Source organism: Shinella sp. GW835-FHT14H05 (assembly GCF_058793575.1).
Genome location: NZ_JBXAFY010000007.1, coordinates 163,471 through 218,348 on the forward strand (window position 1 = coordinate 163,471; position 54,878 = coordinate 218,348).

A 54,878-nucleotide genomic window follows, 5' to 3' on the forward strand; every position below is an offset into this window, starting at 1 on the left:
GGACGATGCACCGCGCACGGCGTTTCGCCTCGCTTTGCTCCTGCTGCGGGTCAACGACTGGGTGCCGGAGGTGGCCGCCGCCGGGCGCGCAGCCTTCGAGCGCCTTGCGCCCGGCATCCCGCTGTCAGCGGCCCAACGCATCGCGCCGATGATTGCCAACCACTATGTGAAGCGCCGCGGCAGGGTCGATCTCGCAGCCCCGGTCATCGCGCTGCTGACGCGCGACGAAATCTGGCCCGCGCTGCTCTGCTGGCTGACGACATCGACCGATGAGGCCGTAGCACCCGTCATGCGGCTCCTGCTGCTCTCGGATCGCCTCGACGCCGTGCTTCCAAGGCTGCTGACGGCGCGGCATTATCTGGTGCGGGCGCTTGCCGCGCGCACGCTGATGTCCGGAAATGCCGAGGTCGTGGTCGGCAGGACGCAGAAGATCGAAGCCGGCTATTCCGGCCGCCACGCATCCTCTGTGCCGAAGCTCTTCACCCGGCCGATCGGGATTGCGACGGATGTCGAGGGCACGTTGCGGCAGGTGGCGCAGGACAGGGCCACCGCAGTGCGCAAGATCGCGGCCGACGGGCTGATCGCCAATCGGGACCGGCTCGACAATCTGGACGCGCTGCTGGCGCTTTTCGACAAGGAGCCGAACGCGGCCATCCGCGAGCGGGTCGACTTCATTCGCCGACGGCGCGCTTGCCTTTGAACGGCGCCATGCCCTGGCGGGCGAGTTCGTCGGCGCGTTCGTTTTCCGGGTGGCCGGCATGGCCCTTCACCCAGTGCCACTCGACCTTGTGGCGCAGCCGCGCCTCATCGAGCGCCTGCCAGAGGTCGCCGTTCTTCACCGGCTTCTTGTCAGCGGTCTTCCAGCCGTTTTTCTTCCAGCCGAAAATCCACTTGGAAATACCGTCCATGACGTATTTCGAGTCGGTGTAGAGATCGACCTCGCAGGGGGATTTCAGGGCGGACAGCGCGCTCATCGCCGCCGTCAGCTCCATGCGGTTGTTGGTCGTGTCGGCCTCGCCGCCGGACATTTCCTTCTCGACCTCGCCGTAGCGCAGCACCGCGCCCCAGCCGCCGGGGCCGGGATTGCCCGAGCAGGCGCCGTCCGTGAAGATATCGACATGTTTCATCGCAAAAGTCCGTATTCCGCAGGGTTCTGGACCTGACGATGGAAGCGCAGCTTGCGCAGGTATTCGAGCGGGTCCTTCTTGACGACAAGCGCACCCGGCGGCGTCATCAGCCAGTCGTAGAGCCGCGTCAGGAAGAAGCGCAACGCCGAGCCGCGCGCGAGCAGCGGCAGGGCGGCGGCCTCCTCTGGCGAGAGCGGGCGCACGCTCTCATAGCCGTCGAGCAGCGCCATGCCCTTGGTAAGGTTGAACGAACCGTCCTTCTCGAAGCACCAGGCATTGAGGCAGATCGAGACGTCATAGGCCAGGAGGTCGTTGCAGGCGAAATAGAAGTCGATCAGGCCCGACAGGCCCTCGCCGATGAAGAAGACGTTGTCCGGGAAAAGATCGGCATGGATGACGCCGGCCGGCAGGTCCTTCGGCCAGTTCTTTTCAAGGAAGGCGAGTTCGCCGCCGATCTCGTCCTGCAGGCCCTTCTCCACCTCGTCGGCGCGATCGGCCGACTTGTCCCACAGCGGCCGCCAGCCGCCGACGGAGAGCGCGTTCTCGCGTGTGATCTCGAAACCCTCGCCGGCAAGGTGCATTTCGGCAAGCGCGCGGCCCACTTCACGGCAATGCTTCGCCGACGGTTTCCGCAGCCACATGCCTTCGAGGAAGGAGATCATCGCGGCCGGGCGGCCGGAGAGTTCGCCGAGCTGCGCGCCGTCGTTCCTCGGCAGCGGCAGCGGGCAGGACAGGCCCCGCTCGGCCAGATGGTGCATCAGGCCAAGGAAGAACGGCAGGTCGTTGCGATCGACGCGCTTCTCGTAGAGCGTCAGGATGAAGGCGCCCTTGGTGGTGTGCAGCAGGAAATTGGAATTCTCCACGCCCTCGGCGATGCCCTTGTAGGACAGCAGCGTGCCCGCGTCATAGGCGGCCAGGAAGCGGGAAAGATCGTCTTCGGTGATATCGGTATAGACGGCCACGGGCGGGTCTCAGGCTTGCGGGGATAGGAATGATCGGGGGGGTGCCGCCCGCAAGGCCCTACTCGCCATTGACGAAGGCCATGTCGGCGGGGGTGAGTTCGATTGAGCGCAGTTCGCGATTGACGAGGAAGTGTTCGTTTTCCTCGACCGTATCGGCAAGCTCCACCACCGCATTGTAGCGCGCGCGGAAGGCCTCGATGATCTCGTTGACGATGACTTCCGGCGCGGAAGCGCCAGCCGAGAGACCGACGGTGCGGATGTCGCCGATCGTCTCCCAGTCGATCTCGGAGGCGCGCTGCACGAGCACGGACTTGGTGGCCCCTGCCCTCAGCGCCACTTCGACGAGGCGCTTGGAGTTGGACGAATTCGGCGCACCGACGATGAGGAAGAGGTCGCAGCCGGGGGCGGCCTGCTTGACGGCCTCCTGCCGGTTGGTGGTGGCGTAGCAGATCGAATCGGCTGCGGGCGCCGTGAGGTTCGGGAAGCGCTCGTGCAGGCGCTTGATGACGCCGGCGGTGTCGTCGACGGAAAGGGTGGTCTGCGTGACGTAGCCGAGATTGATCTCGTCCGGCGGCATATAGGTCTCGGCATCCTCGACGGTTTCGACCAACGAGACGGAGCCTTCGGGCAACTGCCCCATCGTGCCGATGACTTCCGGGTGGCCGGCATGGCCGATCAGCACGACATGGCGGCCGAGGCGCTGGTGGCGCATGGCCTGCTTGTGTACCTTTGAGACCAGCGGGCAGGTGGCGTCGAGATAGAACAGGTTGCGCGCCTGCGCATCCTCCGGAACGGATTTCGGCACGCCATGCGCGGAAAAGACGACCGGCTGCTGGCGGTGTTCTTCGGGGATCTCGTGCAGTTCCTCGACGAAGATCGCGCCCTTCGCCTCCAGGCCTTCGACGACATAACGGTTGTGCACGATCTCGTGGCGCACATAGACCGGCGCGCCATAGGCCTTCAGCGCCAGCACGACGATCTGGATCGCGCGGTCCACGCCGGCGCAGAAGCCGCGCGGGCCGCACAGTCTGATGGTCAAGTCCGATCGGGTATCAATCATGCTCATCGGTTATCCGGCAATCAGGACGGCAACAAGGGCGACGGCCGCCGGAAGCGCCTGAATGACGAAAATCTTCCGCGAGGCCGTTGCGCCCCCATATAGGCCGGCGACCAGCACCGCGCCAAGAAAAAACAATTTGATCTGCCAGGCGAAGGCCGGATCGGGATGCAGCAGCGCCCAGAACAGGCCAGCGGCGAGAAAGCCGTTATAGAGGCCCTGATTGGCGGCGAGCACCTTCGTCGCCTCTGCCTGAGCGGGCGTCATGCCGAAGGCCCTGAGGCCTCTTGGCGTCGTCCAGAGGACCATTTCGAGGATGAGGATATAGACATGTTCGATGGCGACGATCGCCACGAGGATGGTTGCAAGCGCCTGCATGTCCTCTTTCTCCCCTTTCAGGTTCCCGGGTGCGCCCCTGCTTGCTTCTATGCCATTTCAAGGCGCCGGGCGATCGCCCTTGCGGCGGAAGACGGCGTAGAGCGCGACGCCGACGAGGGCCGCGGCGAGGCCGTACCAGGTGACGGCATATTGCAGGTGGTTGTTGGGCAGGTCGAACTGTGTGACGGCGCCGATGGGAAGGCCCTTCGGGTTCAGCGCATCGCCGGCGTCGATGAAGAAGGGAACCAGCTTGTCGGCCGGGATGGCGACGCTCGATGCCATCACGTCGAGGTCCTTCCAGTAGAAGATATTCTTCGCGATGTCGTTGTCCGGCACGATGGAGGAGGGTTTTTCGGCAAGGCGCGCGCGGGCGAGGCCGATGACCGTCTGCTCGCCGGTCAGCTGGCCCTGCTTGCGCATTTCCGGCTCCTTCGCCTCGAAGGGCACGAAGCCGCGATTGACGAAGAGGAAGCGGCCGTCGGCGAGCTGGAGCGGCGTGTAGACATAATAGCCGGTCTGGCCGCGCCAGGTGGCGAAGAAGTGGCGCTCGCGGTTGTTGGCGAAGATGCCGGTGACGGTGACGGGGCGGTATTCGATATCATCGCCCTTCGCCGCCATCGCCTCGATATCGGCAAGCGGCGCCGGGGCCGCGATGCGTCGTTCGGCCATGTCGGCGAGAAGCTGCTCCTTCCAGGCCAGGCGCTGCATTTGCCAGGTGCCGAGCGACAGCAGAATGGCGAGTGCTACGAGGAAGGCGATGCCTGTCAGGACCGCCTTGCCCTTGCCCGGCATGCGGCTTGCCGGCACCTCAGCCACGGTCGATCTCGCCCGGGCGCGCGTTGTTGCGGTATTGCAGGGTGATCAGCAGGCCCTTCAGGATGCGCGTCAGCCAGAGGCCGAGGCCGATGGCGAGCGGGATCCACAGGATGAAATGCAGCCAGAGCGGCAGGGCATAGTTCACCTCCGCCCAGAGCGCGATGCCGACGACGATGAAGCCGACGATGAGCAGCACGAAGACCACCGGGCCATCGCCCGAATCGGCGAAGGAATAGTCGAGGCCGCAATTCGTGCAGGCCGGCCGCACCTTCAGCAGGCCATTGAACAGCCTGCCCTGGCCGCAGCGCGGGCAACAGCCGCGCACGCCGGCGCTGAAGGGGTCGACGGGCGGAAAGAGCGCCTTGTCCTCGTCCATGATGCGGGTCCAATCAAAATGCAGATGTCTGCATAGGTAGCGGCCCGCCTGCCCTGCGTCCAACTGAAAAGCTGCGACAAAGCGGCCGGGGTTCGCCCCAAACACAAACGGCCGCATCGCTGCGGCCGTTCGAAAAGTTGAGCATCGCGCTCGATTACATGTGCGCGATCGGCGCGCCCCAGCCACCCCAGATGTAGATGGAGAAGAAGAGGAAGAGCCAGACCACGTCGACGAAGTGCCAGTACCAGGCTGCGGCTTCGAAGCCGAAGTGCTGCTTGGGGGTGAAATCGCCGCGAAGCGCACGAATGAGGCAGACGATCAGGAAGATCGTGCCGACAAGGACGTGGAAGCCGTGGAAGCCGGTCGCCATGAAGAAGGTGGCGCCGTAGATCGAATCCTTGAAGGCGAACGGTGCGTGGGCATATTCGTAGGCTTGGACGAAGGAGAACAGGACGCCGAGCGCCACGGTGAGCGCCAGGCCGTTGACGAGGCCCTTGCGATCGTTGTGCAGCAGAGCGTGGTGCGCCCAGGTCACGCAGGTGCCCGAAAGCAGCAGGATGACGGTGTTGTAGAGCGGCAGGTGCCAGGGATCGAGAACCTCGATGCCCTTCGGCGGCCAGACGCCGCCGGTATAGGTGGCGCGCGCGGCCTGGATGGCTTCGCCGGGGAAGAGGCTCGCATCGAAGAAGGCCCAGAACCAGGCGACGAAGAACATCACCTCGGAGGCGATGAACATGATCATGCCGTAGCGCAGGTGCAGCGAGACGACGCGGGTGTGGTGGCCCTCATGGGCTTCCTTCACCGTGTCCGCCCACCAGGCGTACATCGTGTAAAGAACGATCAGCAGGCCGATGTAGAAGATCCACGGCGTGGCGAGGTTGACGCCGAACAGGTGGAACGCGCCGCCCGAGACATAGCGCATGTAGCCGATGCCGCCGAGCGCCATGACGAACGCGCCGATGGAGGCAAGCAGCGGCCACGGGCTGGGGTCGATGATGTGGTAGTCGTGTTTCTTCTGATGCGCATCGGCCATTTGACTTATCCCCGAATGTATCGCGTTCATTCCCGGCATAGCCGGAAACGCATGTCTTTCAAAGCTTGTTCGCGTCGTCCGTCTTGATATCCGCAGACGAAACCACCGGCTTCGTCGCCTCATGCGGATAGAAGGTATAGGACAGCGTGATCGTGTGGATGCCCTTGGTCTCGACCGGCTTGACGATCTCCGGATCGACGAAGAAGACCACGGGCATTTCGAGTTCCTCGCCCGGCTTCAGCGTCGTCTCGGTGAAGCAGAAGCACTGGACCTTGTTGAAATAGGCGCCGGCGGCCTGCGGCGTGACGTTGAACGTCGCCTGGCCGGTGGTCGGCGTCGAGGCGTTGTTGCGCGCCTTGTAGAGGATCTGCACGGTCTCGCCGATCTTCATCTCGACTTCGCGCTGCACCGGCTCGAAGGACCAGGCGAGGCCCGGACCGACATTGGCGTCGAAGCGCACCTTAATCGTCTTGTCGAGGATGACGTCGGAGGCCTGCTCGACGCGCTGCGTCGTGCCGCCGTAGCCGGTGACCTTGCAGAACATCTCGTAGAGCGGCACGGCGGCATAGGCCATGCCGGCCATGCCGATGACGAAGGAACAGCAGATGGCGACGATCGTGCCGTTGCCCAACCCACTCTTTTCAGTCTGTTTCGTCTCGCTCATGGCTCAGCCCACCATTCCGCCGGCGAATTTCACCAGCGTGACGATGTAGAAGAGCACGACGAGGCCCAGGAGCACGATGCCGAGCGCGATGTTGCGGCCGCGGCGCGACTTCTTCTGGCTTTCCGTGAGGTTTACCGTTTCCATTATAGTACCCATCCGAATGATGCGATCAGGTGGTCGAGCATCAGCCCGGAGAAGACCGCGAACAGGTAGACGATGGAGAAGGCGAAGAGTTTCTTGGCCGGCACCATCGCGCGGTCGCCTTCCGGCATGCGCAACACGCCGACAGAATACCATACGAAGCCGAGGCCGAGCGCTGCGGCAAAGAGACCGTAGCCGAGGCTCGCAAAGCCGAGGAAGGTCGGCACGACGGCGATGACGGCGGTCAGGATGGCGTAGATCAGGATCTGCACCTTCGTCGTCCACTCGCCGGCGACGTTCGGCAGCATCGGCACGCCGACGGCCTCGTAGTCGCGCATCTTGAACAGCGCCAGCGCCCAGAAGTGTGCGGGGGTCCACAGGAAGGTGATGAGGAAGAGGACGACGCTCTCGATGGAGACGCCGCCGGTGACACAGGCCCAGCCGATCATCGGCGGAAATGCGCCGGCAGCACCGCCGATGACGATGTTCTGCGGCGTCGAGCGCTTCAGCCACATCGTGTAGATGACGGCGTAGAAGAAGATGGTGAAGGCGAGAAGGCCGGCGGCAAGCCAGTTGACCGCAAGGCCGAGGATCGCGACCGAGAAAGCGGAGAGCGTCAGGCCGAAGGCGAGCGCTTCTTCCGGGCGGATGCGGCCCGACGGGATGGGACGCTGGGCGGTGCGGGTCATGACCGCATCGATATCCGCGTCGTACCACATGTTGAGGGCACCGGAGGCTCCGGCGCCCACGGCGATACAGAGGATCGCTATGGCGCCGATGAACGGGTTGATCGTGCCGGGCGCCATGACCAGGCCGGCAAAGGCCGTGAAGACGACGAGCGACATGACGCGCGGCTTCAGGAGCTCGAAGAAATCACGCGGCGACGCTTCGGAGAGGGTGACCTCGCCGCCGCCTGCTGCTGTGTCGTGATGCTCGATGACCGCCATGTTCTTTCCGTCGCGTTCGGCCGGGTTTGCCGGCCTCTTTTAGAAATGGAGCCGCCGTTGCCGGCGGCCCCGATCGTCTGAAGACCTTACTTGATCTTCGGGAGCTGTTCCCACTGGTGGAACGGCGGCGGCGAAGAGAGCTGCCATTCCAGCGTGTTGGCACCCTCGCCCCACGGATTGTCGCCGGCGACGCGCTTCTTGGCGAAGGCTTCGACGATGCTGAAGAGGAAGATCAGCACGGCGAAGGCCGAGATGTACGAGCCGTAGGACGACACCGCGTTCCAGCCTGCGAAGGCATCCGGGTAGTCGATGTAGCGGCGCGGCATGCCGGCAAGGCCGAGGAAGTGCTGCGGGAAGAAGATCAGGTTCACGCCGACGAACATGACCCAGAAGTGCAGCTTGCCGAGGAATTCCGAATACATGTAGCCGGTCATCTTCGGGAACCAGTAGTACCAGGCCGCGAAGATCGCGAAGACGGCGCCGAGCGACAGAACGTAGTGGAAGTGGGCCACCACGTAGTAGGTGTCGTGAAGCGCGCGGTCGAGGCCGGCGTTGGCGAGCTGGACGCCCGTCACACCACCGACGGTGAACAGGAAGATGAAGCCGATCGCCCAGACCATCGGCGTCGTGAAGCGGATCGAACCGCCCCACATCGTCGCGATCCAAGAGAAGATCTTCACGCCCGTCGGAACCGCGATGACCATCGTGGCGAAGACGAAGTAACGCTGCGTGTCGAGCGACATGCCGACCGTGTACATATGGTGCGCCCACACGATGAAGCCAACGGCGCCGATCGCGACCATGGCGTAGGCCATGCCGAGGTAGCCGAAGATCGGCTTGCGCGAGAAAGTCGACACGATGTGGCTGACGATGCCGAAGCCGGGCAGGATCAGGATGTACACTTCCGGGTGGCCGAAGAACCAGAACAGGTGCTGGAAGAGGATCGGGTCACCGCCGTTTTCAGGCGCGAAGAAGGCCGTGCCGAAGTTGCGGTCCGTCAGCAGCATGGTGATGCCGCCTGCCAGAACCGGCAGCGAGAGCAGAAGAAGGAAGGCGGTGATCAGCACCGACCAGGCGAAGAGCGGCATCTTGTGCAGCGTCATGCCCGGAGCGCGCATGTTGAGGATCGTCGTGATGAAGTTGATCGCGCCGAGGATCGAGGATGCGCCGGCGATGTGCAGGCCGAGGATGACGAAATCCATGGCCGGACCGGGCTGGCCCGCGGTGGAGAATGGTGGATAGATCGTCCACCCGCCGCCTGCGCCATAACCGCCCGCCGGGCCTTCGACGAACATCGAAAGCAGCACGAGCAGGAAGGCCGGGATGATCAGCCAGAACGAGATGTTGTTCATGCGCGGGAAGGCCATGTCCGGCGCGCCGATCATGATCGGCACCATCCAGTTGGCAAAACCGCCGATAAGGGCCGGCATGACCATGAAGAAGATCATGATGAGCGCATGCGCCGTCGTGAAGACGTTGAACATGTGCTTGCCGCCGTCGATGGCGGCGTCACCCTCGAAGCCGTAGACCATCTGGGCCAGGCCGTGGAAGATCTGGATGCCCGGCTCCTGCAGCTCCATGCGCATGAAGACCGAGAGCGTGCCGCCGATGATGCCGGCAAGGATCGCGAAGATCAGGTAGAGGGTGCCGATATCCTTGTGGTTGGTCGACAGAAACCAACGCTGAAAGAAAGTGAGCGGCTTGTGTTCGTGGTGATCGTTGTGATCGCCGTGGGCAGCGGATGTTCCGGCCATGGTCTCAACTCCCTTGGAATTACTGCGCGGCGTTCTGGGCGACGTTCACGGACTTGTCCGCTCCGTCGACAGACGCCATCAGGGCCTTGTTTGCCTCGCCGACATTCGTCGCGGCGGCAGCAAGCCAGGTATCGAACTTTTCCTGCGAGACGACGCGGATGGCGATCGGCATGAACGCGTGGTCCTTGCCGCAGAGCTCGGAACACTGGCCGTAGAACAGGCCTTCGCGGTCGGCCTTGAACCAGGTCTCGTTGAGGCGGCCCGGCACGGCGTCGATCTTCACGCCGAAGGACGGCATGGCGAAGGCGTGGATCACGTCGGCAGCGGTGACGAGGACGCGCACATGCTTGCCGACCGGAACGACCAGTTCGTTGTCGACGGCGAGAAGGCGCGGGTAGACGCCCTTGTCTTCCTTGCCGGCAGCAGCACGGTCGCCGTCTTGCAGGAGAAGGCTGTCGAAGGAGAGCGGCGCTTCGCCGACCTGGTATTCATAACCCCAGTACCACTGGAAGCCGGTGGCCTTGATCGTCAGTTCCGGCTCTTCCGTGGGGGCGAGCTGCTTGGTCAGAAGCTGGAAGGACGGGATCGCCAGGAAGAGGAGAACGATGACCGGGCCGAGCGTCCAGACGACTTCGATCGCCGTGTTGTGGCTGGTCTTGGACGGAACCGGGTTCGCGCTTTCGCGGAATTTCACGACCACGAGGATGAGCAGGACGAGAACGAACAGGGTGACCGGTACGATGAACCAGAGTGTGTACTGCTCGAACCAGCGGATCTCTTCCATCATCGAGGTCGCGGCGGGCTGGAGGCCCTTCTGCCAGTCGAACGGCTGATCAGCGAAAGCGGTCGAAGCAAAGAGCAGACAGCCTAGAGCGGCCAGAACTGCAAAAGCTTTGTTTTTCACAACGTATCTCCCCAAGGCGTTTGATTGGGATCAAACAGGCGCGCAGAATCCCTGCTATACTGAGTGCTTAAAACCACAGTTTCATGCTCGCCGCAACAGCCATGGGGGACCGCCCGTGCGGCATTTTTGCGCAAAAGCAAAAGCCTTGGGCCTATCCCCACAGTTTCTTCATAATTCCCTATAGCATGAAAGGTTTGGCCGCGGCGATCCCGGCCGGAGCACCCTTTCCGCATGCCGCAAGCGCCTGTCCGGCAGGGCCTGGGCCGCCCCTATTATAAAGTGTGCGCGGCCGGTCCAATTTCCGCCTTCAATCAATTGGAAATGAGCGCGCAGGGCTTTTCATTTCGGCCCCGTCCCTTCAAAGATACCCCGACTGATTCGAGATTCCGAGGTTTTCATGGGTTTTGCTCCCCTTTCCCGGCTGTCCCGGGCAGCATTCGGCCTTGCCGTCTTCGCGCTCGGTACGACTGCACTGGCCTCTGTTGCGACGGCCCAGCAGCCCGGCACGGTGAAATCCAACCATGGCGCCTGGTCGATCGTCTGCGATCAGCCGGCAGGTGCGTCCGGCGAGCAATGCGCGCTGATGCAGAACGTTCTCGCCGAAGACCGGCCGGAGCTCGGCCTCTCCGTCGTCGTGCTGAAGACCGCCGACCGCAAGGCAAAGATCCTGCGTGTGCTGGCACCACTCGGCGTGCTGCTGCCGAACGGGCTTGGCCTCAATGTCGACGGCAAGGATATCGGGCGGGCCTATTTCGTGCGCTGCTTCGCCGATGGCTGCTACGCCGAAGTCGTGCTGGAAGACGAACTCTTGAAGACCTTCCGCTCCGGCGCCACCGCCACGTTCATTGTCTTCCAGTCGCCGGAAGAAGGCATCGGCATCCCCGTCGACCTCAAGGGTTTTGGCGAAGGCTACGACGCACTGCCGTAAGCCGCCCTCCGGCGGGCTTGCCGCCCGCCGCCGGGGGACTTACATGAACCCCGAGTTTAAAAGTTTGCGGAGCCTGCCATGAACACCGACCTCCTCTCCCTCTTCGATGCCGACGAGGCATCCGTGCAGGCGGTGCTGCGGGAAACGCTGAAGAGCGCCGACGACGGCGAACTCTTCCTCGAACACGCCCAGGCTGAATCGCTCTCCTTCGACAATGGCCGCCTCAAGGGCGGCAGCTTCAACACCGACCAGGGTTTTGGCCTGCGCGCCGTTGCTGGCGAGGCCGTGGGTTATGCGCATTCCGGCGAGATGACGCTGTCGGCGCTGAAGCGCGCGGCGGATGCGGCGGGCGCCGTGACGCGCGGCTATTCCGCCGACTATTCCGAGGCGCCACAGGGCACCAACCGCCAGCTCTACACGCAGGACAACCCGATCGGCTCGCCGACCTTCGAGCAGAAGGTTGCGCTCTTGACCGAGATCGACGGCTACCTGCGCGGCAAGGACCCGAAGGTGCGGCAGGTGACGGCGTCGATCGCCGCAAGCTGGCAGGTCGTCAACATCCTGCGCGCCGACGGCCATCGCGTCACCGACGTGCGCCCGATGACCCGCGTCAACGTCTCCGTCGTCGTCGGCGAAGGCGACCGGCAGGAGACGGGCAGCTACGGCATCGGCGGGCGCACGACCTTCGACGCCTTCCTCACCGAGGAGAGCTGGCGTTTCGGCGCGGACGAGGCGCTGCGCCAGGCGCTGGTCAATCTGGAAGCGGTGGAAGCACCTGCCGGCACGATGGACATCGTGCTCTCCTCCGGCTGGCCGGGTGTCATGCTGCACGAGGCGGTCGGCCACGGGCTTGAGGGCGATTTCAACCGCAAGAAGACCTCGGCCTTCGCCGGCCTGCTCGGCGAACAGGTGGCGGCCAAGGGCGTCACCGTGGTCGACGACGGCACGATCGACAACCGCCGCGGCTCGATCACCGTCGACGACGAGGGCACCCCGTCGGCCTATAACGTGCTGATCGAGGACGGCAAGCTGGTCGGCTACATGCAGGACCGGCAGAACGCCCGCCTGATGGGCATGAAGGCCACCGGCAACGGCCGCCGGCAGGGTTACGCCTACCGCCCCATGCCGCGCATGACCAACACCTACATGCTCTCCGGCGACAAGACGCCGGAAGAGATCATCGCCTCGGTGAAGAACGGCCTCTACGCTGTCTCCTTCGGCGGCGGGCAGGTGGACATCACCTCGGGCAAATTCGTCTTCGGCTGCACGGAAGCCTACCTCATCGAGAACGGCAAGGTGACGGCCCCCGTCAAGGGCGCCATGCTGATCGGCAACGGCCCGGACGCCATGCGCCGCGTCTCGATGGTCGGCAACGACACCAAGCTCGACACCGGCATCGGCAATTGCGGCAAGGCCGGCCAATGGGTCCCGGTCGGCGTCGGCCAGCCGCATCTGCGGATGGACCAGATCACAGTGGGCGGGACGAAGACCTGATTTTATAGGAACGGTTCGCGCTGCCCATCATGCGCCGTGGGGCACGAGAATCCGCCGCAACAACCACTCCCGAAACGCCCGCGCCTCCGGCGACAAGCGCTTGAAGTCGCGGGCGACGAGCCAGTAGGCGCCGTAGCGGATCGAGACGTGGAAGGGCTGCACGAGGCGGCCCGCGGCAATGTCCTCGGCGGCGAAGGAACGGTCGACCAGCGCCACGCCATGGCCGCGCAACGCGGCCTGTAGCACCAGATTGCCCTCCGTGAAAATCTGCGCGCGGCCCGGCGGCGCCTCGGGCAGGCCGGCGGCGGCGAACCAGCGCTGCCAGCTGCTGCGGTTCTCTTCGTGCAGCAGGGTATAGGCCAGAAGGTCGGCCGGTGTGTCGAGCGGCGGGCCGTCCTCGGCGAGGCACGGCATGATCACCGGAACCATCTCCACATCGGCAAGATGCTCCGCCTGGGCGCGCGGCCAGGTGGTTGCATCCGTCGAATGACGGATGGCGATTTCGGGCTCGTGGGTGCGGAACTCGATCAGCCGCATGTCGGAATCGACCACGACGTCGATCTCCGGGTGATCGGAATGGAAATCGTCGAGATTCGGCACGAGCCAGCAGGCGGCGAAGGAGGGTTCCGCGCTGATTTCCAGCACGCCGCCGCCCCGCCTGCCCCGGATTTCCGACAGGCTCGCATCCATCGCATCGAAGGCGCGCGACAGCACCTCGATCAGCGCCTGCCCGGCGGTGGTGAGCCGCACGCTGCGATGGCGGCGCTCGAAGAGCGGCTTGCCGAGCTCGGCCTCCAGCTCCTTGACCTGCCGGCTGACCGCCGCCTGCGATACCAGCAGCTCCTCCGCCGCGAGCGTAAAACTTCCGAGCCGGCCCGCCGCCTCGAAACTCCTCAGTGCCGTCAAGGGCAACCGTCCGCGTTTCATCGCATAACCTCAAGTCATTCGAAATCGACGATAAACTCGTTTGAGCAAGGGTGGCAAGCGGGCGGACAATGCGGGCAGTTCAACAGATAGGAGGGCGCAACGATGTTTGGCCCCGTCACGCTCATTTTCATGGACGTCATCCGCATCCTCACCTTCCAGCAGGGTCCGCCCCTGCCCTCGCGCCACAGGAAAGCCGTTGTTAACCACTCGGATACCGACCGGATGCGATAACGGCGGCGAGAACGAGCCAAGGGAAGACAAAGACGACATGCCGATCCGCAGCACAATGCGACAGGGTCTGAAGCGCGCCGTGATCACCGGCGGGCTGGAATTTGCGCATCTGGCGGAGCGGGTCGGGCTGATGGCGTCGGCGCGTGGCATGGGCGCGATCTTCACGCTGCACCATGTGCGGCCCAAGGTGGCGCAGGCCTTCGATCCCAATGCGCATCTGGAGATCACGCCGGAATTCCTGGACGCGGCGATCGAGCACCTGACGGAAGAGGGCTACCAGTTCGTTGCGCTCGCCGACATGCCGGCGCGCCTTGCCATCGCGCGGGCCGGCGAACGGTTTGCCGCCTTCACGCTCGACGACGGCTACCGCAACAATGCGGTCCATGCCCAGCCGGTCTTCACTCGGCATAAGGTTCCGTTCACCGTGTTCGTCGCGCCGGGTTTCTGCTGCAAGACGCATGGCATCTGGTGGGAGACGCTGACGGAGCTTCTGCGCGCCGCGCCGCATCTGGAGTTCGATTTCGGCTCGGGCGCCGTCACCATGCCGCTTGCCACGCCCTTCCAGAAACAGGCCGCTTTCAGTCGCTTCGCCCGCTTCATCCAGGTGGAAACGGAGGAAGGGGCGGCGATCGAAAAGCTCGACGCGGCAGCCAAGGCCCACGGCATCGACCCGATGATGCTGACCGAACGGCTCGTCATGCGCGAACCGGAACTGAAGAGCCTCGTGCTCAACCCGCTGGCCTCGATCGGCGCCCATACGGTCAGCCACCGCGCGCTCGCCCGCCTCAGCGACGCGGAGGCGCGCCGCGAGATGGAGCAGTCGGCCGACCGCATCGCCGCGATCATCGGCCACCGCCCGGAAACCTTCGCCTATCCCTATGGCGACCGCGCCGCCGTCTCCCCGCGCGAACACCGCCTCGCCAAGGACCTCGGCTTCCGCGTCGCCGTCACCACGGACCCCGGCACGCTCTCCACCCGCTCCTTCGACACCCCGACGACGCTACCCCGCATCTCGCTGAACGGGCTCTACCAGAAGCCGAAATATGTCGGCGCACTGGCCTCCGGCATCCCGTTCCGGCTGCTCCGGCGCTGATCCCTCACGGATACATCCGCACCTTCGTCCAGCCCTTGCCGTCTTCCGCGTGGCGGAATTCGACGCGGTCGTGCAGGCGGAAGGGGCGGTCATGCCAGAATTCGATTGAGACGGGTTTCAGGCGGAAGCCGGACCAATGCGGCGGACGGGGGATTTCGCCGATCGCGTAGCGGGCAGTGTATTCGGCGACCGCCTTTTCCAGCGCGAAGCGGCTTTCGAGCGGGCGCGACTGTTTCGAGGCCCAGGCGCCGATGCGGCTGCCGCGCGGGCGCGAGGCGTAATATTCGTCGGCCTCGGCATCGGTGACGACCTCGATATCGCCGCGCACCCGCACCTGGCGGCGCAGCGATTTCCAGTGGAAGCACATGGCGGCCTTGTGGGCGCCGAGAAGCTCGACGCCCTTGCGGCTTTCGAAATTCGTGTAGAAGACGAAGCCGCGCTCGTCGAAACCTTTCAAGAGGACCATGCGCACATTGGGCAGGCCGGTCTCGTCGACGGTGGCGAGCGCCAGCGCGTTCGGATCGTTCGGCTCGGTCTTTCCGGCCTCTTCCAGCCATGTGCCGAACAGGGAATAGGGCTCGTTCTCCTGGGTGAAGTCACCGCTTGTTAACGCATTTTCGCTCATATTCGATTCAATGCCGATCTTTTTGACGATTGGGGGCAGACAGGAGTGGATGTCATAGCAAAGTCGCGACCCGAGACAAAGCCATACTGGGCGCGCTGCCTTGCTGTTGCCGGCGTGACGATGGGCTGCGCGCTTCTGCCGGGCTGCATGGGCGGCCTCGACGTCTTTTCCGACAGCAAGGTCGATACCGTGCGCACCAGCGCCGTGCCGGCCGGCGCGGAGCGGCTGACCGACGAGATCACCGTGCGCAACGCCGTCTCCTCCGCCGATATTTCGCGCACCGCCGGCAATCCGATCCCCTGGGCGAATTCCGCCTCGGGCAGTGCGGGCGTGATCAGCACGATTGCGGAAAACCGCGACGATGCCGGGCGCACCTGCCGCGATTTCGTGACGACGAAACATTCCTACCAGGGGATCGCCAATTATTCCGGCCGCACCTGCCTCGGCAGTTCCGGCGAATGGCTGCTGCTGGCCTTCGATCGCCAGGGCTGAATCGTCTCGCGCGCATGTTTGCGATTTTTCAACCCTGACCCGTAACCAGTGATTAGGACGTGCCCCCTATCATGGTCGGCAAAACGACAATGGGTGGAAGTTATGCGTGACCCCTATTCGGTGCTGGGCGTGAAAAGAAGCGCCGGGCAGGATGAAATCAAGGCGGCCTGGCGCTCGCTTGCAAAAGCGGTGCATCCCGACCAGAACCACGACGACCCCAACGCCACAGTGCGCTTCACCGAAGCCGGCCGGGCCTACGATCTTTTGCGCGACCCCGACAAACGCAGCCGCTACGACCGCCAGCAGCGCGAGGCCGAGCTTCGCCGCATGGAGCAGATGCGCCGCCAGCAGACCGAGCGCAAGGTGAGGAACGACCCGCCGCCGCGCATGGCCGACGAAGGCGCGGAAGACATGATCGCCCGCATCTTCGGCGTCGATCCCCGCGGCCAGCCGGCCGAGGGCAAGGCGCAGGCTCAATCGCAAGCGCAGGCCCAGAATCAGGCCCGCCCGCAGCCGCAAGCCGCGGCGGCACCCGCGCAGGACGCCCGCAAGGCGACCGACGAGCCGGAAACGGATGATGCGGGCCAGGGCCGCGGCATCGCGCCGGCCGCCGCCATCATCTCCGCCATCATCCGCCGCATTCGCGGCGGCCGCCCCAAGGTCGACAAGGCGCCGGACTTCTTTGCCGACGTCACGGTCTCCGTCGAGGACATCCTGAACCGTGTGCGCCCGACGCTCGAAACGCCGGACGGCCAGACGTTGCGCGTGCCGATCGGCGCGGGCACGACGGATGGCCAGGTCATGCGCCTCAAGGAAGCCGGATACCGCTTCGAGAACCTGAAGCGCGGCGATGCCGTCATCACCGTGCGCGTTGCGCCCGGCCGCTTCCGGGTCGATGGCTTCGACCTGAAGGTCGATCTGCCGGTGACGATCGAGAATGCGGTGCTCGGCTGCGAAACGACGGTCGAGGGGCCGCTCGGCTCCTTCCCCGTGACGGTGCCGGCCTGGTCGGGTTCCGACCAGAAGATCCGCATCGAAGGCGAAGGCCTCGTCATGGAGAATGGCGAACGCGGCGATCTGATTGCCGAAATCCGCCTTCTCCTGTGGGAAAAGCCGGATGCCAAGATGATCGACCTGATGCGCAGCCTGCGCGAAGGCCTTTATCTTTAAATCGATTGTGACGCTTTCGTAAAACATGCACCCATTGTTACGGATGCTAACAGTTCCTGAAGCCCCGCGCGCTTGAACCGCATTGCTGCCTATGCCATAGGCACAATTGACTTAAGTATCAGGGGGCAAACCATGGTTCAGGCATCTGGTCTGATGAAGGGCAAGCGCGGCGTCATCATGGGCGTCGCCAACAACCGTTCCATCGCCTGGGGCATCGCCAAGGCTATCCATTCACAGGGCGGCGAAATTGCCCTCACCTATCAGGGCGATGCGCTGAAGAAGCGCGTCGAGCCGCTGGCGGCCGAAATCGGCGCGGTGCTGGCTGGCGATTGCGATGTTTCCGACGAAGCGTCGATCGACGCGGTCTTCGAGAATATCGAGAAGACCTGGGGCAAGATCGACTTCCTCGTGCATGCCATCGGCTTTTCCGACAAGGACGAACTGACCGGCCGCTACGTGGACACCACGCCGGCGAACTTCGCCAAGACCATGCAGATCTCGGTCTATTCCTTCACGTCGGTCGCCCGGCGCGCGGAAAAGCTGATGACCGATGGCGGCTCGATGCTGACGCTGACCTATTATGGCGCGGAAAAGGTCATGCCGAACTACAACGTCATGGGCGTCGCCAAGGCGGCACTTGAAGCGAGCGTGAAGTATCTCGCGGTCGACCTCGGCCCGAAGAACATCCGCGTCAACGCGATTTCGGCCGGCCCGATCAAGACGCTGGCCGCCTCCGGCATCGGCGACTTCCGCTACATCCTCAAGTGGAACGAGTACAATGCGCCGCTGCGCCGTACCGTCACCATCGAGGAAGTGGGCGATGTCGGCCTCTACATGCTCTCCGACCTGTCGCGCTCGGTGACCGGCGAGACGCATCACGCCGACAGCGGCTACCACGTCGTCGGCATGAAGGCCGTCGATGCGCCGGACATTTCCGTCATCAAGGACTGAGTGAACTCCAAGCAGCGGGACTGCACCTTGCCCATCTACATGATCCGACACGGCCAGACCGCGTGGAATGCAGAGGGCAGGCTGCAAGGCCAGCAGGACATCCCGCTGAACGACACCGGCCGAAAACAGGCGGCCGGTAACGGCGCCGCCCTCAAGGGCATTCTCGGGCAGACGGTTTCCGATTACGATTTCGTGGCGAGCCCGCTCGGGCGCACGCGCGAGACGATGGAAATCCTGCGCCGCGCCATGGGCCTCGATCCCCTCGCCTACCGCACCGACCCGCGCCTCGTCGAAGTCTCCTTCGGCGACTGGGAGGGCCATACGCTGCCCGAACTGATGGCGAAGGTGCCGGACAGGGTCGAGGAGCGCATGCATTCCAAGTGGAACTTCATTCCGCCGGGGGAAGCCGCTGAAAGCTACGAGATTCTCTCCTGGCGCATCGCCTCCTGGCTTGCCGACGTGCGCGGCCCGACCGTCTGCGTCAGTCATGGCGGAGTTTTCCGCGCGGCGTTCCGGCTGCATGGCATGGCGGAAGAAGAAGCGGCCAACACGCCCATCCACCAGGACCGCCTGCTGCGCATCGACGCGACGGGCATGCACTGGCTCTAACGAGCCTGCCGTTTTTTACTGAATGATTTCGAGATCGTTGATGACGCGCTTGCCGTCGACTTCGGTGTAGAACACCAGCACCTTCACGCCCGGCTCCAGGCCTTCGAAGTTGAATTCTTCCGGCGCCTGGTACTTCTTGCCGTCGTCGAGCGACAGGCTGAGGCTGCCAGTGTCGACGCTGGTGATCACGGCCTCGACATCGGCGCTTTCGGCCGATGCGGCAAGCGGCGAGAGGAAAACGGCCGTAGCCAACAGCGCGGCGATCAATAGGCGCATCGTGCGAACCCCTGGGAATGAATCAGTCTTTTTGCTGGTCACGTCAGATGCCCCCCAAATATGGCGAAATTCGCCCGTCCCCACGCGCGTTTTGGAATGGATGGCCGGAAAGATCATACGAATCAAGCCGTGCCGCCGGCTCATCCCCTGGATTGTCGGACAAATGGCCTGGCCGATCTGTCGTGAAATGACACGATCCGACTGGTTAACCGCGCGGAAGTGCAAGTATTTCAGTTGCTTATAAATGCAATTTTAAGGATGCACGCCTTACCGTTCGTCCCTCATCGGGGATCGATTCTTGCCATTGACTGCTGCCCTTCGCCGCCATCTGGCATCCATCGCAGAATGGGCGCGGCCATCGCTCGTGCCGGCGACGATCGCCGGCTGCGTCATCCTCACCGCGGGCATCATCTACGAGCGGCAAAACGAGCGCATCTACCTCAAGGAGCTGGAAAGCCATGTCTCGGGCGACCTTGCGCTGGTCAGCGCGCGGTTGCAGAGCGAGGTGAACAGCAATGTGGCGGCGCTGCGCAGCGTGGCCAACATGTTCGCCGTGGCGCCGGACCAGGCGACGCAGCAATTCAACGTCTTCGCCCGCAAGCTGATGTTGCAGAACACCCATTTCCGCCGCGTCGGCGTGGCGCCGGACGCCAAGGTCACCCACGCCTTCCCGCTTGATGGCAACCAGCATTATATCGGCAACGATTTCAACCGCTTCCCCTCCTTCCGCCGCGCCGCCCAGATGGACCGCTCGCGCGGGCGCCCGCTGATGTTCGGGCCGGTGCAGTTCGCCAAGGGCGGCCGCGGTTTCAACCTCTTCATGCCGGTCTTCACCAATGTCGACGCGCGGCACTATTTCTGGGGCTATATCGACGGGCTGATCGACGAGCGGAAGCTCTTCACCGATGCCGGCCTGATCGATCCCGACCGGCCCGGCCAATATGGCATGCCGCAGCACCCGACCGATATCCAGCTCGCCATCCGCGACGTCAGCGTGCCGGACAATATCGTCGACCCGTTCTTCGGCGCCGCCGAGATCTTCGAAAACGAGCCCGTGGTGCAGGTGCTCGACTTTCCCGGCGGGCGCTGGGAGCTCGCGGCCATTCCGGCGAAGGGCTGGCATCACCCGCCGGAAAACCTGACGCAGGTGCGTCTGATCATCGCCGCCGCCGCGCTCGTCATCATCGTGCCGATCTTCCTGACAGGCGGCCTCGTCAGCGAGCGCCAGCGCAACATCGCCCGCCTGCGGGCGCGCGAGCGGCAGGTGAAGTCGCTGTCGCAGCGCCTCGACACTGCGCTGGACGCCTCCAAGATCGGCATCTGGGAGATCGAGCTTTCGACCGGCTCGCGCAGCTGGGATGTCCAGATGCACCGCATGCACGGCGTGCCGGAGAACGAATCGCCAAACGACCTCGACTGGGACGCCGTTCTCTCCGCCGAGGACGTCGCCACCGCGAGGGCCGAGATGGACGTGGTCCGCGCCGGCGGCAATGACTACAAGTCGCAATATTGCATCCGCCTGCCCGACGGTAGCGTGCGCCACATCCGCAACGTCGGCTCGCGCCTTGCCGGCCCGAACGGCAAGGACAAGCTGACCGGCATCAGCTGGGACGTCACCGAGGACGTGCTTCTGAACGAGGCGCTGAAGCGCGCCAAGGAACACACCGAGGTGCAGAATGCCGAGCTCGCCAAGCTGACGCAGCGCCTCGACCTGGCGCTCGATTCCTATGAATGCGGCCTCTGGGAGGCCGACCTGGAGGATGGGCTGACGCTGTGGGACGACCGCATGCACCAGCTCTACGGCGTGGTGAACACCGGCGAGCGGGTCACCCACGACACCTGGGTGAACGCTATCCACCCCGACGACCGCATCGAGGCCGAGCGCAAGGCCGACGAGACGATCCGCGAGAACGTGCCCTATATACGCACCTCGCGTATCGTGCATCCGGACGGCTCGATCCGCCATGTCCAGTCGGTCGGCAAGCTCCACATTGCCCAGGACGGCCGGCGCAAGCTTGTCGGCCTCGCCTTCGACGTCACTGAAGACGTGCAGATGACGGACAGCCTCAAGGAGGCCAAGGAGCGCTCCGACCGGCAGAATGCCGAGCTGGAACAGACGACCCGGCGCCTCGACCTGGCGCTCGATTCCTATCAATGCGGCCTCTGGGAGGCCGACCTGAACCTGGGCCGCACCTTCTGGGATGGGCGCATGCACCAGCTCTACGGGCTGACCTTCACCGACGGCATCGTGTCGCACGAGGCCTGGCTCGGTGCGGTGCATCCGGAGGATCGCAACGACATCACCGCCAATGTCGAGCGCTGCATTGCGCAGGACCTGCCCTATGTGCACGAGGCGCGCGTCGTGCTGCCGGGCGGCGAAATCCGCCATGTGCGCTCAGTCGGCAAGATCCACTACGGCCACGGCGGCAGCCGCAAGCTGATCGGCCTTGCTTTCGACGTTACCGAGGACGTGATCCTGAAGGAGCACCTCAAGGCGGCGAAGACGCAGGCCGACGTCAAGAACATCGAACTCGAACAGGCGAAGGTCCGCATCGAGCACAATGCGCTGCACGACCCGCTGACCGGGCTCGGCAACCGCCGCAAGCTCGACGACGAACTGACCGCCATCGCGGCGCTCAGCAACACCTCCGAGGTGCGCGTCGGCATCCTGCATATCGATCTCGACCGCTTCAAGCAGATCAACGACACGCTCGGCCACGCCGCCGGCGACGCGCTGCTGGTGCACGCCTCGCAGGTGCTGCGCGCCTCCGCCCGGCCGGGCGATCTCGTCGCGCGCATCGGCGGCGACGAATTCGTCGTCGTGGTGACCGACACGACCGACCAGACCTATCTCAGCACGCTGTCGCGCCGCATCATCACCCTGATGCAGCAGCCCGTCGAATATGAGGGCCACCTCTGCCGCTTCGGCGTCAGCATCGGCGTGGCGCTGGCCGAGGGCCGCTCGATCGACACCGCGAAACTGCTCGTCAATGCCGATATCGCGCTCTATCGCGCCAAGGCGCTCGGCCGTAACCGGCACGAATTCTTCACGCAGGCGCTGCAGGCCGAGATCATCTCGAACAAGCGAATCGCCGACGATATCCTCGCGGGCATCGAGAACAACGAATTCGTGCCCTATTACCAGCCGCAGATCGACGCCGGCACGCTGAAGCTCGCCGGTGCCGAGGCGCTGATCCGCTGGAACCATCCGCGCGACGGGCTTTTGACGCCCGACCGCTTTCTGAAGATCGCCGAGGACCTCAACGTCATGGCGACGCTCGACCGGATCGTGCTCGAAAAAGCGCTGATCGACTGCGCCCGCTGGGCCGCGCAGGGCCTGATCATGCCGAAGATTTCGGTCAACGTGTCGGCCCGGCGCCTGCGCGACGAGAGCCTGATCGACAGCCTCACCGGCCTCTCCATCCAGCCCGGCCAGATCGCCTTCGAACTGGTCGAATCGATCTTTCTCGACGAGAGCGACGACGTGGTGCTGTCCAACCTGGAACGCATCAAGGCGCTCGGCATCGACATCGAGATCGACGATTTCGGCACCGGCCATACCTCGATCGTCAGCCTTCTGAAGCTGAAGCCTAAGCGCCTGAAGATCGACCGCCAGCTCGTGGCGCCCATCCTCTCCTCGCGCGACGAGCAGGCGCTGGTGCGCTCGATCATCGAGATCGGCCGCTCGCTCGGCATCGAGATCGTGGCGGAAGGTGTGGAGACGATGCAGCACGCCGAAATGCTGGGGCTGCTCGGCTGCGACCTGTTGCAGGGTTATGCCTTTGCGCGGCCGTTGTCCCGCGATGCGTTTCTGGCCTTCGGCACAGAGATGCGGTGGAAGCTGGCTTCATAGAGAGCGGTTGGCGGCTAAGACCGCTTTGCGCCAACAGCACGCCACATCCTGCCGGCGCAATAAGCATGCACCTCCCTCTCGTTTCGCAACGGTGATATGAGGGAGCGATGTGGCACGCGCGACGGAGATGGGACAGGCGGAGACTTGCCTTGCTGGCTGCAGGGGCGCTGGCCTCCAGCATACCGACGGATGCCGCGATCGCCCAGATTGAATGGCGCGCGCCGCCTTGTATTTACTCAATAGCCACCAACACCGGAATGCTCTGCGTCCGCGAGACCAGCTTCAATCGCGACATATGCGGGGCGCTTGCCCATTTTGCCGGCGAGAACGATCTGCCGCCCGATTTCTTTGCGCGGCTGATCTGGACGGAAAGCCGGTTCCGTCCAGATGCCGTCAGCCCGAAGGGCGCGGAAGGAATAGCGCAATTCATTCCCTCCACCGCAAGACTGCGCGGCCTATCGAACAGTTTCGACGCTTTGGAGGCATTGAAGAAATCGGCCGAGTATCTCGATGACCTGCGAGATCGCTTCGGCAATATCGGCCTCGCCGCCGCCGCCTACAATGCCGGCGAAGGCGGACTGCGGAAGTTCCTGAATACCGGAAGCCTGCCGCAGGAGACCCGCAACTACGTCCTTGATATCACGGCTCATGCGGCCGAGGACTGGCGCGACAACCCGCCTGCAGCCATCGACCTGCGCCTCGACGGGCAAAAGTCCTTCGAGGACGCCTGCATCGCGCTTGCCGACACGCGGCGCCTTAAGGCCCTCGAATTTGAAGCGGAAGGGGCTTGGGCACCTTGGGGCGCGCAACTGGCGGGGCATTTCCAGAAGACGGTGGCCGTCAGATTGTTCCTGTCGACCGTTCGATCCCTGCCCGCGCCGCTGAACAAGGAAAAGCCGCTGATCCAGCAGGAACGCAACCGTGCCTTCGGGACAAGGCTGCGATACACGGCCCGCATTGGCCGTCCGACCCGGCAGGAAGCCGAGGCCGTGTGCCGCGAAGTCCGCCAGAGCGGCGGCGCCTGCATCGTCTTCAGGAACTGACCGGGACCAGCGGTTCGGAGATTTGACCAACGCGCTATAGGCCTTGAACTGCCGGAAAGCTGCTGTTCGGTTTTCCAGCCCCTCTCAGAGATGCTCGGATCACCCTTCCATGAACGCTTTGGACAAAAATCAGTCGCGACCGCGACTCGCCCCCAAAAAAGCAACAAGCTTCCCAAAGCAGCATCTCTGCGCGAAACCCTTGTCCCTCCCAGCACTTTTCCACTAAGAGAGGACCCACTTCCTTACAGGTCCGGTTCCGCTCATGTCGCACAATACTTTCGGTCACCTTTTCCGCGTCACCACCTGGGGCGAAAGCCATGGGGTGGCGCTTGGCTGCGTGGTGGATGGCTGCCCGCCCGGCATCCGCTTCACGCTGGCCGAACTCCAGGCCTGGCTCGACAAGCGCAAGCCCGGCCAGTCGCGTTTCGTGACGCAGCGCCGCGAGGACGACCTCGTAAAGGTGCTCTCCGGCGTGATGATGGACGAGGACGGCGAGACGATGATCACCACCGGCACGCCGGTCTCCATGATGATCGAGAACACCGACCAGCGCTCCAAGGACTATGGCGAGATCGCCAAGCGCTACCGCCCGGGCCACGCCGACTACACCTATGACGCCAAATACGGCATTCGCGACTATCGCGGCGGCGGGCGTTCCTCGGCCCGCGAGACCGCGGCCCGCGTCGCGGCCGGCGGGCTTGCCCGCAAGGTCGTGCCGGGGCTCAATGTTCGCGCCGCCCTCGTGCAGATCGGCAAGCACAAGATCAACCGCGACAACTGGGATTGGAACGAGATCAACAACAACCCGTTCTTCGCCCCCGACCCGGCCATCGTGCCCGTCTGGGAAGAGTATCTCGACGGTATCCGCAAGTCCGGCTCCTCCATCGGCGCCGTCGTCGAGGTGGTCGCCGAGGGTGTTCCGGCCGGCATCGGTGCGCCGATCTACGGCAAGCTCGACCAGGACATCGCCTCGCTGCTGATGTCGATCAATGCCGTCAAGGGCGTCGAGATCGGCGAAGGTTTTGCCTCCGCGGAACTCACTGGCGAGGAAAATGCCGACGAGATGCGCATGGGCAATGACGGCAACCCGATCTTCTTGTCCAACCACGCCGGCGGCATTCTGGGGGGCATTTCCACCGGCCAGCCGGTGATCGCGCGCTTTGCCATCAAGCCGACCTCCTCGATCCTCACCGAGCGTCGCTCGATCGATTCGGACGGCAACAATGTCGACGTGCGCACCAAGGGCCGGCACGATCCCTGCGTGGGCATCCGCGCCGTGCCGATCGGCGAGGCGATGGTTGCCTGCGCCGTTGCCGATCACTACCTGCGCGATCGCGGCCAGACCGGCCGCCTGAAATAACCGCCTGAATAGGAGCCTGCCATGAGCTACGACCAGAAGCGTGTCGTCGATGCCATCCGCGCCTTCGAGGCCGGCGAGATCGTCGTCGTCATGGATGACGACGGCCGCGAGAACGAGGGCGACCTCATCGTCGCCGCGGTGCACTGCACGCCGGAAAAGATGGCCTTTATCGTGCGCCACACCTCCGGCATCGTCTGCACCCCCATGCCGCGCGAGGAGGCCAAGCGCCTCAACCTCAACGCCATGGTGGCGGAAAACGATTCGGCGCACACCACCGCCTTCACCGTCTCCGTCGATTTCAAGCACGGCACGACGACCGGCATCTCCGCCGACGACCGAACGCTGACGGTGCGCAACCTCGCCAACCCCAATGTCGGCCCGACGGATTTCGTGCGGCCCGGCCACATCTTCCCGCTCGTCGCGCGCGAAGGCGGTGTCTTGATGCGCTCCGGCCATACGGAAGCCGCCGTCGACCTCTGCCGGCTCGCGAGCCTGCCGCCGATCGGCGTGATCAGCGAGCTCGTCAACGACGACGGCACCGTGATGCGCGGCCCGCAGGTCGCAAGCTTTGCCGAAACGCACGGCCTGAAGCAGGTCTCCGTCGCCGATCTTATCGCCTATCGCCAGCGCAAGGAAACGCTGATCGAGCAGGTCGACACCTTCACCATCGAGACGCCCTACGGCCGGGCGAAGGCCCTGACCTACACGCTGCCCTGGGATCCGATGCAGCACCTCGCGGTGATCTTCGGCGACATCCGCGACGGCGTCGACATTCCGGTGCGCCTGCATCTGGAAAATGTCGGCGGCGACGTTTTTGGCGCGGACCGCCAGATCGACGGCATCATGAAACGCATCGCCGAGCAGGGCCGCGGCGTCATCGTGTATCTGCGCGAAGGGTCCGTCGGCGTCGGTGCCTCGCAGACCGCCCGCCGGGGCAAACATGACGGCGAAGGCCATAACGAGGCGCAGGCGCGCGAAAGCGAATGGCTGGAAATCGGTCTTGGCGCACAGATCCTGAAGGATCTCGGCATCACCTCGATCCGCCTGATGGCGTCGCGCGAGCGCCACTATGTCGGCCTCGAAGGGTTCGGCATCCAGATCAGTTCCACCGACCTCTGCTGAAACAGAATATCCCGCATCGCCGAAACGTTTGCTCTTCACGCGACGGTTCGGGGCTGCGGGATTTTCTTTGAGGGGCGACAAAGCATGTGGGACTTCAGCATCGGCAAGACCATCGGCATCCTTGCCAGGACCATGCCCTTCATCCTCACCCGCATGGTGATCTATTTCGTCATCACGCTCGCCTTCATCCTGGCCACCGGCGCCGGCGCCGGCATCGGTTATGGCGTCGGATCGATCAGCGAAAGCCCGGAATCCTATGCGGTCTGGGGCGGTTTCATCGGCATGGGTTTCGTGGGCACCGCCGTCTACTGGGCGCGCGAATGGCTGCTCTATATGGTCAAGGCCGCCCATATCGCCGTCATCGTCAAGCTGATCGACGGCGAGGCGCTGCCGGACGGCAAGGGACAGGTCGCCTATGGCCGCGAGATCGTCACGGCCCGCTTCGGCGAGGCGAACGTGCTCTTCGCGCTCGACCAGCTCATCAAGGGCGTGATCGGCGCGATCACCGGCCTCATCGGCGGCATCGCCGCCTTCCTGCCGATCCCCGGCCTCGACGCACTGGCCCGCTTCGCCAACACGGTGATCCGCCTGTCGCTGACCTATGTCGACGAGATTATTCTCGGCTACAACATCCGCACCAACAGCGACAATGCCTGGGAAAGCTCGCGCCGCGGCCTCGTGCTCTATGCGCAGAACGGGCTGAAGATGGTGAAGAACGCCGTCTGGCTCTCGATCTTCCTGTGGATCCTCTCGATCGTCGTCTTCCTGCTGGCGCTGGCGCCCGCCGCGGCCATTCTCTATGCGTTCCCGGGCGAGATCGCCGGCTACAGCTTCATCGTCGCCATCGTCTTCGCCTGGGCGTTCAAGGCGGCCGTGCTGGAACCCTTCGCCATCACCGCGCTGATGGCCGTCTATTTCGACACGATCCGCGGCCAGGTGCCGGACCCGGAATGGGACGCGAAACTGGCCGGCGCATCGGCCAAATTCCGCGCGCTGACGGAGCAGGCCACGACCGCATTTGGCGGGCGGCCGGTGACGGCCTAGAGTTCGCGCGGAATGCAGAGAATTTGAACCATTCCGATTACCGGAAGTTGTGGATTTTTCTCTACTGTCCCCCCTCAGCAATTCGCTGGGGGATGTCCATGCGTCTGTTCATCGTTCTCGTGCTGGCGACAATGCTGGCCGCACTGTCGTTCACCGATGATGCCGAGGCCCGCCGTCGCGGCTTTTCCTTCGGCAGCAGCCGGGCGAAAACCCGATCCGTGCCCGTCATCATCCCCATATCGAGCGGCAGCTCATCCGTCGTCTTCGTCAAGGAACTGCCGAATGTCGCGACGTTCAGGTTCAAGGACAAGGGCTTCTACGATCTCGGCTACAAGTTCGACACGTTCGGTGGCGGAGAATGGGTCGGCTATTTCAAGGGCAAGTCCAGCTATGTCAGGCTCGACCAGGCGAAGGTCAAGCAGCTCGTATTGCCCATGGTGGGACTGACGGAGGCGGACGCTCCCACGCGCGGGGCCGGCGGCCAGCTGATGGTGGGCTTCGTCTGGATCATCGCAGCGCTCGTCGCCGCCGTCTTCGCCCTGCTGCGCTTCTCGGGCCTGCGCCGCGCCATTTTTGCCCCGCGGGGCCGGAAGCAAACCGAGGATGATTTCGACGATCGGCGCTTTGCCGTCAGCGCCCCGGAGCCATCCTACCAGCAAAAACCGAACCTGGCGGCGGTGCCGCGCGCGCAATCGGCCGCACCGTCCTTCAACCGCGCCGTTCCGGCTGGCGCCTTCGGGAAAAGGCGCTAAGCTTCACCTCTCCACCCATCGAGATAGCGCACCGTTTCCACGCCCGAAAATTTTGCGAGCCGCGTTAGCTCGGCATCCAGCTTCTCAAGCCGCCCCGCCGATGGGCGCACCTTCGGTTCCCACCAGAGCCGCTTGACGTCGAGCGTGCCGGCCTTGCGGTCGGCTTTCATATCGATGCGGCCGACGAGGCGGTCGCCTTCGAGCAGCGGGAAGACGTAGTAGCCATATTGCCGCTTCGGCTCCGGCACGAAGATCTCGATGCGGTAGAAATAGCCGAACAGCCGTTCCGTGCGGTTGCGGTCGCGGATCAGCGGATCGAAGGGCGAGAGCACGCGCAGGCGGGCCGGCGGCTCGGGGATGTCGCCGAGATTTTCCGGGAAATCGGCGAAGGCATGCGAGGCGCGCGGCTTGCCGCCGTCCATCGTCTCGATCGAGACGGGGCGAAGCTCGTCGCGGTGAGTCTCCACCCAGGTTTTCGCCTCCTCCGGCGTGATCAGCGCCCAGAAGGCGGCGATCTCGCCATGCGTGGCGAAGCCCAGCCGTGTCAGCGCGCTGCGGCAGGCCCAGTCGACGAAGGCGTCGTGTTCGACAGCCGGTTCGTGGTGATGCGGCGGCAGCACGCGCTCGGCAAGGTCGTAGACCTTCTGGAAGTTCTCCCGCCGGGCAATCGCCAGCTTGCCGGTGTGCCAGAGATATTCCAGAGCCGTCTTGTTGGGATGCCAGTTCCACCAGCCGCCGGATTTGTGATCGTCCACCTTCAATTCGCGCGACAGCACCGGTCCGCTGGCAGCGATGCGCTCGTAGGTCTCCTCGAAAGCCCTGTCGAAGCCCTCGCCCTGCCATTTGCGCCAGTTTTCCAGGATGGAGGCTTCCTTGCGGCGGAAACGGTGCTTCCAGTAGCGGAAGAAGGCGCTCGGGATAATCGAGGCGTCGTGCGTCCAGTGCTCGAAGAGTTCGCCGTCCTTCTCCAGCAGTTCGGAAAGATGCTCGCGCCGGTAGGTCTGGTTGCGCGAAAACAGGATCTGGTGATGCGCCCGCTCGACCGTGGCGATGCTGTCCACCTGAACGAAGCCGATGTCGTGGATGAGTTGCAGCAGCCCCGCCTTGCCGAGCTGGCGGCCGGGGGAAGCGCTGAGACCCTGCCGGGCGAGGAAGATGCGCCGGGCCTCGGCATTGGAAAGGAGAATCGTCATGGCGGGATGATAGGCATATATTCTCTGTTTGTTCTACTGTTTTCGTCATGCCGCAGCGCACGAGGCGTTTGCGCTTTTCCCCGAATTGCTTATAGCTCCCTCACCATCCGCGAACCGGGATCCCGCTCTTGGATATCGTCTTCTCCGCCGCCACGGTGACCTATGCCGGCCGCGTGGCGCTCCACCCGCTGACACTTACGCTCACCGAACGCCGCATCGGCGTCGTCGGCCTCAACGGCTCCGGCAAGACGACGATGGCGCGGATGATCAACGGCTTGGTCAAGCCGACCGCCGGCACCGTGACCGTCGGCGGGCTGGATACGGTGGCGGACGAGGTGGGTGCACGCGGAAAAACCGGCTTCATCTTCCAGAACCCGCAGCATCAGATGATCCTGCCGATCCTCGCCGAGGATATCGCCTTCGGCCTGAAGAACCGCGGGCTCGGCAAGGCGGAGATCGCGGAAAAGACCGAGGCCGTGCTGGCGCGATTCGGCATTTCGCATCTCGCGCGCCGCCGCGTGCACGAGCTCTCCGGCGGCGAGACGCAGCTCGGCGCGATTGCCAGCGTGCTCGTCACCGGCCCGGACCTCTTGATCCTCGACGAGCCGACCAACCAACTCGACCTGAAAAACCGCGCGCTCATCGCGCGCACTATTGCCGGCCTGCCGGAACAGGTGCTCGTCATCACGCACGACCTTGCGCTGATCGAGAGTTTCGACCGCGTGCTGGTGTTCCACGACGGTCGGCTTGCGGCCGATAGCCGGCCGGAAGAGGCGATCCGCACCTACCGCGAGATCGCAACATGCTGAACGGGCTCGACATCGAGGGCGATTCGCTCCTCCACCGCATGCCGGTGCGCGGCAAGCTGATCGCGCTTTTCGTGGCGGCGATCGGGCTCTTCCTCACCACGGACCTGCGGCTTCTCGTCCCGGCGCTGGTGTTGTCGGCGGCGCTCTATCTCTCGACCGGGATCGGCGCCGGCGAGGCGTTCCGGCGCGTGCGCTTCGTGCTCTTCACGGTTCTTCTCGTCGCCGGGGCGAACTATCTTTTCCATTCGCTGCACGAGGCGCTCGCCGTCTTCTGCCGGCTCTCCACCCTGGTCCTACTCGCCGCCGCCATCACCGCGACGACGGGCATTTCCGCTTTCATGGACGAGATCACCCGGCTCCTGACGCCGCTGGAACGATTCGGCTTCGTGCGGGCGGCGGATGTCAGCCTGGCGGTCGGCCTCGTCATCCGCTTCGTGCCGGAAATCTTTGCCCGCTACGGCGAAATCGCGGACGCCCACAAGGCGCGCGGCCTGCCGGTGCGGCCGCTCACCACCCTCGTGCCGTTGATCATCCTGACGCTGAAGGATGCGGATACGATCGCCATGGCGATTGACGCGCGCGGATTTCGGCGGCACTAACCCATTTATGTCCATTCGGGAAAGCTGACATGACCACCAGAGACATCGTCCTCGTCGCCCTCTTCGCCGCGATCATCGTGGTGCTGGGCCTGCTGCCGCCGATCACCCTCGGCTTCATTCCGGTGCCGATCACCGCGCAGTCGCTCGGCGTCATGCTCGCCGGCTGCATTCTCGGCGCCAAACGCGGTGCGGCGGCAGTGCTGCTCGTGCTGCTGCTGGTCGCGATCGGCCTGCCGGTTCTGTCCGGCGGCCGTGGCGGCCTTGCGGTCTTCGCCGGCCCCACCGCCGGCTATCTCGTCGGCTGGGTCTTCGGCGCCTTCGTCTGCGGCCTGATCGCCGAGCGCTTCGTCAAGGAAGAACAGGGCGAGCTCACGCAGTTCCTCGCCTTCCTGGCCGCTGCCGTCGTCGGCGGCATCGCGGTCGTCTATCTCTTCGGCGTTCCGTGGCTCGCCTATATGAGCGGCAAGGCCTTCTTCGAGACGGCCCTCGCCGGCCTCGTCTTCGTGCCGGGCGATCTTATCAAGGCCTTCGTCGCCATGCTCGCCGGCCGCGCGGTGCTCGCCGGTTATCCGCTGCTTCCGCAGCGCGCCTGAGCCGATGTCGCTGGCCGGTGCCCTCGAACGGCACGCCGCGCAACATCCAGAAAACCCGGCCTTCCACCTGGAGGGCCGGGTTCTGTCCTACGCAACGCTCGTCGCCACCGCGCGACGCCTGCATGCGGCCTTCGCGGGTCTCGCACCCTCCGGCCGAAGCGCCATCGGCCCGGAAAACCGGCTGGTCGCGCTCGTCACCGGCAACCACGCCCTTTTCCCCGCCGCCTTCGCGGCCGCCACGGCCGGAAACACCTGCGCCGCGCTGGTCGATCCTCATCTGCCGGAAGCGGTGCGCCGGCGGCTCCTCGAAAAACTCGATCCCGACCTGATCGTCATCGCCGAAGGGGCTGAGCTTCTCGCCCACAATCCAAGGAGCGGCGCGACCCTCGTCCTCGCCGAAAGCGCTGCCGCCGACGCACCGCCCTTGCCGGAAGGCCGCGACGACGCCCCGTTCCTCATCGTCTTCACCTCCGGCACGACGGCCGATCCGAAGCCGATCATCCGCGACCGCCGCTCCTGGCGCACCAGCCTTGCCGCCGGCGCGCCCTTCTTCGGCCTCGATGCCACGACCAGCACCTATGCTCCCGGCCCGCTGGCCCACGGCCTTGCGCTCTATGCGATGACGGAGACCCTGCTTGCCGGCGGCGCCTTCCATGCCGCCCGGCATTTCGATGCGGCACAGGCGCTGGAGACGATCCGCACATCGGACATCCGCCGGCTCGTGCTGGTGCCGACCATGCTGCGCCGGCTCTGCGAGGGCGCGCCCGTCGATACCATCGCGGCTATCACGGTTGCCGGCGCAAAACTGACCGCGGCCGACCATGCGCTCTGCGCCGCGCATTTCCCCAACGCGGCCGTGCGCGAATATTACGGTGCCTCGGAGCTCGGCTTCGTCACGGTCACCACGCCGGGCGACCCCGCCTCCTCCACCGCCGTCGGCACGGTTTTTCCCGGCGTGCGGCTTTGCGTGCTGGACAAGGACGGCAAGGCGCTTTCCGCAGGTGAAACCGGCACGATCTTCGTCGAGAGCCCGCTCGTCGCGACCAGCTATCTTGGTGCCGGCGACGGCGCGGGGCTCGCCCGCTTCGGCACGCTCGCGACCGTCGGCGACCTTGGTTTCCTGGAGACGGACGGCACGTTGCATCTGCTCGGCCGCTCCGGCGGCATGATCCTCTCCGGCGGCAACAATATCTACCCTTCGGAGGTGGAAGCGGCGCTGCTCGGCCTTCCCGAAATCCGCGCCGCCCATGTCTTCGGCGTCGAGCATGCGGATCTCGGCAGCGAGCTTATCGCGGTCATCGAGCCGAACGGTGTGGAGCTTACGCCGGAAAGCCTGAAGGCGGTGTTGGCAAAAACGCTGCCGCGCTACAAGCTGCCGCGCCGGCTCTGGCTGTGCCGCGCCATGCCGGTGACGCCCTCCGGCAAGGTCGAGGCCAGGACGGTACGGCAATGGGTGGCGGAGGACAGCGATGCGCTCGAACGGTTCTACTGATCCCGCCCGCATCCCCGTTATCGCGGCCGCCTTCCGCACGCCGATCGGCCGCGTCAACGGCACGCTCGCCGCAATCGAGCCGGCAAGCCTTGCCGTGCCGCTGATCCGCCGCATCCTCGCCGAGACCGGGCTTTCCCCCGCCGCCGTGGACGACGTGATCCTCGGCAATGCGGCCAACAGCGCCGGCAATCTCGCGCGCCTTGCAGCGCTGGAGGCGGGGCTTCCCGTCTCCGTGCCCGGCCTGACGGTGGACCGGCAATGCGGCTCGGGGCTGGAGGCGATCACGCTCGCCGCCCGGCTGGTGCAGGCGGGTGCCGGGCGCTTTTATCTCGCCGGCGGCACCGAGAGCTCCAGCCGCGCCAACCTGCGTTTCCGCCCGCCCGCAACAGCCGGCGAAGAGCCGCAGCCCTTGCGCCGTGCCCGCATGGCGCCCGATTCGATCGGCGACCCGGACATGGGTATCGCCGCGGAAAACGTCGCCGCCCATGCCGGCATCAGCCGCGAGCGGCAGGATGCCTTCGCGCTCGAAAGCCATGTTCGCGCGTTGGCGGCGGCGAAGGCCGGGCGCTTCGATGGCGAGATCGTGCCGGTGGAAACGCCCGCCGGGCTGGTTTCCCGCGACGAATGCCCGCGCGAAAATACGTCGCTCGAAAAACTCGCGGCGCTGAAGCCCGTCTTCCGGGCCGATGGCACGGTGACCGCCGGCAATGCCTGCCCGGTCAATGACGGCGCTTCGGTCGTGCTGGTCACCTCGCTTGCGGCGGCGCAGGCGCTCGGGCTTGAACCCCTGCTCGAAGTGGTCGACAGCGCGGTGGCCGGCGTCGATCCGAACCTGCTCGGCCTCGGCCCCGTGCCGGCCATGGCAAAACTCGCCGCGCGCAATGCCGGGCTCGATGCAACGAGAATCCCCTTCGTCGAATTCAACGAGGCCTTTGCCTCGCAGGTGCTGGCCAGCCTCGACACACTCGGCATCGACCCCGCGCGTGCCAATCGCGACGGCGGGGCGCTGGCGCTCGGCCATCCCTATGGCGCGTCCGGCGCGATCCTCGTCACGCGGCTTTTTGCGCAGATGCGGACGGCCGAGACGGGGGCGGAGGGCGTCGCCATGATGGGCATCGGCGGCGGCATGGGCATTGCGGCTCTGTTTCGAAAACTGTGAGGGTGAGATGAAGATCTATTCCGGCGGCTGCCTGTGCGGCGCCATCCGTTTCGAGGCGACGGGACCTGCGGAGAAGCCGCATACCTGCTCCTGCCGCTTCTGCCAGCAGCATACCGGCGCGCCGACCGCCGCCTGGGTGGAGTTTCCCACTGAGCGCCTCACCTGGACGGGCGTAAAACCCGCGACATGGCGCTCCTCGGACTATTCCAGCCGCGCCTTCTGCCCGGCCTGCGGCAGTTCCATCGGCGCGATCGACGACGAACCGGTCGTGGCATTGCTCATCGGCGGTTTCGATGATCCGTCCGATCCGGCGCTTCAGCCCCAGTACCATTCCTTCGAGGATTGCCGGCCGGTCTGGCTGCAGGTGGAGACGGCTTCAGGCGAGGAATGATTTCAGCCAGTCGCGCACCGGCTGCGGCACGTTGACGGGCTGGCGCGTCGAGGGATCGACCGCGACCCAGACGATTTCCAGGTCCGCCACCGCTGCACCTTCGGAAGAGATTGCGACGGCGAAGCTGAGCGAGGTGGCGCCGATGCGCGTGACCGACACCTTGAAGTGGGCCGCATCATCCAGCCGCAGGCCGCGATGGAAGGTGCAGCCGGATTTACGCACGAAATAAACCGGGTCGTCCCGGCTCTCGGGCCTTTCGCGCCAGAGGCCGGCGACGGCGGCTTCGGCATGGGCGTAATAGGCGGCATTGTGCATGTGGCCGTGCATGTCTATATCGCGAAAGGGTATGCGGACTTCGCTCACCGTGATGTCTGCCGTCTGTTCCACGTCGACCCCCGGGATAAAACCATGCTTCGTGCCGTTGTTAGAGCGTTCGGCGATCCCCGGCAAGTGATCGCCCTGGAAGAGGCCGAGCGCGTGGCCCCCGGCCCCGGCGAAGTGGAAGTCCGCATCCTGCGCGCCGCCATCAACCCCTCCGACCTCATCCCCATCACCGGCGCCTACCGCAGCCGCACCCCCCTGCCCTTCGTGCCCGGCTTCGAGGGTGTGGGGGAGATCGTGCGTCTTGGCGAGGGCGTTTGCGGCCAGCCATACCCCCCTCTGCCCTGCCGGGCATCTCCCCCTCAAGGGGGGAGATTGGATGGAGCACCGTCTCGGTCATCTCAGGCGTTGCAAGCCGGGGAAGGGTCTCGACACTTGCCGATCTCCCCCCTTGAGGGAGAGATGTCCGGCAGGACAGAGAGGGGTGAGCCGTTGACCGAAGCCACCAATGGAGTGGGCTTCTCCCTCGGCCAGCGCGTGCTGCCGATTGGGGCGAGCGGGCTTTGGCAGCAATATCTCGTCCGCCCGGCGGATCGGTGTTTTGCCGTGCCGGATGATCTTTCTGATGATCAGGCCGCGATGGCCTATGTGAATCCGCTGACGGCGTTCCGGCTGGTGGATGCGGTCCACGAGCACTTCGGCACCGCAGCCGGCCAGCGCGTCGGTGTGACGGCCGCAGCCTCTGCCATTGGGAAAATGCTGCTGGTGCTACTCGCGGAAGCGGGTTTCCAGCCGGTCGCCCTTGTGCGCAGCGACGCGACGGCGGCACGGCTTGCGGAAAGCTTTTCCGGCGAGATCGTCGCGCAGGCGCCGCTGCCGCCGCTTGATGCGGTGCTCGATGCCGTCGGCGGCGAGCCGGGCAATGGGCTGTTCCGCCACATCCGGCGCGGCGGCGCCTTCGTGCAATATGGGGCGCTGAGCGGGGCGCAGCTCGATCCGATGCTGGTCGCCGCACGGCGCGACGAGGTGACCTTCTCCTTTCTCTGGCTGCGCAATTGGGTGCATTCCGTACCGCGCGGGGCGATCGAAGAGGCGTTCGCGCACAGTTTGGCGGGCATCCGCGCCGGGCATCTCGGCTCTGCCGTCGATAGCGTATTTGCGCTCTCGGAGCTTTCCGCGGCGCTAGCCCGCCAGGACGACCCGTTGCGCGTCGGAAAACTGCTCCTTGCGCCGTGACGGTTGAAAAGGCGTGGACACTGGCCCATTTCCCGTGGACCTCGCCAACCGCAATAGGTAGCTTCCGGCCATGACGACGTTTCTCTTCGAGAACCCGATCTTCCTCGAGCACCACACGCCTGAGGGCCACCCGGAGCGGTCAGACCGTATCCGGGCGATCAACCTCGCGCTGGAGCATGAGCGCTTCTCGCCGCTCGTGCGCGAGAAGGCGGCGCAGGCGAACGAGGATTTCGTGCTGCTCGCCCATCCCGAAAGCCACCTGCGCGCCGTCATGGATGAGATGCCCGAGGAGGGCATCAACCAGGTCGAGGCGGATACCTATGCGAGCCCGGCGAGCCTCCAGGCCGCGCTGACCGGCATCGGCGGGGCGATCGGCGCGATCGATGCGGTCTTTTCCGGCAAGGCGGACAATGCCTTCGTCGCGGCGCGCCCGCCCGGCCACCATGCCGAGCGCAACAAGGCGATGGGCTTCTGTTTCTTCAACAATGCCGCGATTGCCGCCCGCCATGCGCAGAGGGCGTATGGCGCGGAGCGCGTCGCCATCATCGACTGGGACGTGCACCACGGCAACGGCACGCAGGACATCTTCTTCGACGACCCCTCCGTGCTGTTCTGCTCGACGCACCAGATGCCGCTCTATCCCGGTAGCGGCGCGAAGGACGAGACGGGGGCGGGCAACATCGTCAACGCGCCGCTTTCGGCCAATGACGGCAGCGACCATTTTCGCGAGGCTTTTCGCTCGCGCGTGCTGCCGCGTGTTGCCGATTTCCGGCCGGACGTGATCATCATCTCCGCGGGCTTCGACGCCCACCACCGCGATCCGCTGGCGCAGATCAACCTCGTCGCCGAGGATTTCGACTGGGCGACGGCGAAGATCATGGAACTTTCCGAAAAATCGGCGAACAACCGGGTGGTCAGCCTGCTGGAAGGCGGCTACGACCTCGAAGGCCTCGCCGAATCCGCCGCCACCCATATCTACCGCCTGATGAGAGGCTGACCATGACCAACGCCCCCCCTGCCGCCGCCCCGGATGTCTCCGCCCTCACCTTCGAACAGGCCGTCGAGGAGCTGGAAAAGATCGTTGCGGCGCTGGAGCGCGGCGACGTGCCGCTCGACCGCTCCATCGAGATCTACGAGCGCGGCGAGGCGCTGAAGAAACATTGCGAGACGCTGCTTTCGGCCGCCGAAAACCGCATCGAAAAGATCCGCCTCGACCGCGCCGGCAAGCCGCAGGGCACGGAGCCGCTCGACGGGGCGTGAGCCTATAGCTGGTCTGCGATCGCGGCCTTGTCGATGATCGACCAGACATTGCGGATGCGCCCATCCTGAAATTCGTAGAAGACGTTTTCGCTGAATGCGACCTTCCTGCCGTTGACGGGAAGGCTGAAGAGTTCTCCGACGGGCGTGCAATCGAACAGCAGCCGGCTGGCGATGCGCGGCGGGTCCGCCATCACGAAATCGATAGTAAAGCGAAGATCGGGGATCGCCCGAAAATCGCCTTCCAGCATGGTGCGGTAGCCCGAAAGGCCGATATATCGTCCGTTGTAGTGCGCGTCTTCATGCACAAAATTGCCGAGGTTCGGCCAGTCCTGTGCGTTCAGGCAGGCGATATAGCCGTGGTAGAGCGCCGAGAGATCGTCCTTCGTCATGCATCCGTTCCTGTGGGCCTGCCCTCAATATGGGGCAACAGGCCGCGAAAGCCAGACGGATAGAAAGCTTGACCACAGCGTCAACAGGATCGCGCTATCCGCCCCGCCCGCCGCCCGCTAACATCCGCCCACGAACCAATGACAGGAGGGCGTGATGAGCTTCTTTCCCGGCAAGGACCCGGAGGCCGGTGATGCGGCGGCGTGCGATGCGCTGGAGCATCTGATCATTCCGCGCACCAGCGATATCGGCGGGCTTGCGGTGCGCCGTGCGTTGCCGACGGCCAAACGCCGGCTCGTCGGGCCGTTCATCTTCTTCGACCGCATGGGGCCGGCGCTGTTGCGGGCGGGCGACGCGATCGACGTCAAGCCGCATCCGCATATCGGGCTGTCCACCGTCACCTATCTCTTCGACGGCGAGATCAAGCACCGCGACAGCATCGGCACCGAAATGGTGATCGCGCCCGGCGACGTGAACCTGATGACGGCGGGGCGCGGCATCGTGCATTCCGAGCGCTCGCCGGAAAACCTGCGCGGCAGGCCCATGTCGATTTCCGGGCTGCAGACCTGGCTCGCCCTGCCCGATAGCCACGAGGAGATGGCGCCGGTCTTTGCACACACCACAAAGGCCGAGCTTCCCTCGTTTTCGGCCGACGGCATAGCCGGACGCACCATCATCGGCCGCTATGAGGGCCATGCCTCGCCCGTCGATGTGCCGACGGACACGCTCTATGTCGACCTGACGCTTGCGCCCGGTGCTGCTGCACCACTTCCCGCAGAGTGGGAGGAGCGCGCGGTCTATGTGCTCTCCGGCACGCTGGATGTGGCGGGCGATGTGTTCGAGGCGGACCGGCTGCTCGTCTTCCGCGCGGGCGACGCGATTACGTTGAAGGCGGGGCCGCAGGGCTGTCATATCATGCTGTTCGGCGGGGCCGCGCTTGGCTCCAAGCGCTACATCTGGTGGAACTTCGTTTCCTCCTCCAAGGAGCGCATCGAACAGGCCAAGGAGGAATGGCGCACCGGCCGTTTCGATATCGTGCCCGGCGACGAGGAGGAATTCGTGCCGCTGCCTGCCGGGTGATGCATAGTCACAAAGGTATATGAGATGATGACGCAAAGGAGCGGCATGCTACGTTGCGCGCTCACGTCTTGGCAGATTCGCTCCTGCTTCCACCGTCATGCTCGGGCTTGCCCCGAGGATCCAAGCCGCGAGCGCCAGATGGATGCTCGGGTCAAGCCCGAGCATGACGGTGGAGAGGTGGACTTGACACATCCATAGCCACGCAGCTATACGTTATTCATAGTCATTGAGGTATGGATCAAGTGGCCGAAGCGCATGACATGCTGTTCCGCACGCTGGCGGACCCGACCCGGCGCGCGCTCTTCGAGCGGCTGTGCCGCGAGGGCGAGAAGACGGTGGGCGCGCTGACGGCGAAGGCGGGCGTCTCGCAGCCGGTCGTCTCCAAACATCTGAACCTCCTCAAGCAGGCAGGCCTCGTGCGCGACCGGCACGAGGGACGCCAGACGCATTACAGCGCCCAGCTCGGCGCGCTCGCGCCGCTCATCGACTGGACCAGCCAGATGGCCCGGTTCTGGGAGACGCGCTTCGACGATCTCGAAAATTTGCTGAGGAGAATGGATCAATGAGTGACGCAACACCCGAGACGCGTGCCGTCGTCGTCGAGCGCGAGATCGCCCATCCGCCGGAAAAGCTCTGGCGCGCACTCACGCAGCCGCATCTCATCTCGGAATGGCTGATGAAGACCGACTTCGCGCCCATCGTCGGCCATGATTTCACGCTGCGCGGCGACTGGGGTAGTGTCGATTGCCGCGTGCTGACGGTCGAGCCGGGCAGGATGCTGAGCTATACGTGGGATCATGTGCACGACGACCCCGCCTTCGACCTCCGGAGCGTGGTGAGCTTCACGCTGACGCCGACGGCGACGGGAACGCATCTGCGCATGGAGCAGACCGGCTTCCGGCCGGAGCAGAAGCAGGCCTTCGGCGGTGCGCGCCATGGCTGGCAGGAGCATTTCACGAACCTGGAGCGGGTTCTGGCGGGACTTGTGTAACGCGGAGCGAGGATCATGACCGGCGAGACCACCAAGAAAGCGCCCAGGAAGCAGGCCGGGCAGCCGGTCCTGCTTTCGGGCGGCAATCCGCAGATCGCCAAGGGCTATGGCGATGGGCCGATCCAGGCCTATATCGCCGCCATGCCGGGCTGGAAGAGCGACATGGGCCGCCGGCTCGATGCGCTGATCGAGAAAACCGTGCCCGGCGTGTACAAGGCGGTCAAATGGAACTCGCCGTTCTACGGCATCGAGGGTGACGGCTGGTTCCTCGGCCTGCATTGTTTCAACAAATACATCAAGCTAGCCTTCTTCCGCGGCACCGCGCTCGACCCGATGCCGCCCGTCGCTTCCAAGACGGCGGAGACGCGCTATTTCCACATCCACGAGGAAGACGTGCTCGACGAAGCCCAGCTTGCGGACTGGATCCGCCAGGCGAGCCGGCTTCCCGGCGAGCGCATGTGACGAACGAAAAGGATAGCAACCATGGACCAGGTCAAGAGTGAAACGGAATCCCCTTCCCGTCTGATCGACAAGAGGATCGAGGAGCTTGCCGATTGGCGCGGCAAAACCCTGGCGCGGTTGCGCGCCATCATCAAGAAGGCCGATCCCGACATCGTCGAGGAATGGAAGTGGCGCGGCGTTCCGGTCTGGGAACATGACGGCATCATCTGCACCGGCGAGACCTACAAGGCGGCGGTGAAGATGACCTTCGCCAAGGGCGCATCGCTGCCCGACCCGGCCGGCCTGTTCAATTCCAGCCTGGAGGGCAACACGCGCCGCGCCATCGACGTGCACGAGGGCGAAGCGATCGACGAGGCCGCGCTCACCGCGCTGGTCCAGGCTGCCGTCGCCCTGAACACGGCGAAACGCCCGAAGAAGAGGTAGGAATCACGACAAATTGAGTGTGGGCGGCCGGCGTCTGCAAAATGCCCCAATTGCCCGGGAGAACTCGGGCAGTGCGTCGGTTTGTGCGGTATCAATCCGGCGAAATACGCTCTAGACTTGCCGAAACGGTTGAAATCGCGCGCCGCATTCTGCATGTGACAGGCTAACGCGGTCAAAGCCGCATGCCCGGGTCGGGCTCCACAGCGGAGTTTTCGGCACGCGGGCGAGAACACGAGGCATGAGAGTGACACAAGCACCCGCCACACCGCTGCTCGACAAGGTCCACATTCCGGCGGACCTGAAGGGCGTGGACGATCGCGACCTGCCGCAGCTGGCAGCCGAACTGCGCGCCGAGATGATCGACGCCGTGTCGCGCACCGGCGGGCATCTGGGCGCGGGCCTCGGCGTGGTCGAGCTCACCATCGCCATCCACAAGGTGTTCGACACGCCCAAGGACCGGCTGATCTTCGATGTCGGCCACCAGTGCTATCCGCACAAGATCCTCACCGGCCGGCGCGACCGCATCCGCACGCTGCGCCAGGAAGACGGCCTCTCCGGCTTTACGCGGCGCGCCGAGAGCGAATACGACCCCTTCGGCGCCGCCCATTCCTCGACCTCGATTTCCGCCGGCCTCGGCATGGCGGTCGCGGCCGATCTTTCTGGCGAGAACCGCAATGTCATCGCCGTCATCGGCGACGGCGCCATGTCGGCCGGCATGGCCTATGAGGCGCTGAACAATGCCGGCGCGCTCGATGCCCGCCTCATCGTCATCCTCAACGACAACGACATGTCGATCGCCCCGCCGACCGGCGCGATGAGCGCGTATCTTGCGCGCCTTGCCTCCGGCCGCACCTATATGGGCTTCCGCGACCTCGGCAAGAAGCTGACGGCCTATCTCGGCAAGAAGGTCGACCGCGCGATCACCCGCGCCGTCGAGCATGCGCGGGGTTATGTGACCGGCGGCACGCTCTTCGAGGAAATGGGTTTCTACCATATCGGCCCGATCGATGGCCATTCCTTCGAGCACCTGCTGCCGGTGCTGCGCAATGTGCGCGACAATTCCAAAGGCCCGGTGCTGATCCACGTCGTCACCCAGAAGGGCAAGGGTTATCCGCCGGCCGAAGCCGCCGCCGACAAGTATCACGGCGTCAACACCTTCGACGTCATCACCGGCGCGCAGGCGAAGGCCAAACCCAATGCGCCTGCCTATACCGCCGTCTTCGCCGATGCGCTGGTGCAGGAAGCCGGTTTCGACGAAAAAATCGTCGGCGTCACCGCCGCCATGCCCAATGGCACCGGCCTCGACAAGCTGGCGGCCGCCTATCCCATGCGCACCTTCGACGTGGGCATTGCCGAGCAGCATGCGGTGACTTTTGCCGCCGGCCTCGCGTCCGAAGGCTACAAGCCGTTCTGCGCGCTCTATTCCACCTTCCTGCAACGCGGTTACGACCAGGTCGTGCATGACGTGGCGATCCAGGGCCTGCCGGTGCGTTTCCCGATCGACCGCGCCGGTTTCGTCGGCGCCGACGGGCCGACCCATGCGGGTTCCTTCGACACGACCTATCTCGCGACGCTGCCCGGTTTCGTGGTGATGGCGGCCGCCGACGAGGCGGAGCTGAAGCATATGGTGCGCACCGCCGCCGCCTATGACGACGGCCCGATCTCCTTCCGCTATCCGCGCGGCGAAGGTGTCGGCATCGACATGCCGGCACGCGGCGAAATCCTGCAGATCGGCAAAGGCCGTGTCGTCAAGCAGGGGTCGAAGGTGGCGCTGCTCTCCTTCGGCACGCGCCTGGCCGATTGTCTGCTCGCCGCCGAGGACCTCGATGCCGCCGGCCTTTCCACGACGGTCGCCGACGCGCGCTTCGCAAAGCCGCTCGACCACGACCTCATCCGCCAGCTTGCCCGCCACCACGAGGTGCTGATCACCATCGAGGAAGGCGCCGTCGGCGGCTTCGGCAGCCATGTGCTGCAATTCCTCGCCATGGAAGGCCTGCTCGACCACGGCCTGAAGGTGCGCCCGCTGGTGCTGCCGGATATCTGGATGGAACAGGCCAAGCCCGACGCCATGTACGCCAAAGCCGGCCTCGACCGCGCCGGCATCGTCTCCACCGTCTTCAAGACGCTCGGCCAGAAGGCCGTGGGTGTGGGCGCAGCCGGCTGACCTTACCCTATTCGATGAAGCCCGCGCCGCCCGGCTCTACTGAGCGGCGCTCGGCTTCAGCAGCAGAATGTCGATCTCGTTCGCGGGCGTGAAATCCTTCGCCTTCATCTCGAAGGTCGTCGGCCCCGTCTTTTTGATGCCTTCGCCGCAGAAGCTGACGAGGTTTTCCGGCGCGCCCTTGTCAATCGTCAATGTAAAATCCTTGATCGGGCCGGACCAGTTGGCGCCCGTCGTCAGGATGTAGGAAATCCAGTTTTCGAAGAGGTAGGGTTTTCCGGCCTGCATGTCCTTTTCCGACTGCTGGGCGCGACGCACGATGTTCTCCTCGATGCAGTAGCGCTTCACGTATTCCTCATAGCGCTCACCCTTCGCCGCCCCCTCCTCCAGGAAGCTGATGCCCACCGTTCCGCCGACGCTCGGCTTGTAGCGATGTTGGACCTTCACCTGCTTGCCCGCCGGGAAGGTCGTGCGCCACCAATAGACGGATTTCAGCGACCAGAGCGGCGTGCGGTAGTCCTTCATGCCGTTGCCGTCATTGTCGTACGTGTCGATGAAGATCAGCCCGCGGGCGATCCAGTCGGCCGCCACATCCTCGGGGAGCTTTTTCAGCGCGTCCTTGGTCGCGGTGGCGAAGGGAAGCAGCGGAATGCCGTTGGCCTTGAGGTCTTCGGTCACGTCGATATCCGAGGCATAGGCGCGCTGCTGGAGATTGACGGTAACAGCCTTGCCGTCCTGCGATGCCGTGAAGGCGAGATAGTTGTCCGTCTCGAAATCGCCCATCGCGACATTCGCATAGGGATCGCCGCCGATATCGGGCATCGGGAAGGCGACGAGTCCTGAAACATCCTTCTCAGACGTGTTGGTGAAGACATAGTCGACGCGGATTTCCTCCGGCGAAATGAAAAGGGCCTCGCTCGTCATCTCCACCTCCGGCGTGCGCACGAAGGTCAACCCGCCCGTCTTCAGTTCCGCCATCGTGTCGTTGGCGAGCGACGGCGCTGCAAACAGCGCGAGTAGCAGCGGAGCAAGGCGGAGAGCGGCGTTCATGGATGTCCTCGCGAGATGTCTGTCGGCCGCGATATCAGCCGAAACGACACCGCGCAGCAAGCGCGAAACGCAGTCACGCTTTCTCAACCATCCCGTTTTGCAACCGCGTAACCACATCCCTTGGGCGTTCCGAAACCTCCGGCTGCTAGTTTCCGGCTCAACGAAAAGAAAGACCGGACAGGGATTTTCCATCATGCGTTTCGCGCTGCTTGCGGCTCTCGCCGCCACGCTTTGCCATGTCTCCATCGCGGCGGCCGAGGACCGGCCGTCGCACGACCCGGCCATCGAGGCCGCAGCGCTGGCCATTTTGCAAAAGAAGCTGCCGGAGATCCGCAAATCGCACGAGATCGGCCGCGATCCGGTGATTGTGCGCGCGGCGCGGCCGGAAGCGGAGCCGCAGGGTATTTCCGCCCTTATCGATATCGATTCGCTGCAAAACTTCCCGGGCCGTATCATCTGGCTCTGAGAGCGACGGACACATCAGGGCTTGCCACCTGCGGCGCGAGGCGTCATGAGAGGCGATGTCCGAACCCACAGAAACCATCCGCCTCGACCAGCTCCTGCTGAATGCCGGTCTCGTTGCCAGCCGTTCGCGGGCGCGCGACGCGATTTCGCGCGGCACCGTCAAGGTGAACGGCCGCACCGTCACCAAGCCGAGCTCCACCTTCCCCGCCTCCGCCGTCATCGAGATCGATGATCCCGCACAGGCCTATGTCTCGCGCGCGGCGCTGAAACTGAAGGCAGCGCTCGACGAGTTCGGCCTCGATCCGGCGGGGCTCGATTGCCTCGACATCGGCGCTTCGACGGGCGGCTTCACCGATATCCTGCTGGAGCGCGGCGCGAGCCACGTCATCGCGGTGGATGTCGGCCACGACCAGCTTCACCCGCGGCTGAGGGCTGACGAGCGCATCACCAATTACGAAGGCCTGAACGCGCGGGTGCTCGACGAGGACCATCTCGAAGGGCGCGAAATCGGCGCCGTCGTCTCCGACGTCTCCTTCATCTCGCTGAAGCTGGCGCTGCCGCCGGCGCTTGAAATGGCCGAGCCCGGCGCCTTCTGCGTGCTGCTGGTCAAGCCGCAGTTCGAGGCCGGCCGCGAGGCGATCAGCAAGGCGGGGCTTCTGAAGGACCCGGACAGTGCGCCTGCGGTTGCTGCCGAACTGGAACGCTGGCTTATCGAGGACATGGGCTGGAAGAGCCTCGGCCTCCTGCCCTCGCCCATCACCGGCGGGGACGGCAATGTCGAGTTCCTGCTCGGGGGCCGCAAGCCATGACGACGGAGACGCTGACCATTGCGCGGCTCGGCTCGGGCGGCGACGGCATTGCGGAGGCGCCCGGTGGGCCGGTCTACGTGCCCTTCACGCTGCCCGGCGAGACGGTCGCCGTAGCGCGCGTGAAGAACATTGGCACGGTCATGTCGATGTCGGTCGCCTCGCCCGAGCGGGTCGAGCCACCCTGCGTGCATTTCGGCCCGGAGGGCAAGAACGGCACCTGCGGCGGCTGCACCCTGCAACATGCGGGCGATGCGCTCTACCACGCCTTCAAGCGCGAACTCGTCGTGAATGCGCTGAAATCCAAGGGCCTGACGCCCGAGGTGGCGCCGCTCGTCATCGCCCGACCGGGCGAGCGCCGTCGCGTCGTCTTCACCGCGCGCAAGACGGAAAAGGCCGTGCTGCTCGGCTTCAACCAGGCCGGCAGCCACCACATCGTCTCTATCGACCACTGTCCGATCTCCAGCGACGGCATTATCTCGCGGCTTGACGCGATCCGCCGCGTCGCGGGCTCCATCGCCACCAGCAGCGAACCGTTTCGCGTGACGGTGCTGGAAACGCTCGCCGGCCTCGACCTCGCCTTCGAGGGCATCAAGAAGGTGGGCGACAAGGAACGGCGCGCCGTCACCGCCTGCGTGCTTTCGCTGCCCGGCATCGCGCGGGTTTCCAGTGACGGCGAGATCCTGATCGAACCGCAGCGGCCGGTGATCGATTTTTCCGGCGTGCGCGTTTCCCCGCCCGCCGGCGGGTTCACCCAGGCGACGAAGCCCGCCGAGGACGCGATGGCCGAGCTGGTGCTGGCCGCGCTTGGGAAGGCCAAGCGCGTCGCCGACCTTTTTGCCGGCTCCGGCACCTTTGCTCTGCGTATCGCCCGGCAGGCCAAGGTGCATGCCGTGGAGGGCGAGGAGAAGGCGCTGAAGGCGCTGGACCAGGCCGCGCGCAACACGCAGGGCCTGAAGCCCGTGACGGTGGAGAAGCGCGACCTCTTCCGCCGCCCGCTTATGACCTCCGAACTGAAGGTTTTTGACGCCGTGGTCTTCGACCCGCCGCGCGCCGGCGCGGAAGACCAGTGCAAGGAACTCGCCCGTTCCGGCGTGAAGACCATCGTGGCCGTCTCGTGCAACCCCGTCAGCCTGGCGCGCGACCTTTCGATCCTGACAGCCGCCGGCTATCGCATCCGCCTGGTGACGCCGATCGACCAGTTCCTCTGGTCGGCCCATGTCGAGGCGGTGGCGGTGCTGGAGAAGTAGGCGGACCTAGAGCATTTAAGGTGAGCCGGAAATGCTCTAGGCTTTTGTTTTTGGCGCATTATCCGACGCCGAAGCGATGCCGCTTCGGCTGGAAATGCTCTAACCGGGGAACACCCCGCCATGATCCGCGTCCAGCACGATGGAGAGCGACACGTTGCGCGGGCGCGTGACGGCGAACAGGACGGCCTCCACCACATCCCGGTTGGTGGCGCGCGCGCTCTTGGCCCGCCCGGGCGCCGCCGCCCATGCCGGTTCGCCCGGCTGGATGTCGTCCAGATCCGGCGGGTGCAGGATGATCGAGCGGACGGGCGTTCCCGACAGCATTTGCCGCAACCCTTCCGCAATCGCCGTCTGGCCGCGCTTGGCGGCGTAGAAGGGAACGGAAACGCCGTCGAGCATCGCATTCGCCAGGCCGCTGACCGAGCCGATGGTCACGATATCCGGGTTGGCAGAGCGATGGAGAAGCGGCAGAAGGCCCTGGCTGAACAGGAATGTGCCGGTGACGGCGGAGTTGATGACGCCGAGGACCGTCTCGACCGGGAGCGGTTCGTCGCGCGCCTCCAGCCACATCGCGCCGTTGTTGATCAACAGGTCGATATGCTCGTGCGCGCGGGTGATCGCATCGACCGCCTGGCGCACGCTTTCGCTCTCGGCGAGATCCATGGCGATGCAGGCGGGGCGGCGGCCCGTGGCGCTGGCGATCCCATCGGCCACCGCTTCGAGCGCCGCGAGGTTGCGGGCGCAAAGGACCAGGTTGCACCCCGCCTCCGCCAGAGACGTGGCAAGTGCTGCGCCCAGCCCGCGTGCTGCACCCGTGATGACGACCGTTCGCCCCTCCAATTCACCCATTCTTCGCGTCCTCGTATCAGCAATGCGGAACCTGGTTATACCCGCTAAGGCCTTGACCGGAAATGCCAAAATAAAAAGGCCCGGGAACGATCCCGGGCCTTTTTCTTAACGTGAGACTGCGGATTATGCCGCGCGGCGGGATGGCGTGGCGGCGTAGCTTGCGCCGCCACCCAGCCGGAACTGCGCCAGCAGCGCGTTGAGGGCGGCTGCTTCGGTCGCGAGGCCGTGGCTGGCGGCGGTCTGTTCTTCCACCATGGCGGCGTTCTGCTGGGTGCCCTGGTCCATGGTGTTGACGGCGGTGTTGATCTCCTGGAGGCCGGTCGATTGCTCGCGGGCGGAGAGAACGATGGCGTTGACGTGGCCATTGATCTCCTGCACCTCGCGCACGATCGCTTCGAGCGCCGCACCCGTCTCGTCGACCAGCGCCACGCCGGAGCGCACCTGTTCGCCGGAGGCAGTGATCAACGCCTTGATCTCCTTGGCCGCGTTGGCCGAGCGCTGGGCGAGCTCGCGCACTTCCTGCGCGACGACGGCAAAACCCTTCCCGGCTTCACCCGCACGGGCGGCCTCGACGCCGGCATTCAGCGCCAGCAGGTTGGTCTGGAAGGCGATGTCGTCGATGACGCCGATGATGTTGGAGATCTCGCCCGAGGACTTTTCGATGCCCTGCATGGCCGAGACGGCGCGGCGCACCACTTCGCCCGACTTTTCGGCGCCGGTGCGGGTGCGCGAGACGAGCGAGCCGACCTCTTCGGCGCGGCGCGTCGAGTCCTTGACCGTCGTGGTGATCTCCTCCAGTGCGGCAGCGGTCTCCTCGACGGAGGCGGCCTGCTGTTCCGTGCGGCGGGCGAGGTCGTCGGCGGCCGAGCGGATTTCCGTGGCACCGGCATCGATGGCGCGGGCGTTCTGGCCGACCGTCGTCATCGCCGTGTGCAGCTTGGTGACGGAGTGGTTGAAGTCGGTGCGCAGGCGATCGAGATGGCCGGCGAAGGGCGCGTCGATGCGGTGGGCGAGATCGCCCTCGGCAAGACGGCCGAGGCCATCCGCCAGCGCCTCGACGGCGTGCTGGATTTCGGCCACTTCGCGGGCCTTCAGGGCTTCGCGGTCGCGGCGCTCGCTTTCGGAAAGCACGCGGCCCTCCTCAGCGGCGTTTTCGAGGCGCGTGCGCTCGATGGCATTGGCGCGGAAGACGGCGACGGCGGCGGCCATGCGGCCGATCTCGTCGGTGCGTTCCTGGCCGGGGATTTCGGCGCGGACATCGCCGGCGGCGAGCTTGTCCATGGCACCCGTCATGTCCGTGACCGGGCGCACGACGAGGCGCGACAGGACGGTCGCAAGGAAGCCCATCATGACGACGACGGCAAGGATGGTGGCGATGGTCGCCGCGATGCGGAACTGGTTGATCGCCGCATAGGCCATGCCGCTGTCGATGGTGAAGCCGAGATACCACTCGACCGACGGCAGGCCGGTGACCGGCACGAAGGAGACGAGCACGGGCTTGCCGGCATAGTCCGTATGGGTGATGCCGCCGCCGATGGCCGGTGTCGTCTGCGGGAAGGCATCGGCGAGGGTCTTGGTGACCAGCGCCTTGTCCTGGTGCACGAGGATCTGGCCGTTCTTGTTGACGAGGAAGGCGAAGCCCGTGCCGCCGAGATCGACCGAGTTGACCATGTCGACCAGCGACTTCAGCGAGAAGTCGCTGCCGGCGACGCCCAGCAGCTTGCCGTCGCGCTTGACCGGGGTCGCGGCGCTGATGATCAGGTCGTTGGTGGAGGCGTCGGTATAAGGCTCAGTCAGCACGCTGCCATTCGCCTTCACGGCATCCTGATACCAGGGGCGCTGGCGCGCGTCGTAGCCTTCCGGCATGTCCGACTTCGGCCACATGGTGAAGGTGCCCGCCTCGTCGCCGACATAGGTGGTCATGAACTGGCCGACCAGCACGTCGTTCTGCAACACCGCCTCGATGCCGGCGGGGTCATTGGCCTTGCCGGCGGCGTTGCCGGCCATTTCGGTCAGCGCCACGCGGGCGTTCAGCCAGTTGGCGATGCTCTGGGCGGCCTGCTTGCCGGAACTGTCGATGCTTTCCTCGACGGAGTTTGTCAGCACGCCGCGCTGCAGGCTATCGATATAGAGGGAGAAGCCGGTGAAGGCGGCGACGACGACGAGCGACGCGACGACAAGGATGCGCGTCATCAGATTGGAGCGCTTGGACATGGGCGCGATGTTCCTTCGGAAGCGCCTCGCCAGGACGGCGGGCGCATGGTGCTGAACGGCATGCCGGAAAGGCGAGTGTCGGGCGCATCATGCGGCCGCCGGCACGGAGCACCGGAGAATGGCCGCACCCTAGGAAAACGTGTTTAAGGCCCTCTTAAAATTGATAGACCACAAATTGCAGCCAGCCCCTTTCGGCTACGGAAATCCGCTCAGCGGCGCGCCATGAAGGCCTCGAAGGCGGCGCGCGCTTCCGGGCTTTTCAGCTGTGCCGCGAAATGCCCCGCCTCCTCGTCGATGCGCGTCGCCACTTCGCCGCGGTCGCCGCGGATGAGGTTGCGGGCGATCGAAAGCGCCTTCGGCGGCTTGGCGGCAAGGCGCGCTGCGGCGGCAAGCGCCTGTTCTTCGACTGCACGCGGTTCGACGACGGCATAGACGAGGCCCGCATCGCGTGCGGCAGTCGCGGAAAACCCGTCGCCCGCCGCAAGCAGCGCGAAGGCGCGCTGGTGGCCCATCAGGCGCGGCGCCAGCAGGCTGGAGGCCGCTTCCGGCACCAACGCCAAATCGACGAAGGGCGTGCGGAACTCCGTTCGGATCGAGGCATAGGTGAGGTCGCAATGCAGGTGGATCGTCGTGCCGATGCCGATCGCCAGGCCATCGACGCCGGAGACCAGCGGCTTGCCGTGGGCGGCGAGCGCATGCAGGAAATCGATCACCTCGCGGCCCATCGTGCCGCCCATGGCGAAGGCCATGAAGTCGTTGAGGTCGTTGCCCGCGGAAAAGCAGCCCTCGGAGCCGAGGAAGACAGTCGCCCGCACGGCCTCGTCCGCGTTACCAGCCGTCAGCGCATCGGTCATCGCCTGGTACATGGCGCGCGTGATGGCGTTCTTCTTGTCGGGGCGGTTGAGGCGGATCACCATGACGCCGGGCGCGTTTTCCGGGCGTTCGATCAGGATGTGGTCGGTCATTGTGTCCTCTTCTTGCGAATGATGTCCGTGCCGCCCTCGGCAGGTTTCCCCCGGCAGGCCGGGCGCGTCGTTTCGATTTGAGCAGGGTTCCAACTCGCTGCCAATCTCCCCCATCAGGGGGAACGCTGGCAGGCAGAGGGGGTAGCGGCTGCCTCAGCCCAGAACCGTCCGCGCCGCCGCGAGGCTCGCGGCACCCGACACCACACGATCCCGCAAAGCCGCCGTTTCGCCGATGATGTTCTCGGCGCCGAAGCGGCAAAGCGCGGCGCGTTCGGCGTTGCGACCGTCGCCGCCGTCGGCGAGCGCGCCCTTGGCAAGGTAGGCGCCGGTCAGGACGAGGCCGAAGAGGCGCTGGTAGGGGGTAGCGCCGGCGAGCGCTTCGGCCTGTTTTCCTTCCGCGAGTGTCGTGAGCAGCCATTCGGTGGCGGCTTCGAGGTTGGCGATGCTGGCCTCCAGGCGCGCGCCGGTTTCGCCAAGTGCCGGCGTGTTGGCGGCCCCGGCCTTGGCGGCGATCTCGCGCAGTTCGGCAATGAAACCGCGCACATGAGCACCGTCCGACAGCGGCAGTTTGCGCGTGACGAGGTCAATCGCCTGGATGCCGTTGGTGCCCTCGTAGATCGGCGCGATGCGGGCGTCGCGGAACAGGCGAGCGGCCCCCGTCTCCTCGATGAAGCCCATGCCGCCATGCACCTGCACGCCGAGCGAAGAGACGTCGACGCCGGCATCGGTGGCAAAGCTCTTGGCGATGGGCGTCAGCAGGCTGGCGCGCTCGCTCCAGTGTTTCGCCTCCTCGCCATGCGCCCGGTCGACGGCATGAGCGCAGGCATAGGTGATGGCGCGCGCACCCTGGGTCAGCACCTTCATGGTCAACAGCATGCGGGCGACATCCGGGTGTTCGATGATCGGGCTCATGCCCGAGCCCTGCCAGCCGGGCGCCTTGCCCTGCGTGCGGTCCTTCGCATAGGCGAGCGCCTTCTGCGTCGCGGCTTCCGCGATCGCCACGCCCTGCATGCCGACGGCGAGGCGGGCATTGTTCATCATGGTGAACATGCAGGCGAGGCCGCGGTTTTCCTCGCCCACCAGCCAGCCGATCGCGCCGGCCTCCGCGCCAAAGCGGCCGTCGCCATAGATCATCGTGCAGGTCGGCGAGGCGTGGATGCCGAGCTTGTGTTCGATCGAATGGCAATGGGCATCGTTGCGGGGGCCGAGCGAGCCATCCTCGTTGACCAGGAATTTCGGCACGAGGAAGAGCGAGATGCCGCGCGTGCCGGCCGGCGCATCCGGCAGGCGGGCGAGCACGAGATGCACGATATTGTCCGTAAAATCGTGTTCGCCATAGGTGATGAAGATCTTCTGGCCGAACAGGCGGTAGGTGCCGTCGTCGCGGCGTTCGGCGCGGGTCTTCATCACGCCGAGGTCGGAGCCGGCATGCGGCTCGGTCAGGTTCATCGAGCCCATCCATTCGCCCGAGACCATCTTCGGCAGATAGGTGGATTTCAGGTGCTCGGAACCGTGCACCGTCAGCGCCTCGATCGCGCCGATCGTCAGCGTCGGGCCGATCGCGAAGGCCATGGAACCGCTGTTCCACATTTCGAGCGCCGCGACATGCAGCATGTGGGGAAGCCCCTGCCCGCCGAAATCAGGAGAAGCGGTCAGCGAGTTCCAGCCGCCTTCCGCCCAGGCCTTGTAGAGCGCCGGCCAGCCGTCGGGCATTTTCACCGCGCCGTCGGCAAAGCGGGCGCCCTGCTTGTCGCCGATCTCGGCGAGCGGCGCCACTTCGTCGGTGGCGAAGCGGCCGGCTTCGGAGAGGATCGCATCGACGAGGTCGTCCGTGAGATCGCCGAGATGGCCGCCCTCCAGCGCGGGTGCCAGCCCCGCCACATGTTTCAGCGTGAACGCAATCTCCTCGACCGGCGCCTTGTACATGACTATCCTCCTCCACGACGTGCTGGCGGGCAGATTATTGATTTTTACGTAAACGTCAACTTTTCCGACGCAAATCCCCAAACGGAAACAGGCCGGCCGGTGGTTAGACCGGTCAGCCTGCTTCCTGTGCCGGGGGGACCGTCCGGCACTTTAAAATCAACCCTTAGCTATAGGGCGAGATGCACTGGCGACGCGGGCCGCCATAGGGCTGGAACGTGTTGTCGTAGGCGCGATACGAACGGTAGCGGTTTGCGCACCAGTTCACATGCGAGCCGCCGCCACCGACATAGCCGCGGTCGTTGGCGATCGCACCGCCGATGACGGTGCCAACGCCGAATGCGGCCAGCGGGAACCAGAAGCCATTGTGGTAGCGGTAACCGCTGCGCTGGTAGCGGTAGCCACGGTGGCCACGATACCAACCGTTGCGGTAGCCGCGGTCACCGCGCCAGCCGACATTACGGTCACGGCCGCGCCAGCGACGGCTTTCACGATAGCCACGATTGTTGCTCCAGTTGCGGCCGCGGTCAAAGCGTTCAGCGCGCCAGGTGCTCCCCCCGCGCCGCCAGATACGGCGGTTGTGATCGCGCACGAGCTGCACCGAGGTGCCACCTTCGGTGGCTGTCGTCTGGATCTTCGCGACGGGAAGCGGCATGGCGCTTGCCGGCACGACCGGCGTGGCGGCGAAAAGCGCCGACATCGCCACCGCAAGGACTTTATTGATAAACTTCATGACAATTCTCCCTAGGCGTGCCCTTCAGCATTTGCTCGAATGGCAATTTGAACGCGAAACGCACGAGAGTCCCTTTCGTTCCATATGCGGTCTTCCCGCGCGCGTTTCAATGGCTCGGCTCGTCACAAATTCGGGAGCCTTGTTCTGGAACCTTCGGCGGATTAGCGCTCCGTTAACCATGTCTCGTTCACCATGCTCGCTTGATCCGGCGCGGGATTCGAACAGGAGCGTCCATGAACCCGAAGCATCTTTCCGGCCTGGCGGCCCTCATCCTGCTGGCGGCCCTGCCCTTTTCGGCCCGCGCGGTCGATGTGGAACCGTGGAGAAAGCCGGAAAACGCCATCGTCATCGATGCCTACGAGCTGAACGAGATCGACTGGTCGGAGATGCTGTCCGACAAGCGCATCGCCGGCTTCATCTCGAAGGCCTCCGACGGCCTGCCGGAAAGCTACAGCTGCAAGGGCGAGCACAGCGGCGATACGGTGGCGCACTGCAAGACCATGTGGCGCAAATATGCGGTGAGCCGCGAACTCTACGAGACCCGCCGGCTGCTCGCGCGCTCGAAGGGCCTGCTGTGGGGCGCCTATCATCTCGCCCGGCCGGGCAACCCGGTCGACCAGGCCAACCATTTCCTCGGCTATGCCAATCCGCAGGACGACGAGATGATGGTGCTGGATGTCGAGGGCATCGATCCGGACACCTACATGTCGCTCGAAGATGCGCAGGTCTTTGCCGGCCATATCAAGACGCGCACGGGCCGCTATCCGGTGCTCTACACCAACCATTCGACCGCGCGCTATATCGCCGCGCACCGCGACGAATACCGCATCCTGTCGCGCCTTCCGCTCTGGTATGCCCGCTACAAGCCGGGCATCGAGGGCGCCTTCCCGATGGGCAACTGGGACAATTATGCGCTCTGGCAGTTCTCCGCCGGCGTCAACTGCTCGAAGCGCCGCTGCCCCTACCGCGTGAAAGGCGCGCTCAACGACATCGACGTCAACGTCGCGCCGATGAGCAAGGCCGCACTCGGCAAAGCCTGGGCCTTCGGCGGCCTGGTGCCGGAAAAACCCTTCGAGCCCGTGGACGAGATGCTCACCGCCTCCATTCCCACCGGCGGCGCGTTCAAAGCGACCGTCGAGGCCGCAGCCTCCATCGGCGCCGAGGCACAGACGACCGGCGCCGTCACGCTCGCCTCCGGCACGACGACGTCGTTCCCGGTGACGGTAACAGCCGAAGTCCGCGCCGGCCTCGCCGCCAAGGGGGCTGCGACTGCGGCGGTCGGCCAGCGCGTGGTCGACGTGACGCCGTTAAACTACCAGGATTTTTGAAAGCCGGTGCCTACGCATGGCCTATACATTCGCCATCGGCGATATCCACGGATGTATCGATCCCCTGAACAGACTGCTCGCCCGGATCGAGACCTATGCTTCGAACGGCAATATTGTCTTTCTAGGTGACTATATTGACCGTGGCCCGAACAGCAGCGCTGTCCTCGACCGGCTGATCGCGGGCCCACCCACCGGCTTCGACTGGATTTGCCTGATGGGCAACCACGAGGACATGATGTGCGGCGCTTATGACGGACGAAGCGACCGCGACTTGTGGCTCAACAATGGTGGCGTCGAGACAGAAATGTCGTTCGGGGGCAAGGTACCAGCGGAATACCTCGACTGGGCCACAAGGCTTCCACTTATCCATGTTGATACGCACCGGATCTTCGTCCATGCCGGCGTATTGCCTTTATTCCCGCTGGACAAACAAAGCCCGCGCGATCTGTTGTGGCATCGCTTTCCGCCGGATGAAGCCGGCGACTATTGGAACCGGCATGTGGTGCACGGCCACACGCCTTCCAAATCCAATCCCGTCACGATTGGCAATCGCACAAATGTGGATGCCGCATGCGTTTTCGGCGGGAAGCTTGTATGCGCTGTATTCGA

At 65.0% G+C, this 54,878-nt stretch carries 58 protein-coding genes (2 of these 58 only partly in view); 34 read left to right on the top strand and 24 right to left on the bottom strand.

What is annotated here, in order from left to right:
* Positions 1-700, top strand: partial view of a hypothetical protein gene (locus AC1Q6Z_RS21280; protein WP_492649184.1) — the 3' portion only. The gene continues 362 nt to the left of window position 1, outside the view; 700 of the gene's 1,062 nt are visible here — the last part of the coding sequence; its start codon lies beyond the left edge, outside the window; the stop codon is at positions 698-700.
* Here AC1Q6Z_RS21280 and rnhA read toward each other — a convergent pair.
* From rnhA to coxB, 12 genes are all read right to left on the bottom strand, one after another.
* A complete protein-coding gene (gene rnhA, locus AC1Q6Z_RS21285; protein WP_256118623.1) occupies positions 672-1,127 on the bottom strand; it encodes a ribonuclease HI in 456 nt (151 codons plus the stop codon). The two genes, AC1Q6Z_RS21280 and rnhA, sit on opposite strands and share 29 nt — an antisense overlap.
* Positions 1,124-2,089, bottom strand: a complete 966-nt coding sequence (locus AC1Q6Z_RS21290; RefSeq protein ID WP_492649185.1) for a homoserine kinase — start codon at positions 2,087-2,089, stop codon at positions 1,124-1,126. Before AC1Q6Z_RS21290 ends, rnhA begins: the two co-directional genes overlap by 4 nt.
* A gap of 58 nt (positions 2,090-2,147) precedes the next feature.
* Positions 2,148-3,155, bottom strand: coding sequence for a 4-hydroxy-3-methylbut-2-enyl diphosphate reductase (gene ispH, locus AC1Q6Z_RS21295; RefSeq protein ID WP_492649186.1), 1,008 nt, complete (start codon positions 3,153-3,155; stop codon positions 2,148-2,150).
* Between the two features lie 3 nt (positions 3,156-3,158).
* The gene (locus AC1Q6Z_RS21300) at positions 3,159-3,524 is read right to left on the bottom strand and encodes a DUF1304 domain-containing protein (protein WP_492649187.1); all 366 of its coding nucleotides are present in this window, start codon (positions 3,522-3,524) and stop codon (positions 3,159-3,161) included.
* 57 nt (positions 3,525-3,581) lie between these two features.
* Positions 3,582-4,316, bottom strand: coding sequence for an SURF1 family protein (locus tag AC1Q6Z_RS21305; protein ID WP_492649303.1), 735 nt, complete (start codon positions 4,314-4,316; stop codon positions 3,582-3,584).
* 16 nt (positions 4,317-4,332) lie between these two features.
* Complete coding sequence (locus AC1Q6Z_RS21310) at positions 4,333-4,716, bottom strand: DUF983 domain-containing protein (protein ID WP_256118619.1); 384 nt, start codon at positions 4,714-4,716, stop codon at positions 4,333-4,335.
* A gap of 154 nt (positions 4,717-4,870) precedes the next feature.
* The gene (locus AC1Q6Z_RS21315; protein ID WP_256118618.1) at positions 4,871-5,749 is read right to left on the bottom strand and encodes a cytochrome c oxidase subunit 3; all 879 of its coding nucleotides are present in this window, start codon (positions 5,747-5,749) and stop codon (positions 4,871-4,873) included.
* A 58-nt stretch (positions 5,750-5,807) separates the two neighbouring features.
* Positions 5,808-6,413 carry a cytochrome c oxidase assembly protein gene (locus AC1Q6Z_RS21320; protein WP_256118617.1) on the bottom strand — a complete coding sequence of 202 codons (606 nt, stop codon included), beginning with the start codon at positions 6,411-6,413 and terminating at the stop codon, positions 5,808-5,810.
* Positions 6,414-6,416: 3 nt separating this feature from the next.
* A complete protein-coding gene (locus AC1Q6Z_RS21325; protein WP_256118616.1) occupies positions 6,417-6,557 on the bottom strand; it encodes a cytochrome c oxidase system small membrane protein in 141 nt (46 codons plus the stop codon).
* On the bottom strand, positions 6,557-7,501 hold the full coding sequence (locus AC1Q6Z_RS21330; protein WP_492649188.1) for a heme o synthase: 945 nt from the start codon (positions 7,499-7,501) through the stop codon (positions 6,557-6,559). The genes AC1Q6Z_RS21325 and AC1Q6Z_RS21330 overlap by 1 nt, the downstream gene beginning before the upstream one ends.
* 86 nt (positions 7,502-7,587) lie before the next feature.
* The gene (gene ctaD, locus AC1Q6Z_RS21335; RefSeq protein ID WP_256118614.1) at positions 7,588-9,255 is read right to left on the bottom strand and encodes a cytochrome c oxidase subunit I; all 1,668 of its coding nucleotides are present in this window, start codon (positions 9,253-9,255) and stop codon (positions 7,588-7,590) included.
* A 19-nt stretch (positions 9,256-9,274) separates the two neighbouring features.
* On the bottom strand, positions 9,275-10,159 hold the full coding sequence (gene coxB, locus AC1Q6Z_RS21340; protein ID WP_439626683.1) for a cytochrome c oxidase subunit II: 885 nt from the start codon (positions 10,157-10,159) through the stop codon (positions 9,275-9,277).
* Between the two features lie 397 nt (positions 10,160-10,556).
* Between coxB and AC1Q6Z_RS21345 the strand changes: the two genes are divergently transcribed.
* Both AC1Q6Z_RS21345 and tldD read left to right on the top strand, forming a co-directional pair.
* On the top strand, positions 10,557-11,087 hold the full coding sequence (locus AC1Q6Z_RS21345) for an invasion associated locus B family protein (RefSeq protein ID WP_435267396.1): 531 nt from the start codon (positions 10,557-10,559) through the stop codon (positions 11,085-11,087).
* A gap of 78 nt (positions 11,088-11,165) precedes the next feature.
* The gene (tldD, locus tag AC1Q6Z_RS21350; RefSeq protein ID WP_256118611.1) at positions 11,166-12,581 is read left to right on the top strand and encodes a metalloprotease TldD; all 1,416 of its coding nucleotides are present in this window, start codon (positions 11,166-11,168) and stop codon (positions 12,579-12,581) included.
* 27 nt (positions 12,582-12,608) lie between these two features.
* Here tldD and AC1Q6Z_RS21355 read toward each other — a convergent pair whose 3' ends face one another.
* Complete coding sequence (locus tag AC1Q6Z_RS21355) at positions 12,609-13,508, bottom strand: LysR substrate-binding domain-containing protein (RefSeq protein ID WP_492649189.1); 900 nt, start codon at positions 13,506-13,508, stop codon at positions 12,609-12,611.
* Between the two features lie 268 nt (positions 13,509-13,776).
* Between AC1Q6Z_RS21355 and AC1Q6Z_RS21360 the strand changes: the two genes are divergently transcribed.
* Positions 13,777-14,832 (top strand): polysaccharide deacetylase family protein, encoded by a 1,056-nt coding sequence (locus AC1Q6Z_RS21360; RefSeq protein WP_492649190.1) that lies wholly within the window; start codon positions 13,777-13,779, stop codon positions 14,830-14,832.
* A 4-nt stretch (positions 14,833-14,836) separates the two neighbouring features.
* On the opposite strand, the gene pdxH is transcribed toward AC1Q6Z_RS21360, so the two are convergent.
* Positions 14,837-15,457 (bottom strand): pyridoxamine 5'-phosphate oxidase, encoded by a 621-nt coding sequence (gene pdxH, locus AC1Q6Z_RS21365; protein WP_435267399.1) that lies wholly within the window; start codon positions 15,455-15,457, stop codon positions 14,837-14,839.
* Between the two features lie 45 nt (positions 15,458-15,502).
* On the opposite strand from pdxH, the gene AC1Q6Z_RS21370 reads away from it, so the two are divergent.
* The 4 genes from AC1Q6Z_RS21370 (at position 15,503) to AC1Q6Z_RS21385 (ending at position 18,679) form a co-directional block, all read left to right on the top strand.
* A complete protein-coding gene (locus AC1Q6Z_RS21370) occupies positions 15,503-15,949 on the top strand; it encodes an RT0821/Lpp0805 family surface protein (protein WP_435267400.1) in 447 nt (148 codons plus the stop codon).
* 102 nt (positions 15,950-16,051) lie between these two features.
* Entirely contained in the window at positions 16,052-17,119 is a 1,068-nt protein-coding gene (locus AC1Q6Z_RS21375) for a J domain-containing protein (RefSeq protein ID WP_492649191.1), read from the top strand.
* Positions 17,120-17,251: 132 nt separating this feature from the next.
* A complete protein-coding gene (gene fabI / locus AC1Q6Z_RS21380) occupies positions 17,252-18,070 on the top strand; it encodes an enoyl-ACP reductase FabI (RefSeq protein WP_256118605.1) in 819 nt (272 codons plus the stop codon).
* A 27-nt stretch (positions 18,071-18,097) separates the two neighbouring features.
* A complete protein-coding gene (locus tag AC1Q6Z_RS21385) occupies positions 18,098-18,679 on the top strand; it encodes a histidine phosphatase family protein (protein WP_256118604.1) in 582 nt (193 codons plus the stop codon).
* 15 nt (positions 18,680-18,694) lie between these two features.
* Here AC1Q6Z_RS21385 and AC1Q6Z_RS21390 read toward each other — a convergent pair whose 3' ends face one another.
* Positions 18,695-18,955: a DUF1344 domain-containing protein gene (locus tag AC1Q6Z_RS21390; protein ID WP_256118603.1), complete on the bottom strand. Its 261-nt coding sequence runs from the start codon at positions 18,953-18,955 to the stop codon at positions 18,695-18,697.
* Between the two features lie 298 nt (positions 18,956-19,253).
* Here AC1Q6Z_RS21390 and AC1Q6Z_RS21395 point away from each other — a divergent pair, with 298 nt between their 5' ends.
* The 6 genes from AC1Q6Z_RS21395 (at position 19,254) to AC1Q6Z_RS21420 (ending at position 28,129) form a co-directional block, all read left to right on the top strand.
* Entirely contained in the window at positions 19,254-22,808 is a 3,555-nt protein-coding gene (locus AC1Q6Z_RS21395) for a bifunctional diguanylate cyclase/phosphodiesterase (RefSeq protein WP_492649192.1), read from the top strand.
* A 107-nt stretch (positions 22,809-22,915) separates the two neighbouring features.
* Positions 22,916-23,851: a lytic transglycosylase domain-containing protein gene (locus AC1Q6Z_RS21400; RefSeq protein WP_492649193.1), complete on the top strand. Its 936-nt coding sequence runs from the start codon at positions 22,916-22,918 to the stop codon at positions 23,849-23,851.
* Positions 23,852-24,113: 262 nt separating this feature from the next.
* A complete protein-coding gene (gene aroC, locus AC1Q6Z_RS21405) occupies positions 24,114-25,211 on the top strand; it encodes a chorismate synthase (protein WP_492649194.1) in 1,098 nt (365 codons plus the stop codon).
* A gap of 21 nt (positions 25,212-25,232) precedes the next feature.
* Positions 25,233-26,333, top strand: a complete 1,101-nt coding sequence (gene ribB, locus AC1Q6Z_RS21410) for a 3,4-dihydroxy-2-butanone-4-phosphate synthase (RefSeq protein ID WP_435267406.1) — start codon at positions 25,233-25,235, stop codon at positions 26,331-26,333.
* A gap of 84 nt (positions 26,334-26,417) precedes the next feature.
* Entirely contained in the window at positions 26,418-27,377 is a 960-nt protein-coding gene (locus AC1Q6Z_RS21415; protein ID WP_492649195.1) for a hypothetical protein, read from the top strand.
* A gap of 98 nt (positions 27,378-27,475) precedes the next feature.
* Positions 27,476-28,129, top strand: a complete 654-nt coding sequence (locus AC1Q6Z_RS21420; protein WP_492649196.1) for a hypothetical protein — start codon at positions 27,476-27,478, stop codon at positions 28,127-28,129.
* Here the strand turns inward: AC1Q6Z_RS21420 and AC1Q6Z_RS21425 are convergent.
* Positions 28,126-29,322, bottom strand: a complete 1,197-nt coding sequence (locus tag AC1Q6Z_RS21425) for a winged helix-turn-helix domain-containing protein (protein ID WP_492649197.1) — start codon at positions 29,320-29,322, stop codon at positions 28,126-28,128. The two genes, AC1Q6Z_RS21420 and AC1Q6Z_RS21425, sit on opposite strands and share 4 nt — an antisense overlap.
* 128 nt (positions 29,323-29,450) lie before the next feature.
* On the opposite strand from AC1Q6Z_RS21425, the gene AC1Q6Z_RS21430 reads away from it, so the two are divergent.
* From AC1Q6Z_RS21430 to AC1Q6Z_RS21455, 6 genes are read left to right on the top strand one after another with little or no spacing between them, the layout of a single operon-like run.
* Positions 29,451-30,131: an energy-coupling factor ABC transporter ATP-binding protein gene (locus AC1Q6Z_RS21430; protein WP_492649198.1), complete on the top strand. Its 681-nt coding sequence runs from the start codon at positions 29,451-29,453 to the stop codon at positions 30,129-30,131.
* A complete protein-coding gene (locus tag AC1Q6Z_RS21435) occupies positions 30,125-30,730 on the top strand; it encodes an energy-coupling factor transporter transmembrane component T family protein (protein WP_492649199.1) in 606 nt (201 codons plus the stop codon). The genes AC1Q6Z_RS21430 and AC1Q6Z_RS21435 overlap by 7 nt, the downstream gene beginning before the upstream one ends.
* Before the next feature lie 29 nt (positions 30,731-30,759).
* Positions 30,760-31,323 (top strand): biotin transporter BioY, encoded by a 564-nt coding sequence (locus AC1Q6Z_RS21440; RefSeq protein ID WP_439629898.1) that lies wholly within the window; start codon positions 30,760-30,762, stop codon positions 31,321-31,323.
* A gap of 4 nt (positions 31,324-31,327) precedes the next feature.
* On the top strand, positions 31,328-32,815 hold the full coding sequence (locus AC1Q6Z_RS21445; RefSeq protein WP_492649200.1) for a class I adenylate-forming enzyme family protein: 1,488 nt from the start codon (positions 31,328-31,330) through the stop codon (positions 32,813-32,815).
* On the top strand, positions 32,793-33,974 hold the full coding sequence (locus AC1Q6Z_RS21450; protein ID WP_492649201.1) for a thiolase family protein: 1,182 nt from the start codon (positions 32,793-32,795) through the stop codon (positions 33,972-33,974). The genes AC1Q6Z_RS21445 and AC1Q6Z_RS21450 overlap by 23 nt, the downstream gene beginning before the upstream one ends.
* A gap of 7 nt (positions 33,975-33,981) precedes the next feature.
* Complete coding sequence (locus AC1Q6Z_RS21455) at positions 33,982-34,365, top strand: GFA family protein (RefSeq protein ID WP_492649202.1); 384 nt, start codon at positions 33,982-33,984, stop codon at positions 34,363-34,365.
* Here AC1Q6Z_RS21455 and AC1Q6Z_RS21460 read toward each other — a convergent pair.
* Positions 34,351-34,752: an acyl-CoA thioesterase gene (locus tag AC1Q6Z_RS21460; protein ID WP_492649203.1), complete on the bottom strand. Its 402-nt coding sequence runs from the start codon at positions 34,750-34,752 to the stop codon at positions 34,351-34,353. The genes AC1Q6Z_RS21455 and AC1Q6Z_RS21460 overlap by 15 nt on opposite strands.
* 21 nt (positions 34,753-34,773) lie before the next feature.
* On the opposite strand from AC1Q6Z_RS21460, the gene AC1Q6Z_RS21465 reads away from it, so the two are divergent.
* The 3 genes from AC1Q6Z_RS21465 to AC1Q6Z_RS21475 all read left to right on the top strand — a co-directional run bounded on the left by AC1Q6Z_RS21465 (position 34,774) and on the right by AC1Q6Z_RS21475 (position 37,182).
* The gene (locus tag AC1Q6Z_RS21465; protein WP_492649204.1) at positions 34,774-35,922 is read left to right on the top strand and encodes a zinc-dependent alcohol dehydrogenase family protein; all 1,149 of its coding nucleotides are present in this window, start codon (positions 34,774-34,776) and stop codon (positions 35,920-35,922) included.
* Positions 35,923-35,992: 70 nt separating this feature from the next.
* Positions 35,993-36,919, top strand: a complete 927-nt coding sequence (locus tag AC1Q6Z_RS21470) for a histone deacetylase family protein (RefSeq protein WP_492649205.1) — start codon at positions 35,993-35,995, stop codon at positions 36,917-36,919.
* 2 nt (positions 36,920-36,921) lie between these two features.
* On the top strand, positions 36,922-37,182 hold the full coding sequence (locus AC1Q6Z_RS21475) for an exodeoxyribonuclease VII small subunit (protein WP_492649206.1): 261 nt from the start codon (positions 36,922-36,924) through the stop codon (positions 37,180-37,182).
* A gap of 2 nt (positions 37,183-37,184) precedes the next feature.
* Here the strand turns inward: AC1Q6Z_RS21475 and AC1Q6Z_RS21480 are convergent, their stop codons facing one another.
* On the bottom strand, positions 37,185-37,571 hold the full coding sequence (locus AC1Q6Z_RS21480) for an ester cyclase (protein WP_492649207.1): 387 nt from the start codon (positions 37,569-37,571) through the stop codon (positions 37,185-37,187).
* Positions 37,572-37,725: 154 nt separating this feature from the next.
* Between AC1Q6Z_RS21480 and AC1Q6Z_RS21485 the strand changes: the two genes are divergently transcribed.
* The 6 genes from AC1Q6Z_RS21485 (at position 37,726) to dxs (ending at position 42,689) form a co-directional block, all read left to right on the top strand.
* Positions 37,726-38,649: a pirin family protein gene (locus AC1Q6Z_RS21485; RefSeq protein WP_492649208.1), complete on the top strand. Its 924-nt coding sequence runs from the start codon at positions 37,726-37,728 to the stop codon at positions 38,647-38,649.
* Between the two features lie 233 nt (positions 38,650-38,882).
* Positions 38,883-39,215, top strand: coding sequence for an ArsR/SmtB family transcription factor (locus AC1Q6Z_RS21490; RefSeq protein WP_305111820.1), 333 nt, complete (start codon positions 38,883-38,885; stop codon positions 39,213-39,215).
* Positions 39,212-39,640, top strand: a complete 429-nt coding sequence (locus AC1Q6Z_RS21495) for an SRPBCC family protein (protein WP_492649209.1) — start codon at positions 39,212-39,214, stop codon at positions 39,638-39,640. Before AC1Q6Z_RS21490 ends, AC1Q6Z_RS21495 begins: the two co-directional genes overlap by 4 nt.
* Positions 39,641-39,655: 15 nt before the next feature.
* On the top strand, positions 39,656-40,102 hold the full coding sequence (locus AC1Q6Z_RS21500; protein WP_492649210.1) for a DUF1801 domain-containing protein: 447 nt from the start codon (positions 39,656-39,658) through the stop codon (positions 40,100-40,102).
* Between the two features lie 21 nt (positions 40,103-40,123).
* Positions 40,124-40,525 carry a DUF1801 domain-containing protein gene (locus AC1Q6Z_RS21505; RefSeq protein WP_492649211.1) on the top strand — a complete coding sequence of 134 codons (402 nt, stop codon included), beginning with the start codon at positions 40,124-40,126 and terminating at the stop codon, positions 40,523-40,525.
* A gap of 238 nt (positions 40,526-40,763) precedes the next feature.
* Positions 40,764-42,689, top strand: coding sequence for a 1-deoxy-D-xylulose-5-phosphate synthase (gene dxs, locus AC1Q6Z_RS21510; RefSeq protein WP_439616592.1), 1,926 nt, complete (start codon positions 40,764-40,766; stop codon positions 42,687-42,689).
* A 36-nt stretch (positions 42,690-42,725) separates the two neighbouring features.
* Here the strand turns inward: dxs and AC1Q6Z_RS21515 are convergent, their stop codons facing one another.
* Positions 42,726-43,736 carry a DUF4424 domain-containing protein gene (locus AC1Q6Z_RS21515; protein ID WP_492649212.1) on the bottom strand — a complete coding sequence of 337 codons (1,011 nt, stop codon included), beginning with the start codon at positions 43,734-43,736 and terminating at the stop codon, positions 42,726-42,728.
* Here AC1Q6Z_RS21515 and AC1Q6Z_RS21520 point away from each other — a divergent pair.
* From AC1Q6Z_RS21520 to AC1Q6Z_RS21530, 3 genes are read left to right on the top strand one after another with little or no spacing between them, the layout of a single operon-like run.
* Positions 43,735-44,202, top strand: a complete 468-nt coding sequence (locus tag AC1Q6Z_RS21520) for a hypothetical protein (protein ID WP_492649213.1) — start codon at positions 43,735-43,737, stop codon at positions 44,200-44,202. The two genes, AC1Q6Z_RS21515 and AC1Q6Z_RS21520, sit on opposite strands and share 2 nt — an antisense overlap.
* 55 nt (positions 44,203-44,257) lie before the next feature.
* Positions 44,258-45,010 (top strand): TlyA family RNA methyltransferase, encoded by a 753-nt coding sequence (locus AC1Q6Z_RS21525; RefSeq protein WP_492649214.1) that lies wholly within the window; start codon positions 44,258-44,260, stop codon positions 45,008-45,010.
* Positions 45,007-46,257, top strand: a complete 1,251-nt coding sequence (locus AC1Q6Z_RS21530; RefSeq protein WP_492649215.1) for a class I SAM-dependent RNA methyltransferase — start codon at positions 45,007-45,009, stop codon at positions 46,255-46,257. The genes AC1Q6Z_RS21525 and AC1Q6Z_RS21530 overlap by 4 nt, the downstream gene beginning before the upstream one ends.
* 99 nt (positions 46,258-46,356) lie before the next feature.
* On the opposite strand, the gene AC1Q6Z_RS21535 is transcribed toward AC1Q6Z_RS21530, so the two are convergent.
* The 5 genes from AC1Q6Z_RS21535 to AC1Q6Z_RS21555 all read right to left on the bottom strand — a co-directional run bounded on the left by AC1Q6Z_RS21535 (position 46,357) and on the right by AC1Q6Z_RS21555 (position 52,941).
* Positions 46,357-47,106, bottom strand: coding sequence for an SDR family oxidoreductase (locus tag AC1Q6Z_RS21535; protein WP_492649216.1), 750 nt, complete (start codon positions 47,104-47,106; stop codon positions 46,357-46,359).
* Between the two features lie 123 nt (positions 47,107-47,229).
* Entirely contained in the window at positions 47,230-49,320 is a 2,091-nt protein-coding gene (mcpU, locus tag AC1Q6Z_RS21540) for a methyl-accepting chemotaxis protein McpU (protein ID WP_492649217.1), read from the bottom strand.
* Positions 49,321-49,529: 209 nt separating this feature from the next.
* The gene (locus AC1Q6Z_RS21545; RefSeq protein WP_492649218.1) at positions 49,530-50,285 is read right to left on the bottom strand and encodes a crotonase/enoyl-CoA hydratase family protein; all 756 of its coding nucleotides are present in this window, start codon (positions 50,283-50,285) and stop codon (positions 49,530-49,532) included.
* A gap of 153 nt (positions 50,286-50,438) precedes the next feature.
* Entirely contained in the window at positions 50,439-52,211 is a 1,773-nt protein-coding gene (locus tag AC1Q6Z_RS21550) for an acyl-CoA dehydrogenase family protein (RefSeq protein WP_492649219.1), read from the bottom strand.
* A 163-nt stretch (positions 52,212-52,374) separates the two neighbouring features.
* Positions 52,375-52,941: a BA14K family protein gene (locus AC1Q6Z_RS21555; protein ID WP_492649220.1), complete on the bottom strand. Its 567-nt coding sequence runs from the start codon at positions 52,939-52,941 to the stop codon at positions 52,375-52,377.
* Between the two features lie 233 nt (positions 52,942-53,174).
* Between AC1Q6Z_RS21555 and AC1Q6Z_RS21560 the strand changes: the two genes are divergently transcribed.
* Both AC1Q6Z_RS21560 and AC1Q6Z_RS21565 read left to right on the top strand, forming a co-directional pair.
* Complete coding sequence (locus tag AC1Q6Z_RS21560) at positions 53,175-54,269, top strand: glycoside hydrolase family 25 protein (RefSeq protein ID WP_492649221.1); 1,095 nt, start codon at positions 53,175-53,177, stop codon at positions 54,267-54,269.
* A gap of 16 nt (positions 54,270-54,285) precedes the next feature.
* Positions 54,286-54,878, top strand: the 5' portion of a protein-coding gene (locus AC1Q6Z_RS21565) for a metallophosphoesterase family protein (protein ID WP_492649222.1). Its footprint extends 61 nt past the window's final position; the window shows 593 of its 654 coding nt (coding positions 1-593); the start codon lies at positions 54,286-54,288; its stop codon lies beyond the right edge, outside the window.

Bases quoted from the DNA above. Each gene is read 5' to 3' on its own strand.
- rnhA (WP_256118623.1), bottom strand. From the start codon at position 1,127: ATGAAACATGTCGATATCTTCACGGACGGCGCCTGCTCGGGCAATCCC.
- ispH (WP_492649186.1), bottom strand. From the start codon at position 3,155: ATGAGCATGATTGATACCCGATCGGACTTGACCATCAGACTGTGCGGC.
- AC1Q6Z_RS21300 (WP_492649187.1), bottom strand. From the start codon at position 3,524: ATGCAGGCGCTTGCAACCATCCTCGTGGCGATCGTCGCCATCGAACAT.
- AC1Q6Z_RS21305 (WP_492649303.1), bottom strand. From the start codon at position 4,316: ATGCCGGGCAAGGGCAAGGCGGTCCTGACAGGCATCGCCTTCCTCGTA.
- AC1Q6Z_RS21310 (WP_256118619.1), bottom strand. From the start codon at position 4,716: ATGGACGAGGACAAGGCGCTCTTTCCGCCCGTCGACCCCTTCAGCGCC.
- AC1Q6Z_RS21315 (WP_256118618.1), bottom strand. From the start codon at position 5,749: ATGGCCGATGCGCATCAGAAGAAACACGACTACCACATCATCGACCCC.
- AC1Q6Z_RS21320 (WP_256118617.1), bottom strand. From the start codon at position 6,413: ATGAGCGAGACGAAACAGACTGAAAAGAGTGGGTTGGGCAACGGCACG.
- AC1Q6Z_RS21325 (WP_256118616.1), bottom strand. From the start codon at position 6,557: ATGGAAACGGTAAACCTCACGGAAAGCCAGAAGAAGTCGCGCCGCGGC.
- AC1Q6Z_RS21330 (WP_492649188.1), bottom strand. From the start codon at position 7,501: ATGGCGGTCATCGAGCATCACGACACAGCAGCAGGCGGCGGCGAGGTC.
- ctaD (WP_256118614.1), bottom strand. From the start codon at position 9,255: ATGGCCGGAACATCCGCTGCCCACGGCGATCACAACGATCACCACGAA.
- AC1Q6Z_RS21345 (WP_435267396.1), top strand. From the start codon at position 10,557: ATGGGTTTTGCTCCCCTTTCCCGGCTGTCCCGGGCAGCATTCGGCCTT.
- tldD (WP_256118611.1), top strand. From the start codon at position 11,166: ATGAACACCGACCTCCTCTCCCTCTTCGATGCCGACGAGGCATCCGTG.
- AC1Q6Z_RS21355 (WP_492649189.1), bottom strand. From the start codon at position 13,508: ATGAAACGCGGACGGTTGCCCTTGACGGCACTGAGGAGTTTCGAGGCG.
- AC1Q6Z_RS21360 (WP_492649190.1), top strand. From the start codon at position 13,777: ATGCCGATCCGCAGCACAATGCGACAGGGTCTGAAGCGCGCCGTGATC.
- pdxH (WP_435267399.1), bottom strand. From the start codon at position 15,457: ATGAGCGAAAATGCGTTAACAAGCGGTGACTTCACCCAGGAGAACGAG.
- AC1Q6Z_RS21375 (WP_492649191.1), top strand. From the start codon at position 16,052: ATGCGTGACCCCTATTCGGTGCTGGGCGTGAAAAGAAGCGCCGGGCAG.
- fabI (WP_256118605.1), top strand. From the start codon at position 17,252: ATGGTTCAGGCATCTGGTCTGATGAAGGGCAAGCGCGGCGTCATCATG.
- AC1Q6Z_RS21390 (WP_256118603.1), bottom strand. From the start codon at position 18,955: ATGCGCCTATTGATCGCCGCGCTGTTGGCTACGGCCGTTTTCCTCTCG.
- AC1Q6Z_RS21400 (WP_492649193.1), top strand. From the start codon at position 22,916: ATGTGGCACGCGCGACGGAGATGGGACAGGCGGAGACTTGCCTTGCTG.
- aroC (WP_492649194.1), top strand. From the start codon at position 24,114: ATGTCGCACAATACTTTCGGTCACCTTTTCCGCGTCACCACCTGGGGC.
- ribB (WP_435267406.1), top strand. From the start codon at position 25,233: ATGAGCTACGACCAGAAGCGTGTCGTCGATGCCATCCGCGCCTTCGAG.
- AC1Q6Z_RS21415 (WP_492649195.1), top strand. From the start codon at position 26,418: ATGTGGGACTTCAGCATCGGCAAGACCATCGGCATCCTTGCCAGGACC.
- AC1Q6Z_RS21420 (WP_492649196.1), top strand. From the start codon at position 27,476: ATGCGTCTGTTCATCGTTCTCGTGCTGGCGACAATGCTGGCCGCACTG.
- AC1Q6Z_RS21425 (WP_492649197.1), bottom strand. From the start codon at position 29,322: ATGACGATTCTCCTTTCCAATGCCGAGGCCCGGCGCATCTTCCTCGCC.
- AC1Q6Z_RS21435 (WP_492649199.1), top strand. From the start codon at position 30,125: ATGCTGAACGGGCTCGACATCGAGGGCGATTCGCTCCTCCACCGCATG.
- AC1Q6Z_RS21440 (WP_439629898.1), top strand. From the start codon at position 30,760: ATGACCACCAGAGACATCGTCCTCGTCGCCCTCTTCGCCGCGATCATC.
- AC1Q6Z_RS21445 (WP_492649200.1), top strand. From the start codon at position 31,328: ATGTCGCTGGCCGGTGCCCTCGAACGGCACGCCGCGCAACATCCAGAA.
- AC1Q6Z_RS21450 (WP_492649201.1), top strand. From the start codon at position 32,793: ATGCGCTCGAACGGTTCTACTGATCCCGCCCGCATCCCCGTTATCGCG.
- AC1Q6Z_RS21455 (WP_492649202.1), top strand. From the start codon at position 33,982: ATGAAGATCTATTCCGGCGGCTGCCTGTGCGGCGCCATCCGTTTCGAG.
- AC1Q6Z_RS21465 (WP_492649204.1), top strand. From the start codon at position 34,774: ATGCTTCGTGCCGTTGTTAGAGCGTTCGGCGATCCCCGGCAAGTGATC.
- AC1Q6Z_RS21470 (WP_492649205.1), top strand. From the start codon at position 35,993: ATGACGACGTTTCTCTTCGAGAACCCGATCTTCCTCGAGCACCACACG.
- AC1Q6Z_RS21475 (WP_492649206.1), top strand. From the start codon at position 36,922: ATGACCAACGCCCCCCCTGCCGCCGCCCCGGATGTCTCCGCCCTCACC.
- AC1Q6Z_RS21480 (WP_492649207.1), bottom strand. From the start codon at position 37,571: ATGACGAAGGACGATCTCTCGGCGCTCTACCACGGCTATATCGCCTGC.
- AC1Q6Z_RS21485 (WP_492649208.1), top strand. From the start codon at position 37,726: ATGAGCTTCTTTCCCGGCAAGGACCCGGAGGCCGGTGATGCGGCGGCG.
- AC1Q6Z_RS21490 (WP_305111820.1), top strand. From the start codon at position 38,883: ATGGATCAAGTGGCCGAAGCGCATGACATGCTGTTCCGCACGCTGGCG.
- AC1Q6Z_RS21495 (WP_492649209.1), top strand. From the start codon at position 39,212: ATGAGTGACGCAACACCCGAGACGCGTGCCGTCGTCGTCGAGCGCGAG.
- AC1Q6Z_RS21500 (WP_492649210.1), top strand. From the start codon at position 39,656: ATGACCGGCGAGACCACCAAGAAAGCGCCCAGGAAGCAGGCCGGGCAG.
- AC1Q6Z_RS21505 (WP_492649211.1), top strand. From the start codon at position 40,124: ATGGACCAGGTCAAGAGTGAAACGGAATCCCCTTCCCGTCTGATCGAC.
- dxs (WP_439616592.1), top strand. From the start codon at position 40,764: ATGAGAGTGACACAAGCACCCGCCACACCGCTGCTCGACAAGGTCCAC.
- AC1Q6Z_RS21520 (WP_492649213.1), top strand. From the start codon at position 43,735: ATGGATGTCCTCGCGAGATGTCTGTCGGCCGCGATATCAGCCGAAACG.
- AC1Q6Z_RS21515 (WP_492649212.1), bottom strand. From the start codon at position 43,736: ATGAACGCCGCTCTCCGCCTTGCTCCGCTGCTACTCGCGCTGTTTGCA.
- AC1Q6Z_RS21525 (WP_492649214.1), top strand. From the start codon at position 44,258: ATGTCCGAACCCACAGAAACCATCCGCCTCGACCAGCTCCTGCTGAAT.
- AC1Q6Z_RS21530 (WP_492649215.1), top strand. From the start codon at position 45,007: ATGACGACGGAGACGCTGACCATTGCGCGGCTCGGCTCGGGCGGCGAC.
- AC1Q6Z_RS21535 (WP_492649216.1), bottom strand. From the start codon at position 47,106: ATGGGTGAATTGGAGGGGCGAACGGTCGTCATCACGGGTGCAGCACGC.
- mcpU (WP_492649217.1), bottom strand. From the start codon at position 49,320: ATGTCCAAGCGCTCCAATCTGATGACGCGCATCCTTGTCGTCGCGTCG.
- AC1Q6Z_RS21545 (WP_492649218.1), bottom strand. From the start codon at position 50,285: ATGACCGACCACATCCTGATCGAACGCCCGGAAAACGCGCCCGGCGTC.
- AC1Q6Z_RS21550 (WP_492649219.1), bottom strand. From the start codon at position 52,211: ATGTACAAGGCGCCGGTCGAGGAGATTGCGTTCACGCTGAAACATGTG.
- AC1Q6Z_RS21555 (WP_492649220.1), bottom strand. From the start codon at position 52,941: ATGAAGTTTATCAATAAAGTCCTTGCGGTGGCGATGTCGGCGCTTTTC.
- AC1Q6Z_RS21560 (WP_492649221.1), top strand. From the start codon at position 53,175: ATGAACCCGAAGCATCTTTCCGGCCTGGCGGCCCTCATCCTGCTGGCG.